General features: G+C 42.2%; 38 protein-coding genes. 25 read left to right on the plus strand and 13 right to left on the minus strand.

What is annotated here, in order from left to right; translation table 11 throughout:
* Positions 1-1,315, plus strand: a 1,315-nt coding sequence (locus T515_RS17660; RefSeq protein WP_036611429.1) for a hypothetical protein, incomplete at its 5' end; no start/stop codon positions are given.
* A 57-nt stretch (positions 1,316-1,372) separates the two neighbouring features.
* Here T515_RS17660 and T515_RS16755 read toward each other — a convergent pair.
* Genes T515_RS16755 through yfbR form a run of 4 tightly spaced genes read right to left on the minus strand, consistent with a single transcriptional unit; the run spans position 1,373 to position 6,542 of the window.
* On the minus strand, positions 1,373-2,452 hold the full coding sequence (locus tag T515_RS16755) for a polysaccharide deacetylase family protein (RefSeq protein WP_051671690.1): 1,080 nt from the start codon (positions 2,450-2,452) through the stop codon (positions 1,373-1,375).
* Positions 2,453-2,470: 18 nt separating this feature from the next.
* Complete coding sequence (locus T515_RS16760; protein ID WP_051671691.1) at positions 2,471-3,406, minus strand: L,D-transpeptidase family protein; 936 nt, start codon at positions 3,404-3,406, stop codon at positions 2,471-2,473.
* A complete protein-coding gene (locus tag T515_RS11920) occupies positions 3,406-5,898 on the minus strand; it encodes an adenosine deaminase (protein WP_036611430.1) in 2,493 nt (830 codons plus the stop codon). Before T515_RS11920 ends, T515_RS16760 begins: the two co-directional genes overlap by 1 nt.
* Positions 5,899-5,939: 41 nt before the next feature.
* Positions 5,940-6,542, minus strand: coding sequence for a 5'-deoxynucleotidase (yfbR, locus tag T515_RS11925; RefSeq protein ID WP_036611432.1), 603 nt, complete (start codon positions 6,540-6,542; stop codon positions 5,940-5,942).
* Positions 6,543-6,771: 229 nt separating this feature from the next.
* On the opposite strand from yfbR, the gene T515_RS11930 reads away from it, so the two are divergent.
* The gene (locus T515_RS11930; protein ID WP_036611435.1) at positions 6,772-7,227 is read left to right on the plus strand and encodes a hypothetical protein; all 456 of its coding nucleotides are present in this window, start codon (positions 6,772-6,774) and stop codon (positions 7,225-7,227) included.
* A gap of 58 nt (positions 7,228-7,285) precedes the next feature.
* Here the strand turns inward: T515_RS11930 and T515_RS11935 are convergent, their stop codons facing one another.
* The 6 genes from T515_RS11935 to T515_RS11970 form a co-directional block, all read right to left on the minus strand.
* Positions 7,286-7,639 carry a hypothetical protein gene (locus T515_RS11935; protein WP_036611438.1) on the minus strand — a complete coding sequence of 118 codons (354 nt, stop codon included), beginning with the start codon at positions 7,637-7,639 and terminating at the stop codon, positions 7,286-7,288.
* A 1-nt stretch (position 7,640) separates the two neighbouring features.
* Positions 7,641-8,927, minus strand: a complete 1,287-nt coding sequence (locus T515_RS11940) for a replication initiation protein (protein WP_036611441.1) — start codon at positions 8,925-8,927, stop codon at positions 7,641-7,643.
* 1,292 nt (positions 8,928-10,219) lie between these two features.
* Complete coding sequence (locus T515_RS11945; RefSeq protein WP_036611444.1) at positions 10,220-11,443, minus strand: ParB N-terminal domain-containing protein; 1,224 nt, start codon at positions 11,441-11,443, stop codon at positions 10,220-10,222.
* Between the two features lie 28 nt (positions 11,444-11,471).
* Positions 11,472-12,302 carry a ParA family protein gene (locus T515_RS11950; protein WP_036611446.1) on the minus strand — a complete coding sequence of 277 codons (831 nt, stop codon included), beginning with the start codon at positions 12,300-12,302 and terminating at the stop codon, positions 11,472-11,474.
* Positions 12,303-12,441: 139 nt separating this feature from the next.
* The gene (locus T515_RS11955) at positions 12,442-12,759 is read right to left on the minus strand and encodes a DUF1653 domain-containing protein (RefSeq protein WP_051671692.1); all 318 of its coding nucleotides are present in this window, start codon (positions 12,757-12,759) and stop codon (positions 12,442-12,444) included.
* A gap of 2,076 nt (positions 12,760-14,835) precedes the next feature.
* Positions 14,836-15,585: a MurR/RpiR family transcriptional regulator gene (locus T515_RS11970; protein ID WP_036611453.1), complete on the minus strand. Its 750-nt coding sequence runs from the start codon at positions 15,583-15,585 to the stop codon at positions 14,836-14,838.
* 152 nt (positions 15,586-15,737) lie between these two features.
* Here T515_RS11970 and T515_RS11975 point away from each other — a divergent pair, with 152 nt between their 5' ends.
* Positions 15,738-17,750, plus strand: coding sequence for a flavocytochrome c (locus T515_RS11975; protein ID WP_036611455.1), 2,013 nt, complete (start codon positions 15,738-15,740; stop codon positions 17,748-17,750).
* A 94-nt stretch (positions 17,751-17,844) separates the two neighbouring features.
* Here T515_RS11975 and T515_RS11980 read toward each other — a convergent pair whose 3' ends face one another.
* Positions 17,845-18,774, minus strand: coding sequence for a radical SAM protein (locus T515_RS11980; protein ID WP_036611458.1), 930 nt, complete (start codon positions 18,772-18,774; stop codon positions 17,845-17,847).
* Between the two features lie 97 nt (positions 18,775-18,871).
* Here T515_RS11980 and T515_RS11985 point away from each other — a divergent pair, with 97 nt between their 5' ends.
* The 10 genes from T515_RS11985 to T515_RS17405 all read left to right on the plus strand — a co-directional run bounded on the left by T515_RS11985 (position 18,872) and on the right by T515_RS17405 (position 31,884).
* Entirely contained in the window at positions 18,872-19,738 is an 867-nt protein-coding gene (locus T515_RS11985; protein WP_036611461.1) for a LysR family transcriptional regulator, read from the plus strand.
* 125 nt (positions 19,739-19,863) lie between these two features.
* On the plus strand, positions 19,864-21,669 hold the full coding sequence (locus T515_RS11990) for an FAD-binding protein (RefSeq protein WP_036611464.1): 1,806 nt from the start codon (positions 19,864-19,866) through the stop codon (positions 21,667-21,669).
* Positions 21,670-21,855: 186 nt separating this feature from the next.
* Positions 21,856-22,854: a TrmH family RNA methyltransferase gene (locus T515_RS11995; RefSeq protein ID WP_036611467.1), complete on the plus strand. Its 999-nt coding sequence runs from the start codon at positions 21,856-21,858 to the stop codon at positions 22,852-22,854.
* Between the two features lie 16 nt (positions 22,855-22,870).
* Positions 22,871-23,146 (plus strand): DUF1292 domain-containing protein, encoded by a 276-nt coding sequence (locus tag T515_RS12000; RefSeq protein WP_036611469.1) that lies wholly within the window; start codon positions 22,871-22,873, stop codon positions 23,144-23,146.
* Positions 23,147-23,194: 48 nt separating this feature from the next.
* Positions 23,195-23,830 (plus strand): 4'-phosphopantetheinyl transferase family protein, encoded by a 636-nt coding sequence (locus T515_RS12005; protein ID WP_197026442.1) that lies wholly within the window; start codon positions 23,195-23,197, stop codon positions 23,828-23,830.
* 56 nt (positions 23,831-23,886) lie between these two features.
* The gene (gene bcp, locus T515_RS12010) at positions 23,887-24,342 is read left to right on the plus strand and encodes a thioredoxin-dependent thiol peroxidase (RefSeq protein WP_036611475.1); all 456 of its coding nucleotides are present in this window, start codon (positions 23,887-23,889) and stop codon (positions 24,340-24,342) included.
* A 169-nt stretch (positions 24,343-24,511) separates the two neighbouring features.
* A complete protein-coding gene (locus T515_RS12015; protein ID WP_036611477.1) occupies positions 24,512-24,817 on the plus strand; it encodes a hypothetical protein in 306 nt (101 codons plus the stop codon).
* 284 nt (positions 24,818-25,101) lie between these two features.
* Positions 25,102-26,370, plus strand: a complete 1,269-nt coding sequence (locus T515_RS12020; RefSeq protein ID WP_036611480.1) for a hypothetical protein — start codon at positions 25,102-25,104, stop codon at positions 26,368-26,370.
* A 747-nt stretch (positions 26,371-27,117) separates the two neighbouring features.
* Positions 27,118-31,584, plus strand: a complete 4,467-nt coding sequence (locus T515_RS16765; protein ID WP_051671693.1) for a hypothetical protein — start codon at positions 27,118-27,120, stop codon at positions 31,582-31,584.
* A gap of 156 nt (positions 31,585-31,740) precedes the next feature.
* Complete coding sequence (locus T515_RS17405; protein WP_278245418.1) at positions 31,741-31,884, plus strand: alpha/beta hydrolase fold domain-containing protein; 144 nt, start codon at positions 31,741-31,743, stop codon at positions 31,882-31,884.
* A 246-nt stretch (positions 31,885-32,130) separates the two neighbouring features.
* Here T515_RS17405 and T515_RS12030 read toward each other — a convergent pair whose 3' ends face one another.
* Both T515_RS12030 and T515_RS12035 read right to left on the minus strand, forming a co-directional pair.
* Entirely contained in the window at positions 32,131-32,994 is an 864-nt protein-coding gene (locus T515_RS12030) for a YitT family protein (RefSeq protein ID WP_051671694.1), read from the minus strand.
* A gap of 94 nt (positions 32,995-33,088) precedes the next feature.
* Entirely contained in the window at positions 33,089-33,757 is a 669-nt protein-coding gene (locus tag T515_RS12035) for an NAD(P)H-hydrate epimerase (RefSeq protein WP_051671695.1), read from the minus strand.
* Between the two features lie 255 nt (positions 33,758-34,012).
* Here T515_RS12035 and T515_RS12040 point away from each other — a divergent pair, with 255 nt between their 5' ends.
* From T515_RS12040 to nagA, 12 genes are all read left to right on the plus strand, one after another.
* Positions 34,013-35,272 carry a 6-phosphofructokinase gene (locus T515_RS12040; protein ID WP_036611484.1) on the plus strand — a complete coding sequence of 420 codons (1,260 nt, stop codon included), beginning with the start codon at positions 34,013-34,015 and terminating at the stop codon, positions 35,270-35,272.
* A 172-nt stretch (positions 35,273-35,444) separates the two neighbouring features.
* The gene (locus T515_RS12045) at positions 35,445-36,662 is read left to right on the plus strand and encodes a haloacid dehalogenase-like hydrolase (RefSeq protein ID WP_051671696.1); all 1,218 of its coding nucleotides are present in this window, start codon (positions 35,445-35,447) and stop codon (positions 36,660-36,662) included.
* A 199-nt stretch (positions 36,663-36,861) separates the two neighbouring features.
* Positions 36,862-37,599: a hypothetical protein gene (locus T515_RS12050; protein ID WP_155988372.1), complete on the plus strand. Its 738-nt coding sequence runs from the start codon at positions 36,862-36,864 to the stop codon at positions 37,597-37,599.
* A 556-nt stretch (positions 37,600-38,155) separates the two neighbouring features.
* Complete coding sequence (locus tag T515_RS12055) at positions 38,156-39,235, plus strand: TRAP transporter substrate-binding protein (RefSeq protein WP_036611492.1); 1,080 nt, start codon at positions 38,156-38,158, stop codon at positions 39,233-39,235.
* A 142-nt stretch (positions 39,236-39,377) separates the two neighbouring features.
* The gene (locus T515_RS16770) at positions 39,378-39,926 is read left to right on the plus strand and encodes a TRAP transporter small permease (protein WP_051671697.1); all 549 of its coding nucleotides are present in this window, start codon (positions 39,378-39,380) and stop codon (positions 39,924-39,926) included.
* Positions 39,926-41,236 carry a TRAP transporter large permease gene (locus T515_RS12065; protein WP_036611494.1) on the plus strand — a complete coding sequence of 437 codons (1,311 nt, stop codon included), beginning with the start codon at positions 39,926-39,928 and terminating at the stop codon, positions 41,234-41,236. Before T515_RS16770 ends, T515_RS12065 begins: the two co-directional genes overlap by 1 nt.
* Positions 41,237-41,259: 23 nt before the next feature.
* Complete coding sequence (locus T515_RS12070) at positions 41,260-42,318, plus strand: alcohol dehydrogenase catalytic domain-containing protein (protein WP_051671698.1); 1,059 nt, start codon at positions 41,260-41,262, stop codon at positions 42,316-42,318.
* Positions 42,319-42,552: 234 nt separating this feature from the next.
* On the plus strand, positions 42,553-44,019 hold the full coding sequence (locus tag T515_RS12075; RefSeq protein ID WP_036611497.1) for an NAD(P)/FAD-dependent oxidoreductase: 1,467 nt from the start codon (positions 42,553-42,555) through the stop codon (positions 44,017-44,019).
* A 6-nt stretch (positions 44,020-44,025) separates the two neighbouring features.
* Positions 44,026-45,273, plus strand: coding sequence for an NAD(P)/FAD-dependent oxidoreductase (locus tag T515_RS12080; RefSeq protein ID WP_036611500.1), 1,248 nt, complete (start codon positions 44,026-44,028; stop codon positions 45,271-45,273).
* A gap of 91 nt (positions 45,274-45,364) precedes the next feature.
* Positions 45,365-45,742, plus strand: a complete 378-nt coding sequence (locus T515_RS12085) for a DUF1667 domain-containing protein (protein ID WP_036611502.1) — start codon at positions 45,365-45,367, stop codon at positions 45,740-45,742.
* 314 nt (positions 45,743-46,056) lie between these two features.
* Positions 46,057-48,669, plus strand: a complete 2,613-nt coding sequence (locus T515_RS12090; RefSeq protein ID WP_036611504.1) for a heavy metal translocating P-type ATPase — start codon at positions 46,057-46,059, stop codon at positions 48,667-48,669.
* Positions 48,670-48,712: 43 nt separating this feature from the next.
* Positions 48,713-49,900: an N-acetylglucosamine-6-phosphate deacetylase gene (gene nagA, locus T515_RS12095; RefSeq protein ID WP_036611507.1), complete on the plus strand. Its 1,188-nt coding sequence runs from the start codon at positions 48,713-48,715 to the stop codon at positions 49,898-49,900.
* The last annotated feature ends 244 nt before the right edge of the window (positions 49,901-50,144 follow it).

Genomic DNA, 50,144 nt, shown 5'->3' on the forward strand with positions numbered 1-50,144 from the left:
TGTCGGTGGTGATGTAACCGGTAACGGAGGTATCTACGCGTCTGGATCCGGTAAAACGGATATAACCGTTGGCGGAAGTGTAGTTCAGGAAAGCCAAAAGAGTGAAACACAGTTAACTGGATCTGAAAGTTCTTCCGGAGGAATCGCAATAACTCTTTCAGATGGCGAACACGAAGGTTCAGAAACTGCGGATGTTACAGTAATGGTTGCCGAAAACGTAATCGCTGATACGACAGCTGTAAACATCACTAAGAACAGCGAAGAAAGCGATATCCGTCTTGAAGTAGATGGAACCATCTCCGGTGGAAAACACAATATCGTTCTTTCTGAAAAGAGCAGTTTAGATAATCTTGATATCACCGTTTGGCGTGTTGATACATCAGATGGAAAGAATGTTGTAGAGACATTAACATATCCCACCTCTGAACAGGAAGAGACTAAGCCTAAATATACAGCAAACCTTGAGGCTGAAAAGATGATTAACTACATCATCAAGGTAGATGATGTACAGACTCCGGGCGGAAATCTGGGAATTGCAGGCGCTTCAGCCGGTGGAGTATATACCGCTCAGCAGAATGATACTGTTTATCTCGAGGTAACCATCCCTGATGGTTATACCATTGACGGTTTCTACAATGTTGATGGTGCTGCAGATGTAACTGTCATCTCCGGTGATGGTAAGTACTATCTCAACGTTCCTCGTGGCGGCGGTGTATTTGTCGGTGTTAAGATGAAGAAAATTGAATCCACAGCTACTCTTGATAATACCGCTTCCGCTTCCACATCGTACAGCACATACGGAAGTGGTGACCATAGAAAGTCCGAATCCAACGATCAGAATTGGACAGTAGGAAACAATCCTAATGATAATTCAGGCAACAGAACCACTCTTCCGCCTGAATTCACAGGATTACAGATTCATGCAATGACTATGGGCGGGGACGCTGTTCAGAATTTAAGTGATGTTCTTACCTTCATAGATCCCCTGGCAGCACTCAACAACTTTATGGATAAGGGAATACCTACTCAGGGAACTCAGAATGTTATCGGTGCCGGTATCGTGAATTTCAACAATTTGTTTATAGCATCCCTTACTGATACCGTAGACGTTCCTGTAACAGCAAATGTTAAGGCAAATCAGTCCTACACTGTATTATTCAGTGATGGAACAAGCATCGTCGTTCCATGTATCATGGATGGCCTTCTTACCATTCCGTTCAATAAAAATGCAGCGGGTCTCACATACATGATTTACGGAACTGATATGAATCCTGGAGCATTTGTAGGTTTGACTACATCTGACTGGACTCCGTAAATGTCACTCAAAAGCTCATTTGTGCAAGCACAGGCGGACTTTTGTTTTATGACACTGTTATCTCATATTGTAAACTTCATTTCCGGGAATCATCGGGTATTTCTTTGCCTGGGCCATCTCACTGACAGTTACCAGCTGAAATCCCTTTTCTATCAGAGCGGGAATCAGCCGCTCTGCAGCATCTGCAGTTTCGGAGTAGGTATCGTGCATAAGAACGATGTCTCCATCCTGAGCCTTCTCCATAACAACATTGAAGGTATTGTCAGCATCCTTTGTGGAATAGTCCAAAGGATCTATAGACCAGATTATCATCGGAAGACCAAGGTTCCCAACAGCAGAAGCTATCTCTCCGGATCTGTTTCCTCCGGGTGGTCTGAAAACAGTCGGCGCCACTTTGACAGTCTCCTCCACCATGTAGTCACACTTCCGGATCACAGACCTTATGTTCTCCACAGGAATGGAATCAAGATAATCGTGGGTGTAGGTATGATTTCCCAGTTCACAGCCAAGCTCTACCATCCTCTTTACACATTCGTTGTTATCCCCTACAACGCGGCTTCCCTGCATAAAAAATGTAGCATGACCTCCATACTGCTGAAGACAATCCAGAATACGGTTAGTTACCTCGGCCTTTGGTCCGTCATCAAAAGTCAGGGCTATCATAGGCTTTTCCGGATCTATATGACTAAGATCCAAATCCGCTCCCAAAAACTGATTGTTCATGGCGATATAGTCATCAGGTATAAGGTACTTCTTTAAAACATAACATGTCTGTCCGTTGGCGCTGAACTGATCCCATCCTTCGATGTTTCTCTCAACAGATACCGGAGCATTTTCTTCAAGGACTCCTACAACAGCCGAATCACTTTCTGAGTCAACATGCATATTCACAGCCGTAAGAGCTCTTGCCGTGTACGGATACGGGAATTTTGACCTCTCGATTTTTCCGGATGACGAAGCTGCTGTGTTACTTTCGATTTTTATTTCAACAGACTCCTGCTCTCCGGTAGTTTCAACAGCCTCCACCCCTGAAGTCTCATTCTCCGTCTCAGGCACCGCTATGGCTCCGCATGCCGAAATCCCCAAAAATACTGCCCCCATCAAAGGAAGCATAAAAACTTTACTTACTCTTTTCATACCCTTCCACTCTTTTCTTTACTCTACTATATAAACTCTGTCCCCAAACTGCATGATGTCGTAAATTTCCTTGTTCCATTCGTTAAAGACACCGATACAGCCCCTCGTCGCATCCATCAGTTCACCGTTTCCGTGTACTTCTATAGCACCGCCTAAACGCGTACGTGCCGTTGGTTTACCAAGATTCCGACTGGTCTGTATCAGCTGTTCAGCAGTGCCCTTATCTATGAGCCCCGTCTTAAGTCCCCTCTTTGCATCCTCTATATTCGGATAATTAAGATACAGCTCCTCTTTCAATGAATCCGAAACCTTCTTATCGCAAATGTAAAAATATCCTACAGGAGTTTTGTAATCCCCCTGCCTTTTTTTATCTCCCTCAGCAGCACCGGAGGTTACCATATATGATTTGGTCATCACCCCATTCACCCATAATTCCATGTAATGGGAGGACTTGTCATAAGCCAGTGCCCTTCTTCCATGACTTGCGTATTTCATGAAAGTCTTGTTTATATTGTTGTCCTCCGGATTCAGCTTTATACCGTCAATGTCTACATAAGCGCTTCTGTCGGGAACCAGTCTGTCTCTCACCATCTCCCCGTTTTCATCAAAATACCTTTCGAATCCGTCAGGGCAGATCATGAAACTGTTTTTAATTCCATTTTTTGTGGCAATTTCCTGAGCCTCTATCATTCCCTCCGCATGCTCCGGATTGGAAACCGGATGATATCTCCTGGCTGCCTTTTCTGCTTCATTGGTTATTCCGCTTAAATCTGCCGTGGCATCCAACTCCGCATCGTCATATTCCTCACCATATACAACTCTGCCCGGTCCGCTTCCCACAACTGAGAGCATGATCATAAACCCTAGCCCAAGTGCCTTCACTCTCCGGGCCGGAAACGAACCCCATCTGTTTTTTTCTTTCCGCTTAAGGCATAAGCATGAATCCACTGTCATCAGTCCTGTCCGTTCCCCCCGAGTATAGTCTTTAAATTGCCGTAATACTTCTCAACATATCTTAAAATCTCATCTGCATTATCACCGCTCCTGATCATGGTAATGTATCCCTGCAGGGACTCTGCCTTTGATTTTAAGACCTCTGACCTTTCATCGACAAAAATACGGCTTTCGTACTTACTGTTTCGGGCATCCTGCATGAGATTGCAAGCGGCACTGTTTCCATCCAGGGCTATCATCACCGACTGTCGGCGCTTGAAGATCTCATAGGCAAAGCTCTTATAGGTTCCCAGAGGAGAAGACTCTATAGACACTCTTATGCCGGTCTCTGTTTCTCTCAGCTTATGGAGCTCGCTCTCCGTAATGGACGCCGGAACAAATGTAAATACCCTGAACTTATTTCTTGACTTATCAAGAACATACTTTTCATATCCGCTTATGGACGGACCGATGACAAAGAACATCTTTTCCGGATCAGCCTTACTGATCAGGTCATCAAGCATTTTACATTCCTGTTCACATATCTCTGTGACATGCTGAGCATTATTAAAGCTGCCTCCTGCAATAACCACAGGAATAGCATCCAAAGGAAGCTCCTTTATTCTGTCACTGAGCTCAACGGAACTGTCATACTGTCTTTCTCCACCATCAAGATCGATAAAGTCATCCGCTTTTTCGCGTATCCGCTTCTCAAGAAACTCCTTTACCGACATGCCTCCGCACCTGTCATAGAAGTTCTGGATCTTATCATTAAACTCTCTCATGGACTCAGCAATCACACAGTCATCTGCCAGTCTCATCTTTAGAAGCTCCTCATAACTTAAATCCAGCATCCTCTCAAGAGACAACTGCTCATCTATAGAATCTGTTCCGTAGAGAGCACCGCCATCTGTACCCTGGACACAGGATATACCCGTCTTAAGATACTGCTTAAGGGGATGCATATCAAGCCTTGACAGATTGTTCAGTCTTACATTCGATGTTATCTGGAACTCAAGCACAACTCCCAAAGTGCGAATCTTCCTAAGGAGCTTCTGGCCCTTTTCGGTATTAAGATCCGCTGTATAAAGACCATGACCTATTCTCATGTGGGGGAATTTCTGACCTTCATCAAGAGCTTCCTCTACACAGCTGATACTATTGTAGACATTATCGGGAAGAGAATCATTCTCACCGGCATGTATACGTACCACATATGACGGTATATACTTTGCGATATCAACTACGGCAGCAATAACCGATTTTAATTCCAGTATGTCATTTATCTCTTCACCTACAAAATCACTTCCGGCCACATACGGATCTATAGCTACAGCCTTCAGCACCTGCAGATTCTCTGTGAAATAGTTGCCATGTGCCACCTGATCCTTTACTATCGTGAGTGGTATACGCCTGAGAGCGGCCAGGAATCTTATGGTCACTCCGGTTTCTCTGGTAATCTTCGGCATAACATCATGTATCTGCTGTAGGGTTTCCGCAGCCTCAGTTTTCTTTACCAGGGCAGTATCTGACATCTCAGCGTAGGTAATGCCATTATGCTGATAGTTTCTGGCCACCCACAGAAGTCCGTCCTGAAACAGAGTGTTGTCTGCATAGTCGGGATTTCTTCTGTCGAGATCCATCTGCTTAAGTGCATTCACTATATCCTTATCCGGGATCTCTTCAATGTTTTCTATTTTGATTTTTTCCTTTGCGGCTGTTCCTTTTGTAAATACATATCTGTAAATGTATACCTTCTCAAGATTTGTGAAAACAGCCTGCCCATCCTTCATGACAGCAAGGGAAGCCCGGATCCTCGGAATATTGTATCTGCTTCCGGAAATATTATGGAGAATCAGATCTGCAAAATTGATCTCAGTATTGTCATCTATCCGGCGGTCAAGATACTTTCCTTTTAAGCCGCTGTTTTTAAAGCCTTCAGCCACCTCTGCTCTCTGCTTTTCAAGAGCCTCCCTCTGTTCGGGAGTAATCTTTAATCCAAGCTTTTTTATATAGTAGTATGGATATCTGATCTGATGATGTATTCCCAGTGCAATAAGCACATCAGGGCTCAAATTTGCGCTTCTGTGCGTATGTAAGTCTGAGTGAAACTTGACTTCTTCCTTTATATAAGTCTTAACCAGGGTCTTGTTTATATCCAAAAGATAGTCCTTGGTCTGGCTCATCAGAGTCTTTGCTATGGCAGGAATATATGCCTTTCTTTCGATGGTGCCGTCGGGATAGATATTGGCAACCTTGGTATTACCTAGCCTCAAAATATAAACCTTACGGTTCTCTCCGTTGAAATAACAAGGTACGCTTCCAACAATCACCTTAAGGCCCTCTGCATTAAAACTAATGGGAAGATCGCAAACCTTGGCAAGATTTGTTATCAGATTTCCTGTGCCATGATTGGGTGTCTCTAAAATATAGGACATACCGTGCTCACTCTGATTCAGAGTGACTATCACATCCTTTTCCTTGTCCAGATAAAACTTTCCAAAATATGTCATATACACATCCTTTATCTGTGTTGGACTTAATTAAGTCCTGCCTAAAGTGCCAATTCGTCCAGAGTCTTTCCGTATGAAGGTATGAACTCCTGAAGAAAATCTCTAACCTCAGGATACTTCTCCTTCATCTCCTCCAGTGATTTCAATGTTGATTCTTTTGCAGTACAGAACTCCCGGTTTCCTGAATTCTCCTCTTCGATGCACTTGATCAATGCTGAGATCTTGTCCGCAGCCTTTATGAGCTTACGCATATAAATCTCATTTTCATCAGTCTTACTGCCATTAAAAATATCTTCAAATTCAGGTCTCAGATCCTCCGGAAGTCTTTCAAGAAGGCTGTTCTCCGCTATATGTTCCAGTGATTTATAGGCTCCGGTTATTTCATTATTGAAATATTTAACCGGTGTCGGCATATCTCCAGTTATGATCTCAGAGGCATCATGATATATTCCTATAAGAGCAGCTTTCTCACCATCCAGTTTTCTGCCATATCTGACATTTCCTATTATACACAGTGCATGAGCTATCATGGCAACTTCTACTGCATGTTCACTAAGATTCTCAGGCCTTGAATTCCTCATAAGGGCCCATCGCTCTATATACTTCATTCTTGAAATAGTTGCAAAAAATGTATATCTGTTCATAAATCTCCTCAGTCATGACACTTATATCTCATATTCCTTTTTCATATTGCTGATTTTCGGCAGTTAATAATATTTCTTTTATTATCTGTCGAAGAAATATATAAATTACCCATTATCAAAAGCAAAAATAAACAATATTTTAATATATTAAAATATTTATAAAATGTTACTTATTTCTTACCGTAATTGCCTATTGTCCTGTCTTTTCTTCAATGAAAGGAGATACGTTATGTGTGCAGAAGAACGTAACCGGATTTATAAAAAATGGAAAGATGAATATCATTCCCGTATGGAAAGACAAACTCAATTTCAAAGAATCCATAAATCTTTTCTTTACACTTATGCCTTTATTCTCATATTTATGATAGGCGCTGTCTTGATCTCCGGTGAATACGCAAAGTTCAGTTTTGATGAGGCTGTTTCTGTTTATCAGATATTCATTTATTCATGTCCGGCCTTTATACTTGTTTTAGCCGTATATGAACTCATCCTTTACAGACTTACTCCAGATCCGAACATGATTGAGATCGATGATTATTACGTTTTTCTTTCACACGATGAATATACCAACCTCACTAAGGTCATGGCAATATCTAAAAATGAGCACTACAATGTAAAAGACATTCTTGCAAGCGATACTATCAAGGATAAATGCATTATCATCGGAAGCTGTAACCTTTCATAAACCATCAGGCACTTTCATCACATTTATTGCGATTGAAAGTGCCTGAACTCTATGACCATTAAAGTGCCAGCTTTTTAGCCTTTCTGTTTCTGATAGTCTCAACTATATTTAACTTTTTCTTCTCATCTTTAGGCATAACTTTTCCGTCCCAGGCATTAAATATCTCCATCATCTTTCCGGTAAGCTGTCCTATAGTAAGCTGTGAAGCCTGATCAATATACTCTGCAAGCTCCTCATCAGCCGTCATCTTATCTATCTGCCACTCTGCATCTCCGATGGTTTCAAACCCGTCAGCCATAGGATTCTTATCCTTATCAATGATGGCAAATGTCTCTCCATCACCTGCGACAACATAATAGATACCGTGTTTTATACCGACAATACCATTTTTATATTCTTTTAATTTTGCCATTTCATCCTTTCCAGTCCCACATGGTTGGCTTTTGTGCTATACCCTCGTAATCATTTACCAGACTTGCCAACAAACGCTTATAGGTTGTTGTCTTTGTATCTTCCGGTGTAGCCTTAATCCAATCAAAATAATGTGTCATATAGTCTGTCGCCCACATATCATACGCATCAAATTGTATCTGTTTTGGCTCAAGATTCTTTATGCACGCATGATAGAGATGATCGATCTGGTCTTCATTGAAATCCTTATACAAAGCCATATAGAACACAGGGTATACCGTTTCATCTGCCCTTTGTTCCGCCAGCTCTTCGGCATTGGCAGCTTCAACGATGACTTCCTCGGCTCTGATCTCTTCCTCTTTTTCCCTCTGCATCTGATCCTGCATGAAGAAGGACTCTTCCAAAGTCATCTGATGTGGTTCCATATCATCCACAATATTATCAAAGTTTCCGTTGTACTCTGAATCCAGCATACTTTGGGTTTCTTTCAACTCTCCGCTGGTCTTTGGCAGCATAAGAAACTTTATGCGAACGGGTCTTCTGTACTTCTTACCCATTGCATCTGTTTTCAATGCCTCGTAGTTTATCTTGATATCTGTATAATGATTAATCTCTTCCCTTGCAGGTGCAAGAACATCCCGTTCAAAAAATGAAAACTTCAGCCAACTCTTTGGAATCTTTGCAACATTCTTTCCCTTTTTGTTAGGATCAGGTTCCCAGTCGGCTATCTTTCTCATGAAATCATTGTCTGTACCGGTGCCAAGCTCAAATGTCCAGGTTTTATTATTAAACTGATATGATCTTAGAAGATCAAAAATTCTGGGGGAATACTTATGAGTCATAAGAGAAGTCTCTTCCAGACGGGGAGCGATATAATACTTCTCCTTATCGGTCATAAGGTTATAAAGAAACGGGAACATATCCTCATGAAACTTTATCTCCACATCCCCGCTGCCCGGATCCATATGTACAACATTCAGCCAGTGAACCATGGCTTCTTTTCCGCTTTCCAGTGTTATCCACCATGTCTTCTGTCCGATATCGTTTAATATGGCTTTTGTATTTGTATAACTCAATTTATTGGCCGAAGCACTTCTGTGAATTATCTGCTGAAACTCGCTGCAGTTAAATGTATATACCGTATTGATATCATCCGTCGGCTTAATCTTTGATATCAGGTAGTTTACAGCTTTACTTTCCACCAGAGAGAGGGAAAATTTTCCTTCCTGAACCATCTTCGTACTTTTGGCAACCTGTTGCTTACGAGCTTTTTCTATACCATGACTCATAAAAATAAAAACTCCTGTATTTAAAAGTTGAGTTAATCTACGGTACTTTCTGATTTCATATTCCAACCACTCCTGTGACAGTACAATCTGAAGGGAATAATTGAGTGATTATACGGATAATTATCTCCTACGCTATATACTGTGCTTCTTTCAGAAGTCTGCCACAAACTCTCAGTCTCTGAAATCATAATAATACCTTTTTTATAAAACAGCTACCGTATTTCCACTCAACTTTGACGTATTTTCTCTCAACTTAAGCTTAAAATCAACCTTACCAATCTAAAGGTTGAATAAATTTACGGTCATATTCTAGCACCACCCGTACAATTACTCAACCTTCATTTGAAACTATTAATTATAAAAAGCCGTACGATCACTCAACTTACCACACATTTTGTCGTATATTTACTCAACTTTCAAGCTGAATAGGCCTATAAAACCCACGTATTTTCGCCATTTTTTCTGTGGTTCTCTCCTCCGTAAAATTAGTCAACCTTCAGCATGGATCTGACTGTTTTTATTTAATTTATTACCGTAAAATGCCTGCTATATTCCGTATATTTTCTTTATACTCCGTACATTCTCTCAACTTTCAGACTGCATTAAGCTGTAAAACCCACGTATTTTAGCCATCTTTATTTGTATTCCATTACTCCGTAAAATTAATCAACTTTCAGTAAATATACTTAGGACTCTGCTTCAGAAATTACCGCACGAACTCTCAATTTTCCGTATTGATACTCGATTTACCGTAAAAAAACTCAACTTTAGTGCCTGATACAGTCTTTTCTCAACATAAACTAACATGATATGTATGTCTAAAGTCGCTAAAGCACCGTATCTCAAAGGACTTCCCCTGAATGAATGTTCCTTTTCATCAGGTATGATGTTCACGTTCCTGTTATATTCCGTAGGATTACTCAACTTAGTACGCATTTTCACGTATAACCACTCAACATTCCGTATAATTTTTCAACTTTTACCGGTCAGAATCAATATACACCGTATATTACCTCAACTTTCCCGTATATATACTCTCCCCGCCCCGTATGTTGACTCAATTTATTCCGTATACCAACTCAATTTTCAACGTATAACTGCTCAACTTTGATGGGTTTTCTTCTATAAGATTATAAAATAAATAAAATATATATATATTAATATAATCTACTACTACAATAATCTCTGTCGAAGTTGAGTGATTATACGGTTCTTTTGAAGTCAGTATAAATAATAAAAAAAACCGGATGAATGTTTAATTCATCCGGAATCTTTTTACAAAAATCATAAGCTTACTGATTTTCGTCTATAAGAGCTTTAAGATCATCGATTATAGCTTTAATTTTCTGAATATCATTTTTGGTGAACTGATATCCTCGTTTTTCTTTACGTTTTCCCAGTTTAACAACAGTATCATTTAGCTTGGATAACATTTCATTAACTGCAATGGGGGCGGAAATTCCTATATTTTTATTAATCTGTTCAGCATCAGCTTCTTTGGCATCTTTAAGAATCTTCTGTAACTTTTCAGATCTTTCTCTTGCTCTTCTGAGCTGTGCCTGGGTATTAATCAATTCCTGTGAAGCATTTTCATTTGTCTCAGATTCTTCATGAACCAGAGATTCAAGTTCGATAGTCTTATTTTTAAGACGGGTAATTTCAGCTTCCTGTTCTTTTAATTTCAGTTCATTTTCTTTTAAACGTTCCTCTGCCAGCTTTTGTGCCTTCTGATTCTCTTCATCCTGAAATTTAAGCTGCTGATATTCGTCTTCAGTAATAGTTTCATTATGTTCGTTTATATAGTTAAGAATATATGTTTGTACTTCAATGCTTCTTGAAGCATACTGATTTGCCTGGTTAATGGTTATTTTCTCTTCATCAAGCAGGTTTTGTAATCCAACTATAAGATTTTTATTTATGGAATCGTACTTACGTATCTGTCTTGAAGAAATAGAAAGCTTGTCCGCTATTCTGTCGTACAGTTTTTTCTCAACACCGCGTTTTTGAAGCAGTTCCATCAATCTGGCCACACGTTTTCTCATGTCTCCGGGGTGAGATGCTTCAGAAACTGCATCATAGTTCATGAGTAAATTAAGCTCTTCAAGCTCTGTCCATGGAATATCATCTCTTAAGATTAGTGCAGGAACCTTTCGATGCATAAAAGATGCATCCTTTTCAAGAATCATTCCAAAAGCAGCATATCTTCTGTGGCCGGATATAATTACATAATTACCTGTAGGACTACCTGTACGTGATTCTCCACCATCAAATTCACGGGCGATTACAATAGCTGACTGAAATCCGTTTCTTTTTATATTCTCGGCAAATACATCTATATCGGTATCATCTATATCTCTGTTATCCGGAAAAGGAATAAGTTTTTCATATTGGATCATTTCGATTTTTGATCCATTTCCGAGATCCAGGCTTACTGTATCAAGTTTTTTTTGCAAACTTTGCAGATTTATGGGTTTATTGCTGAAACCTAAAGGTGCAGGCTCTTTTTTTGATGCCATTATGTCATCCATCCTTTTTTATATTTATTTATCTGATATCCATTTCAAATCTTGTTCTTGTATTAGAGTACTCACGTAACAGCTTTTTATAATCGTCAAGATCGATAAGTGATAACTGCTGTGCTACATTGATATAATCTGTACCGGCATTTGATTTCTTATCATAGAAATATACCGGCATATATCTTGAAAGGGATTCAGCTATGTTGTTGTCATCTCTGATTACTGATTTTAATGCTATATTCTGGAACATAGAATCATAGGCAGTATACTTCTGTTTTACCAGAGTTGTTCTCGGCTTTACATGAGCCAGTAATACACCTATTATCTGTAATTCGCTGTTATAGTCCTGTTGTATTCTGTAATAATCTTCAAGTACGTCTGAAATTCCGTCGTAAGAGAAATTTGCTGAATCAACAGGAATCAGGACATAATCAGATGCTATGAGGGACATGTCGGAGAAACTGTCTGAAGCAGGATTATTGTCTATAATGATGGTGTCATAGTTTTCTTTGATTTTATCCAGTACATCCTTAAGGCGATAAAGATCCTTCTCCTGATATCCGTTACTGTAAAAGTACTGGTCAGGTCTCTTAACATGTTTATTATTTGGCAAAACATCTACACCGAATTCTGAATGTACCAAAACTTCATCTATAGTTGCCGATCCAAAGAGAAGATCGGTTATATCCGGATTTTCCTCGTTAAATGCTCTGTATACTTGACTTGAGTTTCCCTGACAGTCCATGTCAACTATAAGTGATCTTTTTCCTACGAGAGTAGGAATACATGCGAGCTCAACACAGCTTGTTGTTTTACCTACACCGCCTTTTTTATTGAATGCACATAATATGCTCATAAATCCTCCGTACAAGTGTTCGATTAAAAAAATGAGATAATTTATTGTACATCATTTTTTTCGTAAATGAAATATTTTATAGTTAATTTTTGTCTTTAATTATTAAGAAGCAGTTGTTTTACTAAGCCTGTCTTATTTGTTAAAGAATAATATTGTATTTCGCCTTAATATAATCCATTTCACTTTTGGTAATTGTCATTTTTTCAAATCTGTATTTTTGTTTAATCTTGGGATATTTATTTCGATCAACTTCCTCCAAAAACATTTCATAAGGTCGTACATATAATTTGCAATCGCCATACAGTGCCTGATAAACCATCATTTTTTCTCCGGTTTCTGTATGAGCTGCTATACCGACAATTTTATATATGTACTCTGATGTGTTTTGATCAACTGTTTCTCTTTTAAAATGTTTTACTATATCTCCACTTTTAAATACTCTGTTTTCTGTATTCATAAATTGCTTCTCCTTAAATGTGTTTCCATTTGAATAATTGTATTTATCTATTTTTATTATTTGAATGTCATAAAATAGATTTATTATAACTATGCGATTTGAGAGTATGTGAGTGGTAATAGTATTTATCACTCACTATTTAGAGACAGCGAATATATTTGTATGCGTGCTGCTGAACACTCATAATATTATATAGTATGGTATTCTGATTAATACCGGTTAAATTATTATAAAAGTGTGAACTCAGTTCAAAAAATCATATAGAGGTAATCTTTTTTTATTGTTTTCCATTAATTGTTTATTTATAGAGTTAATATATAAAAAACAAAATATTTGATATACATTTTTTTCGTAAATTTAGATAGTAAAGGTCCGTGAAACATCTATAAAGCATTCATAAAGAAATAATAAAAACAACACTATCTAGTATCGCGACACACTTGGCTGTACGAGATATGGTGTTTCGGAACAGTGTGAAACATATTTTGGGATTGCGTGAAACATTGGAAAGAGAAGAGGTTAATGTAGGGTATACAAAGAATTGAACCGGGTTCAAATTATTGCGGTATCGGAACATGAATCATAGAATGACGTGAGTTTCAAAAGTTAATATCGAATCGTTCCGAGAGTCTTGGTCTCAAACCTATTTCATAAATAAGACCTATACAAAAATTCAAAGGGAACAGCGTGGCAGTTCATACTGCCACGCTTTAGGTTAAGAAGACTAAAATTTATAGTCAGAGGTTCGTAACTTGTTTAGATAAAACTAAGAGTTCACAGCACGTCTGAATGATTTTTCTGTACTGCGGGAAGCTTTAGTTCCATTGATTAAAGAAAATGATCTGCGTATCCTTTTGCGGCGGATTCTTTCGGCAGGAGAGGACTTAAACGTAAAAAGAGAAACTATGGCATCAACAATGTAATAGCCCAAAGTGACAATAGCAGTTACAAGAATAAAATTCATGATAATAATGTCCATGCTGCCCTCCCCGATATTAATACTAATGATTAAAAATAAATTCGACATTAATAAACTATAAATAAGCGATTTATGAATTATGTATAAAATATGATGAAAAAAGAAAGAAATGTAATAAATCTGTAAAACCAACTCTATTTTAAGGTTTAACTATATTTAAATAAAGATTATACGAAGCAAAAATATAATAAAAAACTGAATTTGTACGAGTTGCACAATATAAAACCAAAAAATTGTGCAAATTTAAAAACACTATTGACACAAACCGAGCTGGCATGATAGAGTTCACCACCGTTACAGGCGAAAGGATATCGCTTGTAGAGTTAAATGATTATTTTGAACTGAGTTCCAAAAAGGAGTTAGGAATGAAATCATTAATTCAATTTCTTTCGGATTTTACAAAGTGTGTAAGATTTGCAAATGAATACAGATGGAATGAAGATTATCGTCACTTCATAATTAATGACTGATAATAGATAAAACTGAATTGTAATTGCATATAACAGATAGGAGAAGCCATTCACTCCTTGTCACGCCATAAACCGGCTCTGTTTATATGTAATTGTCATATATTGAGTGCTTCGTTTATAACGTTGTACAGGACGACTGCATTTAGACATTGATACCGTTTTAATCAGGTTTCTGGTGTCGTAAAATTCAATTACTTCCTAAATAAGAAGTTGAATGTAACTGCAGCGTCTAAAGAGTTTGCTTTATACTCATCATCGCACAGTTTACTGATATTAAACAGTGGCCGGATAGTATTGCCAGTATACTTCTCGCTAAATAGTGTATAAGAGCGGAAATTACATAATAATAAAAATTTACAATTAGATCAGACTTTTTGCCAGGAAGTCCGGTTTAATACATTGGTTTCCTTGTATCCCCTTCAATATTCGGAATAACCGTAAAATATTATCTCCTGAAATATAATGTAAATTTTCGTTTTTTTAAAAGGTTCATTATTGAATATTGGTAGTATTGTTTGTGTGATTGATGAGTGATAGAAGCTCTTGAAAAAACCTGATTAAATATAGAATGTTTATAGCAGGATGTGAACTGAGTTCACATCCTGCTTTTTTCATTATAGATAATAATTACTCTTCATGTCTCAATATATATGTAAGCATCTCAACAAGAACCATCATGATTGCCTGTTGATCAAGAGTGAGAATATCACTGTGAGTAGAAGGAATAGAAATAACATGGGAGAAACCAAGTGCTTTTGTTTTTTTTTCGTTATTTGTTATAAGCCATAATTTTTCCGTAAGCTGAGAAATATCATCGATTATGGTTTGATAGGATCGCATGTCATGGAGAACACTGAACACAATAACAGTTGTGTCCTTATCTGTGATTTTTACATAGTGTTCATAAGTAAGGAGGTCGGAAGCAGTCATACAGGTAATTCCAAGATTGGTTAAATTCATAGCGAATTTATCACATACGACTTTATTTCTGTATCGCCCGAGAGCGAGTATTTTTTTAGAAGAACGTATTTCATCAGCAAGCTCCTGTAGAGAATCATTACATGATTCCGGAATGGAAAGAATAGCTTCTGAATAAGCATTGGCAATCTTGGAAACAGGATGATCCGGAACTGAATTCTTATCTTTAGATCTAAGCCATGCATCCATCTCAAATTTGAATTCTTTATATCCGTTAAAACCTAAACGTTTACAAAATCTAAGCATGGCAGAAGTAGATACACCGGCGAGACTTGCAATCTGAGTTATGGTATAGGTGTGTACAAGGTCAGGATTTTTAGATATTAAATGATACAATTTTCGTTCATTAGAAGTGTAAGAGTTCTTAAATTGATCCAATGTTTCTATAATATTCATCATTTGACCTCATTAATTATTAACAAACACTAAAGTCGTGAATAATATAACAAAAAAGCGTTGCAATATCTACATCTCGATGATAATATTCTCACATGTAATCAGTATTGTTCGACAATATTGTCTAACAAGATTCGACGAGAGGAATGAAAAGTATGAAAAAGACAAACATTGGAAGAAAAGTAACTTCCGTTGTGTTAGTTGGTACTATGGCTGCAACAGCACTTGCAGGCTGCGGAAGCACTAACACAGCTCCTGCAACAACAGCCGCAGCTACAGAGGCTGCAGCACCTGAGACAACACCGGCTGCAGAACAGCCAGCAGAGGGCGGAGTATCCGGAACATTTTCAGGAGAAGCAGTTGGACAGGGTGGTGCAAGTAAGCCTGTTAAGGTTGAAATCACACTTGATGCCGGAAAGATCACAGATGTAAAGATCGAAGGTGAAGGTGAGACTCCCGGTATCGGAAGCAAGGCTATAGAGGAGTTCCCTGCAAAGATGATCGCAGGAAATACCATTCAGGTTGATGCTATTTCAGGCGCAACAATCACATCAAAGGCTATCGTTGAGGCAGCTACAGCAGCTCTTGCTGAGGCAGGACTCAAGCCTGAAGATCTTGAGTCTGTAGAGGTTGAGGCAGCTGCAGCTCAGGCAGAGGATATGTCTATCGATACAGATATCGTTGTTGTAGGTATGGGCGGCGCCGGAATGACAGCAGCCATTACAGCGGCTGACGCAGGAAAGTCTGTAGTTATCCTTGAGTCACAGCCTATGGGCGGTGGAAACACAGTTCGTTCAACAGGTGGACTTAATGCTGCAGGAACTGAAGAGCAGAAGTCAAATGAATTCACTGAGGCTGACGGTGTTGAGAAGACACTTGCTACAGCTAAGGAGAAGTGGGCTGATAACGAGACCATAACAAAGCTTGCTGCAACAGTACAGCAGCAGTGGGATGCATACAAGGCTTCACCTGAAGGATACTTTGATACTCCTGAACTTATGGCTCTTGATACAATGATCGGTGGTCACGGAATCAATGATCCTGAACTTGTTTCTACACTTACAAACGGTTCAGCAGGAGCTGTTACATGGCTTAAGGATCATGGTGCAGACCTTCCTTCAGTTGGTGCAGCCGGCGGTGCTTCAGTTAAGCGTATCCATCGTCCTGTAGACGATAAGGGCAAGACAAAGGCAGTTGGTGCTTACATCGTTCCTGTTCTTACAAAGAATGTAGAGGACAGAGACGGAATCGAAGTTTACTACAACACAACAGCTAACAAGATCCTTATGGAAGACGGCAAGGCTGTAGGTGTAGTTGCTGAAGGTGAGACAGGAAATACTGTTACTGTCAATGCAAAGGCAGTTATCCTTGCAACAGGTGGTTTCGGCGGAAATCAGGAGATGGTTGAGCAGTACAGACCTGACCTTAAGGGATTTGTTTCTACAAATGCTGACGGTGCAAAGGGACAGGGTATCACCATGGCAACAGCCGATGATGTAAAGGCTGATGTAGTTGATCTTGATCAGATCCAGATCCACCCTACAGTTCATACTGATCCGGATGGAAATGCTCACCTTATTACAGAGGGTGTTCGTGGTGACGGTGCTATCCTTGTAAACAAGGAAGGAAAGAGATTCTACGACGAAGTATCTACAAGAGATAAGGTTTCAGCTGCTGAGATCGAGCAGACAGACGGAGTTGCATATCTTATCCTTGATCAGACAATGATCGATGGATCAGCTGTATATCAGGGTTATCTTGATGCAGGTTACGGCGCAAAGGGAGAGACTTACGAAGAGCTTGCAAAGGCTATCGGCATTCCTGAGGATGCATTCAAGGAGACAATGGAAGGCTGGGCTAAGATCTGGGCTGACAAGAAGGATGAAGAGTTCGGACGTACATCATTCTCTAACGAGAACAGCCTTGATAAGGCACCTTACTATGCAATCCTTGTATCACCTGGTATTCACCACACAATGGGTGGTCTTAAGATCGATACAGCTACAGAGGTTATCAACACAGATGGTAATGTGATTCCTGGTCTTTTCGCAGCCGGTGAGGTTACCGGAGGCGTACACGGCGGAAACCGTCTTGGTGGTACAGCTGTAACAGATATCATCGTATTCGGTCAGATCGCAGGCGACAGTGCTGTGAAGTACATCGGATGATATAAAAAACGGTAACATAAGATAGGTAAATATAAGAAGAGGTAGTATCAGATGGTACTACCTCTTCTTTTTTCTAAAAAAAGCCGTCACGCGATTATTGAATTGTTTTTATATCTGTGGCGATTAACCTGAAATTATCACTGTTCTCCAGATAAATATTTAGATCGCTGGTGTTGGAATAAGTGACGCCATCTATACAGGAATAAGCATTGGGACCGATTCCTATAACCTCTGTATTATTCTTTCGTAATTTATAATCCAAGCACTCAAAGCCCTTCAAACCGAAACAATAGGGTAAGTATTCTATATATTCCCTTGCTTCAAGTTTTTCTTTTACGTATTTATAGGCCTTTTCAATATCCGGAAGAAATCTGTTTAAGTTATTTAGATACTCCGGGTGTTCATCATAAAGCTTTTTAATCCCGGAATTATCTTCAATTCTTAATGGATGAAGGGTAATCTCTTTTGCTCCATGAAAATCACAAAGTGTATGTACCTCTTCATCTAAATTAGCTTCATTTTGTCCCGGCAGGCCTATACCTAAGTCAAAGTTTACATTCTCAAAATGATGATTCAGGAAGACAGGTAATGTCCTGTCCATGGCATTGTCTGTCTTTTTATGACCCAGGAAATTATGCAGAAAGTAACTGTTAGTCAGATAATCAATACTGATTCTGTTGATTCCGTTGTCTAAATATACCGGAAAATAATTGTCATTTAATTTACCGGGAAGAATCTTTAAACTGATTTCTGCGTCGCTACTGATGGTAAATTGCTCTTTAATATCTGATAATATTTCTTCGATAACATTGGGCCTGATGGAGCCCGGTACACCGCCGCCGAAATAGATGCTTTTAACTTCATAATCATACTTATAGTTTTCATCAAAGCTCTTAATTTCCTTTATGATTGCCTTATAAAAAGCTTCTCTTTGATCATCATCAATAAGGTGATTATTGATATCACAGAAAATGCATCTGTTGGTGCAGTAGGGAATATTTATATATAATCTCAGATTCTTCATTTCACACCTTCTCTCAACGAGATTAGGATAATATATTTAATTCTCCTTTTCAACTTGGTAAAATTGAGTCATAGCTAAATTTGATAGGTGGGATACCATGGACATTAAGCAACTCAAATATTTTGTGGAAGTAGCAAAACATCAGTCGGTTCAGAATGCAGCGGATTCATTATTTGTCAGCAGACAGTGTATCAGCAAGAGTCTTCAGCATCTTGAAAAATCCATAAATCACGATTTATTTATACGTTCCAGTGAAGGTATGGAACTAAGTGATGCGGGAATGAAATTTTATCCTAAGGCCAAGGAAATCGTCGATGCCTTCGATGCTTTGTATCTGGAAATGAATTCCGGTGATGCCATAAGAACAAAGGTAAGTATTTGTATCCCTGAAACACTGCTGTCTTTCTATCAGGGCAAAATCGAGGAATTTGAGAATAAATTCAAAAACTGCCTTTTGGATGTTACGGTCTGCAAGGATGCAAGAGCACATGATTTGTTTTCCAATAAAGAGGTAGATCTCATTATCACCTGGAATCATCAGCGTAATTCGAAAAATATTTATGATACAGTTACTTTTTACAAGCCTTATATTGCCATGTCCAAAAAGAATCCTTTATCCGTGAAAAAATCATTAACCGCGGAAGATCTGAAAGGCTTAAAGTTTGTATATTACTCTGATGGTTATCCTAAGAATTTATTCATGAAATATTTTTCCAAAGAAGACGGATGTGTCATGGATGATATGTTAATGATATATTCTCTCATATATGAGAACAAAGCGGTATTTCCTTTACCGGAGATAGCAGTAACAAATTTTGTCAAAGATATCGTGTATCTGCCTGTAGAAGGACCGGGCAATTCAGATTTTGGAACAAAGGCTGTCCTGAGTGATGATGTACTGATGAACCCCCTGAAAAAGAAGCTGTGCGTAGCTCTGATAAATATACTTAAAGAAGCGGGTTGAAGCCTGTTTTTTTGCGTCATTCCGTCAACTTTTTGTTGCGGAGGGGAAGCTACTAATTGCTACCAAAGATGATGCCGTAATCTTATAATTTACTTAAATGTTAAGTGATAGGAGGAACGTGTATCATGTCAAAAAGCTTATCAAGAAGAGAGTTTTTGAAGGGGGCTGCCGCAGGTGCTGCAGGCTTATGCGCAAGTGGTTTTTTAAGTGCATGCGCAGATATAAATGTACCTGAGGCCGAAAGTAAAACATCAGACAGTACAGAAACTGCAGTGGCTGAAACTACCGAAAGTCCGGAAACTACTGCCGCTGCCGCACCTGTTTCCAATTCAGGCGATTATGTATTAAATGCGAAAAATTACAATCAGACAAAGTGGAGCTTCGAGATTCCGCCTGAACCAATCCCTGATTCAGAGATTAAAGAAACCATAGAACATGACATCATCATAATAGGTGCCGGTATGGCCGGTTTGGTAACCATGTGCAGTGCCATGGAAAAAGGTGCCGACTGCTATATGTTCAGTGCCTCAACACGCCCTTATTCCCGTGGCGGAAGTAACCACGCCATCGGCAGTAAATATCAGAAAGCTAAAGGGGTTAAGTACGATCCTGAAATCGCAAGAGAAATTGTCAAGGCTGAGCAAACCGCCGGAACTTACTTCATGGATAAGAAGAAGTGGGAAAGATGGATCAATAATTCTGCCGAATCAATTGACTGGACTATTGATAAGATGGCTGCGAAAGGATTAAAGGCATCCCTGGAGCCGGGATACTGGGATCCGGACGGAACTTTAACAGTACCTCATGCTTCTCATAATTTTTATAATGATGAACAGCCTTTTGGCGCTTTATTCGGAGCCCCGATGCAGGCACAGGCTTATGCCGACACCATCACCGATGATTATCATGGTACCATCGAATATGAAACTGTTGCAAAGTATCTGATTCGTGAAAATAACAATACCGGCAGGGTAAGTGCTGTTGTTGCTCAGAGAAAAGATGGATCATATGTTAAATATGTTGGAAGAAAAGCGATTGTAATGGCTACAGGAGACTTCTCAACCAATCATGATATGATGGCAAAGTATTCCCCCTGGGCGTATGAAATTTTCAAGGATCAGTTAAAGACAGAGACAAACTATGATTCCGGTCTTGACTATGATGGATTGATGCCGGGAGATGGACAGAAGATGGGATTATGGGTTGGAGCTGCATGGCAAAAAACATTCCCAAATGCGCCTATGATCAATGGTGGTGTCAGCGGTCCTGCACATGCTGTTATTTCCAACTTCTGGGGTCTGAATGTAGACATTCATGGAAACAGATTCCAGAATGAAGTTACAAACTTTGCTTATGGTGCTATATCACTGCTTCAGTTACCGGAAAGAACTGCTTATGGTATCTGGGGTGAGAACTATGCCTACACTCAAAAAGAATGGGAGCCTTTTGGCCATTGTATCGATGAGGAAAACGGAATTAAAGCATATACACCTGAGGAATATATCGAGCAGTGGAAATCACGTTACATGCATTCTGATACAATCGAAGGTCTGGTAGATCAGTTTGATATGTCGGAGGAAGATAAGAAAAACTGTATAGAGACCATCAAACGCTATGATCAGTATGCACGTAATGGTTTAGATGAAGAATATCATGTAAATCCTGATGTATTGTATCCGATTGAAGGACCGTACTATGCGTCAAAGAATACAGGTGCAACATTCCTGACTGTCTGCGGCGGTTTAAGAACCAATGAAAAGATGCAGGTATGTGATGCAAATGATAAACCTATTGAGGGCTTATACAATACAGGCATCATGACCGGAGACTTTTATGCAAATACATATAATTTCGTAATGCCGGGACAGAATTTAGGCGCAGTTTGCGGTACCCTGTCTTATCTTCTCGGAAGAGATCTGGCTGAGCTTTGATATCTTAACGAGGCAAATCAACAATATTTAAACTTTAAGGCCATCTACTCATTATGTAGGTGGTCTTTTATGTTATGAGAATGTATAATTTGTAAGAGCTGTTGCATTGGTGGATAAAAAATCCGGAAAAGGCGGCAGCTTTTCTTGATTATATTACGAAAGGGAAAATACCCGGGCTTTATAACTATGAATTTACGCTTTATACCTATATCAGACCTTAAAGATGATAATGTCTCCATCTTTTCACAATACAAAGAAAATCAGCTGGTTCATTACTGCGAGCCTGATCTCGGGATTTTCATAGCAGAAAGTCCCAAGGTTATACAGAGAGCTCTGGACGCAGGCTATGCGCCGCTTTCTTTTCTGGTTGAGGACAAGACCATAGAAAGCAGGGAGGCTTCAGAGCTATGGGATAGACTCGGCAGGATGACATCACAGGATGACATCCCGATCAATGTAGATGATTCGGTAAAAGCGGATTCCGGAAAAGATGTAATGTCAGGGGAATCAGGTTCCGGAGAAGGATGTTCTGTTACGATTAAAAAGGGCGACAATGATTGTTATGTTCCTGTGTATGTCGGAGATATGAAGCTTCTTTCAGAGATCACAGGCTTCAAACTCACAAGAGGCGTGCTATGTGCCATGAAAAGAAGGCCACTTCCGGATGTAAAGGAGCTTTGCAGGGACCTGAGCCGTATAGCTGTTCTCGAAAATGTTGTGAATCCTACCAATGTGGGAGCGATATTCAGATCGGCAGCAGCTCTCAACATAGATGCAGTTCTTCTCACATCCGGCTGCAGTGACCCCTTGTACAGACGTGCGGCAAGAGTCAGCATGGGAACGGTTTTTCAGATTCCGTGGACATATATCTCATCGGACGGGACAAATTCATTCTGGCCTGAAAGTGGAATGCAGCTGCTTAAGGATATGGGTTTCAGGACTGCCGCCATGGCACTTCGTGACAGGTCCGTGAGCATTGATCACCCGGTACTGATGAAGGAACCGAAACTTGCAATCATTCTCGGTACAGAGGGAGAGGGCCTCATGGACGAAACCATAAATGCATGTGACTATGTGGTGAAGATCCCGATGTCCCACGGGGTGGATTCTCTTAATGTTGCTGCCGCCAGTGCAGTGGTGTTCTGGCAGCTTGGTCAAAAGGGCGTGACATGTCATAACAGGTGATAATAAGGAGTTTAATATGGAATTTAGAGGAAAGAAAATTGATGATCTTATAGTTAATCTGGAATTTGCTGATGGTACTTCAGCGGAGTATGGTGTACACAAGTACTTCTGTTTTAAAGGAAAGGAGTACTTTGCCATGCTTCCACTGATCGGAAAGAATCAGCTTGATCATACAAAAAAGTGCGTATTGTATGAGGTTCAGGAGGATGCTGAAAAAAATCCTGTCGTCGTATATATCGAAGATGACGGTGAATATGAAAGGGCAGCGAATTACTATTCGACACTGGCATAAATCATTAAAACGAAGATGATATATGTATTTGGCAATGATTTTAAAAATTTGAATATACCACTTGAAGAAATGCTGCCGCTTCTTGATGAGGAAAGACAGAATAAGACCCTGAGATACAGATTCTATAAAGACAGAGCGCTGTGTGCACTTTCGTATATTCTTTTGAGATACGCCTTGAAGCAGGAATACGGAATTGAAGGTAAGCCGAAATTCATATATTCAGAGTACGGAAAGCCATGCATTTGCGGCTCTGACATAAGCTTCAGCATATCCCATTGTGATACAGCGATAGCCTGTATTGTTGACAGAAAAAATGTTGGTATCGATGTTCAGAATTTTTCATCGTCACTTAAGGATGTGAAGAACAGATTTCTGACAAAAAAAGAGTCGGCAGAAATTGAGAAAATAGAGAATGAAGATGACGCGGTAAAAGCATTGGCACAAAAGTGGAGCCTGAAGGAGGCATACGGAAAATACAAGGGTGTGGGGCTCAACTATCATTTTTCGGAAAAGGATTTTTCAGAGATAGAGAGTGACGGGGTCTGGAGAAAGAAGGAAGGACTCAGATGTATGTCACGTACCTTTGAAAGCTTTGCACTGGCAGTGTTTTCTGAGAGCGAGATGGATATGAGGGAGGTCAGTCTTTTATATGAGCATGATGAACTTCTGTATCTTCATGCTTGATTTAAAGCTGAATAAAATAAATATAAGGTATTAATACAATTGCAGAGAGGTGAAATATGCTGGAGATCGGAACAAAAGCACCGGAGTTCACATTGCCGGATCAGAACGGTGAGATGCGTTCATTATCGGATTACAGGGGACAAAAAGTGATACTCTATTTTTACCCCAAGGACATGACATCGGGATGCACAAAGCAGGCCTGTGCCTTCTCGGAACTGTACCCTCAGTTCAGGGAAAAAGGAGCGGTTGTGCTGGGAGTAAGCAAGGATTCTGTGGCTTCTCATAAAAAGTTTGAGGAGAAATACGGTTTGCCCTTCACGCTTCTTTCGGATACCGAATTAAAAGTTATTCAGGCCTATGACGTATGGAAAGAAAAGAAAAATTACGGTAAGACATATATGGGCATAGTACGTTCCACTTATCTTATAAACGAAGAGGGAATCATCGAAAAAACCTTTGACAAGGTCAAGGCTGCGGAGAATCCCATGCAGATGTTCAAGGTTCTGGGTTAGTGAAAAAAGTATTCTTATATCGTGACAGATAATGTAACCTTTGTGAAGGCTGCAAAATAATCATAAATTTCAAGTGTTTTCATAATCTGCGGATAATATTTTGACTTGCTCATATACCTTGCCTCTGCTAATATACCCCGAGCAGAAATGGAAGGTAATTGATTGGTTTATGGGAAGAGAATCTGAAAGAAAATGCGATACATGTAGATACTGTGCCAGTGATTACAGAGGCAGTTACTGTGGATGCATGGAGAATTCCGAATATGGATTATATTCAATTTACGGCTGGTGTGAGCATTATGAATGTGATGTACAGTTTGGCGGATCAGACACAACAAGTCTTCGTAAAGAGTTCTTCCTTAACGATATGAGCATAACTTTTAATCATTCAATGACTCATCAGGAAATGAAGACCTTGTTTGAAAAAGCACTGAAGGACATTGGGGTTATAAACCAAAAGGGCTATCCGGCATAAATAAACAGTCAGGTAAACACTCATACCGGTATAGGCATTGCAATAAGTATAAAAAAGAAAACAGTCGGTTCACTGTACCGGCCTCCAGGCATTGGATTTTAGTCTGATTCCGGGGGTCAGTTCACACAGTGAACCGGCTGCTTTTTTGTTGATACAATGATGGGTTCCACACTCCGGTCTGCATAAAGTGTCCTTATGTGTTCTCTGTATCGTCAGGTGAATTTGAAAACCATGTGTAAACCATGTAAAATACAGGCTGACTATTTTTTCGGAAGGTTTATTCCATGATACTGATCATTATATTCGTTATACTAATCATCATTCTTATTGCAGAGATATTCCGCTATAACAGGATAAAGGCCAATGCTTTCAGCGAGGCTGAGGTGACAAGGGCTGCAGAGGAGCAGGCCCGGAAGATAAAGTACAGTGATCCCATGATCACCTGTCAGTACTGCGGAGCAAAGATCGACACAAGTATCGACAAGCTGTGCAGACAGTGCGGAGGTCCCTACGATGATAATCCTGAATGGATCACAAGACATGATGTTAAGGAATCCTTCATTGAAGAGGGAACAGCGGCAATCATAGCAAAGCGTGAAAAGAAAGCTCAAAGCGAGACTGAAAGGATCATGAAGCGTATCAAAAAGGAGATTATGGCCATATCCATAATTATGTTCTTCATGATTGCAATGGCAGCCTTTGGTTACTACCTGTACGATCAGCATCGTTATCAGGGTAATGAAAGTGTGAACAGTGACCGGTATCGTAACTTCATCCCTGCGGACTATCAGATACAGGGCGATGGCGTGATATACGATAAAGACGGTGTCAGGATAACAGTCACCGGTGTCTATGTTTCTGAAAGTGCTGACAGTAAGGTTTACGATGATGATCTTCGCTGTACAAAGTTAGGTTTTCATGTGGAGAATAAGCATGGTAAGAATGTAAGCATTGCCATGAAATGCAGTGGAGTGAACGGTATCTTCAAACAGCGAAGCTATATCTATACCTATGATTACTTCAGAAAGAAGGCGGATGTGACCTTTTATGAGGAGTTAAATCATTCACCGAAGGATCCTGTGTCTGAGCTGATCTTTGATTACATCGAAGTTAATTCCATAGACTATGATTACTGCGGACGCATCGATAAGCCTGTCTATCTTCATACGACAGTGGATAAGAAGGACTCAATTGATTTTTTCGACAAGAAAAAGATTTACTCGGCTAATGATATCGAAATATATGCATCCTTTATTCGGGAGAAATATCTCTTCGGATATAAACTATATATCGTTAACAATTCAGATATAGATTTTTCTCTGAACAATCTTGAGCTTAGAATGGATGGAGTTCCTGTAAAAGTTGAGAGGCTGCAGGATGCTCTGCTTCCGAAAGGATATATTTACGAAACAGACCGTATTCGTTCCTACCAGCTGGAGCTTCCCGACATGATAGGTAAGAATTCACAGATATCTGTTTCCTTTGTAGATAATGAAACTCATCTTCGTGACTTCTCCACCGGCTTCATGGACGTGAGTGAGCTGAGTAAATGATAACGCTTCCGGAACAAGGAGTGCTTTTACGGGTCAAGCATATTAAACACAATTTGATAAAAATAAAGGCGACAATGACTCCAATCTTACAGATCTGTAAGACTGGAGTCATATTCATTTAAGGTAGAGCGATTAAGATTGTACATATAAGCGAACAAAGTTTTGAAGGGAGAAATAATTATGGTCGCATTAATCGGTTTTCTGATGATAATCGCAATCGTTGCGCTTCTCTTGAAGGTCAGATAGCAGGTTTTGTTATCAATATCGTACTTGGTGTTCTTCTCGGAATGTATGCCATGAAGCAGGGCGCAGGTGCCGGAAAGGGTACGGCTGTCGAGGTGGATGAAAAGGTAGCAGCAGAGTCAGAGGCGGGGCAATTGAACCCGGTTCAATAATTACACATACAGCCGAAAATGGCCGGATGGGCGGACGTATAATATATGTTCTGTTCAATCGGCCTTTTTTTGAACCGGGAACCCACAAAAATCTGCTTTTTTTGCGGTAAACGTAGTGGTAAACCCATAGCTTTTATTAATGAAAATTAAAATGATAATTTGTTTAGTTTTTTAGGTAACGAAATATTTCGTATTTCTTTGTAAAATTTGTGCAATAGAACTGATTTTTAATAAATGCTATTATAATAACGTTCGTAAATGTAAGTGCTTACATAAAATTTTTAATTATTCTTCCCGGGAAAAAGAAAATTAAAAGCCAAAATCTTAAAGGGTTTACTAAAGGGAGATAGATATGAGAAGAGGGCGTAATTTGGCTTTCAGAAAAGCAGTATCTGTAGCTCTGGCACTGAGTATGACCGCAGGAACTGCATTTACGAATGTGGGTATGCAGGTATATGCCGCAGAGCAGGCAGCAGAGGAGGTATCCGTACAGGGGAACGAAGAAGATAATTCCGGAGATATCAGATCTGCTGAAGAAAAGAACGAAGAGGACGGTAAAAACGAGGGCGATGACCGTAGCTCTGACGAAAAAGAAAGAAATGAAGAGCATTCAGATTCCGTTGATGGTGCAGCATCAACAGACTCCGATTCCGATGATTCTACAGATTCATCAGAGAACAGCGATGACATTGCGAAGTCATCAAAGGAGCAGTCCGGCTCTTCAGATACTTCAAAAGAGCAAAAAGATCCTACTGACTCTGACGATCAGGAAGACATTAAAAAAAGTGATGATCAGCAGGAAGAGAGTAAAGACCGGGATGAGGATTCAGCTTCGGAAAAGGGAAATGTAAAGTCCGAAGTTACGGAAAAAGGAAAAGCAGAGTCCGGAGTTTCGGAGAAGGAACAAACGGCTTCTGAGGAAGTAAAGAATACAGAAAAGACTGATGTCTCAGATGAAAATGAGGATGCCGGAAAAGAGACATTGGAAGAAGACAAAGAAAGTTTTACGGTGGACTCATTGCCTGAAGCGAGTGCTGTTACTGCAGGAATCGTAGAAGAAAAGATTTCAGTGAAGCAGCAGCTCATGGAAAAGAAGTTAGAGGAGCTTTCGGAAAAGGAGATTGATACTCCGAAATATCATAACGATGAAGGAAGTTACGATATAGAAGAAATAACAGTACCGGAGCTTGCCGTAGATGAGGACTCGGTTTCCTTTGTCTGGAAAAAGCCGGAGAACTATAAAGACATTGCGGATTACAAGGTGTATGTGACCGATGAGACTGGTGAGGAAAAGTACCTTGGCACAGCCGAAGAAAATTATGAGAAGTATTCAGACTGGGCAGATACATATCGAAAAGCCTTTTACAAGCATCATGGGGATGCCGTGAAAATAAGCATCCATACTTTCATTGCAGACGGACTTAAACCCGATACTGATTATACATTTACAGTGGTTCCCGTTGATAAATCGGGATCGGAGCTTGGAGGTTCTGCAAGTGTAGATGCTCATACAAAGAAAAAGCTTTCAGATTCGGAAATCCATAATATTACTGATTATGGCGCAAAGTCTGTTGAAAAAGCCTATGAAAGCTACAATGATGAAATAAATGAGGAGATCGTTGAGAATACCAAAGCTATCCAGGCTGCCATAGATGCCTGCGGTGAGGATGAAAAGGTTGTGATTCCCGAAGGAATATATATGTCCGGTGCGCTTTATCTTCACAGCAATATGACATTGGAGCTTGAGGAAGGTGCTGTTCTTAAGGGATCACCAAATGTGGATCATTACGATCAGAACTATATACTTTATCCCTACTCCACAGATACCCGTTCCTGGTCTTTGATCAATGTCTACTCTGCAGACGAAGAACATCCATATGAGAACATCAGAATTGTGGGTGAAGGAACCATCGACGGTAATGGCTGGACAAGCATCAAAAAGGACAACAAACACCCGGAGGATCCTGAGGGGCAGGATTATAGAAGCCCTCAGTACTATGCAGGAGGAAACAGTAAGGTAGTGGGCGACGGTCAGGGAATACTTGCAAAGGATGCTACCAAAAAGGCCGCAGCAGCAAGAGGTGAAAATATAAACAATCCATCTAAAATTGCTTACAATACCCGTCCTTCACTGGTTATGATCCGCGGAACAAAGAACTTTTACATGGAAGGAGTAACCCTTGCAAATCCCGCATACCATACACTTGCTGTACTTGACAGTGACACGGTAACAACCAACAACGTAAAGTATCTTACTTACGATTGCAACAACGGTGACGGAATCGAGATAGGCAACACTCAGAATGCCATGGTCTACAACTGTTTCTTTGATACCGGTGATGACGCGGTAAACTTTGCGACCGGTATGGGTAAGGCTACAGAGGATACACAGCAGCAGTCCTCAAGCCATATCTGGACCTTTGACAATGTTTTCCGTGAGTGTCATGGCGGTGCCATTGCTGCAGGAAGCCATACAGGTGCAGGAATAAGCGATATGCTGGTAGAGGATAATGTCCTGAATTATGCTGATATGCCCTTCCGTTTCAAGTCGGCGCCGGCAAATGGCGGAAGCATCCATGATGTGCTCATACGTGACTGTGCAGTTGCCAATGCAGACCAGCTCTTTGTTATGACCACCATGTACAGTGATTCAAACGGAGTATCTGATACAGAGACTGCAGACAAGCCTGCTGAGTTTTATAACATTGATGCTTACAATATTTCCTGCGATAAAACATCCAAGAATGCCTTCAGTCTTATTGCAGATATAGATGCCAATGATCCTTCAAAGCCGGAACACCATCATCACGACCTGTATTTTCAGGATATCACAGTGAAGAATTCGGCGGAATTCGTAGATAAAGATGAAGATAAAAATGGCAAAATAAAATATAGAAGCGTTGACAAGATTGCCGGAGATGTTCTGGATGGTATAGAGAATGCGGTCTTTTATAATGTTAAGATAAAGCACAGTGACGGAAGCGATGCATGGAACAAGATCGTTAATTGCAGAGACCTGCACTTTGTTAACAGCACAGAATCAGCTCAGACTAAAAATGCCGAAACAAAGCCGGAATGGGCTGAAGATGCAGAGTTAAAGATTGCAACAGGATCTGAACTCGTAAAGAAGAGTGACAAGAAAAATGAAATTGCCACCGGATCTGAGCTTGACAGAGAAAGCGAAGATGACGGGGATGAAAACGGATCTGTTGCCAGAACAGAGGAAAGCGACGGATACAGTCTGAAGCTTAATTTTTCAAAGGCAGAGGATAAGGATCTTGCCGGAAATGAAATGAAAGTCAAGTACAGTGTTGAAACCTATGTGGACGGTGGAGAGACACTTGTTGACGTAAGTAAGCTCACTGACAAGACAGAGATAACCGTAGACAAACTTTCTGCGGGAGTAGAATATCTATTTAAGGTATTTGCCTTTGATGAAACCGGAAATAAGGTTGAAGGACCGTCATTAACATATTTGGAGGATGCTTTAGGCACAGAGCTTAAGAAACCGGAAAACCTCGTGATGTCAGAGCTCAAGGGAGAGGTATATACATCGGTTCCTGTAAAACTTGCAGATGCAAGAAAGGCAGACAAGAGAATCCGTGGCTATAAGATCTATGTGGACGGCGAGCTGGAAAAGACATACTACTATTACCAGCTTGGAAGTTCAAAGTTTAAAGAGAACAATGTCACTCTTATCGTGGACCGTCTGACTGACGGTGTTGTGGACGAAGCAGCAAACCGCAAGGAAAACAGTATCAGAATCGCAGCATTTGCGGATGACGGACAGGAATTCGATTATGAGGAAGGCGTCAGCACCACATGGCAGATGTATGATTTTAAGGCACCTGTATGGAGTTCATCGGAGCTTGATGTTGTAAGAGACGGAAATGATCTGGTACTCAGCTGGGATCCGGCGGAAGACGAGAGCGGTATCCTCGGATATCGTGTATATGTTGACGGAAAGCCGGTCTATAACGGACATGGTGATTATTTCAATCATGTAAACGGAGCTTATACAACAGAAGATACCACATTCAGAATTTCGGGACTCGATCTTGAAAAGGAGCATGTTTTTGATATCACTGCCGGAGATAACTGGTGGAGAGCATTGAAGAATGAGGCACCGTACCACTGGACTGTGGCAGTCTGTGAAGGTGAGTGGAAGGTAACACCAAAGGAGGATCCGAAGCCTGAAGATAAGAAGGATTCCGATGCTGAAAAGAATGATGCTTCACATGAAGAAGGAAAGCCTGAAAAGAACGATACATCAAAGGATGATGTGAAGAAGGAAGGCACATCTGAGTCTTCGGACAAAAAGAGCAATGATGCTTCAAAGAATGACAGCAGAAGCAGGGCAACAGGAAGTTCCGGAAGCCGTAGTTCAGATTCCGATTCGGATGACGGAGGAAGCGGCTCAGGTTCACAGGCCGGTCAGGTTCTCGGTGCCAACAGAATTGATGCAAGCACCATGGGATTCTGGTCTATGGATGAAAAGGGATGGAAATTCTCTTCCGTAAACAGTGAGACAGCTGTAAACAAGTGGAAGCAGTGTGAATTCAACGGAACTGTTCAGTGGTATCGTTTCGACAAGGATGGATATATTATGAGCGGCTGGTTCACGGATTCGGATAATAACATTTATTATCTTTGCCCTCTCCATGACGGACGTTTCGGTCAGATGCTCACAGGCTGGCAGACCATCGATGGAAAGGAGTATTACTTCGAAACAGAAGGTGATAAGGTCGGACGTATCTACGCCAATGAAAGAACACCGGATGGTCATTATGTAGGGGCTGATGGTGTGAAGATCAGGTGACTTGAAATAAACCGAAAATACAGTTATCGTATCGGATCAATATGTCGATAGCAAAAATGTGCGGGGATACAGCAACAGTCTGATTCAGTATCTCCGCACATTTTTGAGATTTAAGGAGGCGTTGATCTGATAGTACCGTTATACAAAAAATACTGTGTGGAGCACCCTGAAAAGAAGATCATCATGATGGGAGATTCCGCAGGAGGCGGTTTGTCTCTTGCCCTGACGGAGTATTTTAAGACGGAATCAATCCGTCAGCCTGATGAACTTGTACTCTTCTCTCCATTTGGGAACAGATGAGATTTTCTCCCTCTGAACAGATTCTCACAGCCTCTCCGCCTGAAAGTGTATAATTCCATCCTGTTTCATAAAGCTTGATGAACATGTTTCATGACATGACGGGTAAAGAAAAAGCCTGTGCCCTCGGGGAGTTACCGGGGCATAGGCTTTCTTTATACATTATATTTCTTTATGATTTGTTTTTTTGACTTAAGTCTACGGGCTCGGGCATTCCTTATGATCTAAGCAGGGGAAGGCCCGGGTCTTTTAGTCTTTTAGCGTCAGCTTCACATGTTTTCCTATGATTTCTTCTATGCTGCTGACGGTTACAAAGCAGTTGTAATTTGAAAGAATCTCTCTCAGCTGGCGGAGTTCATATCTGCTTATGACCACATAGAGCGCTTTATTATCTCCGCCAATGAATCCTTCGGTGTTCCATATCGTACAGGTTCGGCCAAGCTCGGCATATATCCTGTTTTTTATAGCGTCCACGTCATCATGAGTGAATATAAGACATCCGCGTTCGGCGTCGAATCCTTCTTCCACCTTCGTCATAACAACAGATACCAGCACGTAGGTGAGTATGGAATAAAGACCATTGTTCCAGCCGTAAAGGAAACCGATTATCAGGTAAAGAAAGATATTGAAAAACAGCACCTGACGACCGATGGGGAGATGAATCTTCGGACTGAGGATAGAGGCAACGATTTCCGTTCCGTCCAGGCAGCCGCCGTATCTTAGTATGATTCCCACACCGACTCCCAAAATCAGTCCTCCGAAGGTGACTGCCAGGAGATGGTCCTTAGTGACTGCAGGGGTGGTTTCAAAAAATCCAACTGCCACGGCAAATACAGTCATGGCATAAATCGCACGCACAACAAAGGCTGTACCTCTTTTCTTCCAGCCAAGTATCAGAAACGGAGCATTGAGAAGCCAGGTCATGATACTGAGTTTGAATCCCGTGAAATTGGCAGCTATCATGGAAACACCGACTATACCGCCGTCGAAGATTTTGTTGGGAGCCAGGAACTCTTCGATGGAAAAGGCTGCTGTGATGGCACCTATGGTCAGCATTATGAAGCATAAGATATCATATAAGTACGGTTTGCTTTTGAGTTTTTGTTTCGGCATCTAAGGTACTCCCTTCCTTCAAAACCTATGATAGTTCAGTATTATTTTTCGAGGTATCTTTATAGAGGCATAAGTAAATGGGCCGTTTTCTGCTTCAGCCGGCGACCCCGGCTCTCTCGTATGCCTCATCCGGTATTCCTATATCTTCAACGAAAATCTTTCCGCTGTATTCCTTTCCGGTGCCGGTCACGAGGCCCGTTTTGTTTCTTCCGAAAGTGATGGTCACGTCAGCTTTTATCCCGGCTCCCATGAGCTCGCCGGAATCTGTATCGATGCCTGAAGGGGCATCGATTGCTATGGTGAAGCCGTGGCTGTGAGCATTGACCTCATTCATAAAGCTCCTGTATATGCCGGTGACCTCCCGGTGCAGACCTATTCCGAAAATGCCGTCTATGCAAATGTCTGAGTCCGGGAGGGAATCGCCCTCCCTGTAGATCACTGCTCTTCCCAGAAGCTGCTGATAGTGGAACATCTGATACAGAAACTCCCAGCTTGCTTTTTCGATGCTTCCCACTACCCATACAACCGGATCATAGCCGGTTTCCTTCAACATTCTGGCCACGGCCACAGCATCGGCCCCGTTGTTTCCGACTCCCGCCAGAACAAGGATGCGGGCCTCCCGCTCATAGGTATAGTGCCTGTTTACATAAATAGCCACTTTAGAACTTGCAGTCTCCATAAGCTCAAGAGATTTGAAACCCATTTCCTGCATTGCTATCTGATCTGCCTTCTTTGCGACAGTTCCGGTGATTATTTCGGACATATTTCCTCCGTTTGTCATGAATAGATTTTATCATATGATGTGCTTGCCAAAAGTCGATATAGGACCGGTTCGAGTTCTTTCCAATGATGTGCTGGCACAAGTGCGAGACAGACTTATGACACTTATGTCATATCATAAAATCGCCTAATCCACAAATTTATCAAAAAAACATATAAATCCTCTTAAATTTATGTTCACATTGATTATGTAATGGTATAATAGATACCAGTTAGACATTTAAGGAGGGGTACTATTATGGGCAAAAGAGAGAAGCGTAATGTCATTGTAGGTCAGTCCGGAGGACCAACAGCAGCCATCAACTCATCACTGGCAGGTGTGTTCCGAACTGCAAAGGACAGAGGCTACAATAAGGTGTACGGAATGCTTCATGGTGTGCAGGGACTGCTGGAAGGTCGGTATATCGATCTCTCAGAGCATATCCGGACAGGTCTTGATGCGGAACTTTTGAAGAGAACACCATCGGCGTATCTCGGTTCATGCCGCTACAAACTTCCAAACATCAGTGAAGATAAGGGAGTTTATGAGAAGATATTCCAGATTCTTGATGAACTTGAAATCGACTGCTTTATCTACATCGGTGGCAATGATTCCATGGATACCATCAAGAAGCTTTCGGATTACGCTATCATAACAGGCTCAGAGATTCGTTTTGTCGGATGTCCGAAGACCATTGATAATGACCTTGCATTAACTGATCACACACCGGGATATGGATCGGCTGCAAAGTATATCGGTACATCTGTAAAGGAAATCATCAGAGACGGATGGAGTCTTGAGACCAAGAACGGTCAGATAATCGTGGTTGAGATCATGGGACGTAATGCAGGATGGCTTACCGGTGCAGCAGCTCTTTCAAAGGGTGAGGACTGTGACGGCCCCGATGCTATCTATCTTCCGGAACTGGATTTTGATGTAGATGTTTTCGTTGACAGATGCAAGGCCCTTTTACAGAAGAAAAGATCCGTTGTTATTGCGGTTTCAGAAGGAATTCATACAAAGGACGGAACATATATCAGCGAACTTGGAAACACAACTGAATATGTAGATGCATTTGGACACAAACAGCTTACAGGAACCGCCAGATATCTCTGCACAGTGCTTTCCAAGGAGATAGGATGCAAGACCAGATCCATAGAGCTTTCCACACTCCAGAGAGCAGCAAGCCACTGCGCTTCACGTGTTGACATACTTGAGGCATACGAGGTTGGCGGTGCAGCCATGAAGGCAGCAGATGAAGGGGACAGCGGACAGATGGTTGTTATCAAGAGACTTTCAGATGACCCTTATCAGGCCGGAACGGAGGTTAAGGACGTACATAAGATCGCAAACGATGAACGTCTGGTTCCGAGAGAGTGGATAACAGAGGACGGAACTTATGTAACCAATGAGTTTATCACTTATGTAAGACCGCTTATTCAGGGTGATGTTGCTCCAATCATGGTTGACGGTATTCCGAGACATCTTTTCGTACCGGGATATCAGGAACTGCTTTGATTCCTATCTTATTTCAATTATAATAAAAGAGGTTCATATCATTTGATATGAACCTTTTTTTCTTATGAAGCGGTTTAAACTATCCAAACATTATTAATTTATTTTTAGTGGACGACATATTTTTGGAACCGGATTTTATATGTCGATTGTGAATTAAAAAGGAGTAAGGGAATTGAATAAAAGACAAGTATCTGAAGTATGGAGATATATTGCGGTTATTCTTATTGCAGTGACGGTGGCACTTTGCGTTGCACTATTTACAGTCATTAATACAAAGATCAATCTGGCCAGAGAGGAAGCGGCAGTGGCAGCTGCCGAGACTGTTGCCGAGACCGCTGCTGAAACTGTCCCGGCGGAGGAACCTGAAACAGATGAAATTCCCGTCGTAGATATTTCGGGTAAGGCTATGCTCGGATATTGGGCGGATTCCGCTCCGTTAAAGCAGCAGCTCATTTCCTACGTTGAAAGAGTTACAGATGAAAACAGCACGAGCTTTATTCCTGTGGAGAGACGTATAGCTGTTTTTGATATGGACGGAACACTTTTCTGTGAGACTGATCCTATTTATTTCGTTCATACCTTGATGATGCATCGCATTTTGGATGATGAGGGGTATAAAGAAAGAGCCACAAAGCTGGAAAAGCAGACGGCGGAGAAACTCCGTAAGCAGCTCGAGGCGGGTGCAGTGTCTGAGGATCTGGAAAATGATATAAACAAGTGTGTGGCATCGGCTTTTTCTGATATCACTACGGAAGAATTCTATGATTATATCAAGGCTTATAAAACTCTTCCTATGCCCGGGTATGAAGGGATGCTTCGGGGAGATGCATGGTATCAGCCTATGATACAGGTTGTAAATTATCTGGAGGCCAATGACTTTACCGTTTACATAGTCACAGGGACGGACAGAATCATAGCAAGAGGCCTTGTACATGATTCACAGCTTGATATTCCGGATTCACATATAATCGGTTCTGACAGAACCATGCGTGCCAGCGGACAGGGAGATAAAGATGCACTGGCATATACATACACAAAAGAAGACAGGCTCATAACCGGATCCGAGACTGTAAGCATTGATGTGAAGATGAATAAGGTAGTGGCTATTTCAAGAGAAATCGGGCTCCAGCCTGTTCTTTCCTTCGGAAACAGCTCGGGTGATTTCAGCATGGCTGAATATGTTGTAACTGGAAACCCCTATGAAAGTCTCGCCTTTATGCTTTGCTGTGATGATCTGGAACGGGAAAACGGAAATATGGAAAAAGCGGAAAATATGAGCGAAATGTGCAGGGAGCATAACTGGATTCCTGTTTCCATGAAGAACGACTGGACAACGATTTACGGTGAAGGAGTTACGAAGAAGATAACTGAAGTGGAAGCGGCAGGCTGATGTCCTGCAGATTGTCTCGCACCAATGCGTGCTCCGTAAATTTTCGACAATTCTTTTGATGTCTGCATCGTAATAAAGAATGACAGATCCTTTGGGTGATGGTAATATGTAAATGTTTCTGATGAGGGGCAGCAGCTGCCCCTCATTTCCTATGAAACAGATTAAATATGTGAACAATAAAGCAGGAGTGTATCCCGATATGAATATTGATTTTAGCTTCAATACTGTATTTCCTTTGATCATGGCTATATTTCTCATCTTTCTGGTGCCGGTAATGGCTTCAAGACAGGGCATGAGTTATCGTGAATATGTGTTGTCTCTGTTTACCGGCAGGAAGAAGAGATATGATGCTTTGGAGGAAGAGAAAAGGATAAGGAGTGGAGAAAAAAGAAAAGAGAGGCATCTTTTTAACGGTAAACCCAATGAAATGATGCAGCTTCTTTCAACGCTTATGATCTTTGCCAGAAGAAACAAGCTTGGACTGGTGTATCCGGGAACAATTGATAATGACGGAAAGATCGCCTCCATCATGTGCTTTGTAGTGACCCGTTCCAGGGTGTACGGAATTAACTGTTTTGGATATGCCGGTGTTATAAAGGAAGGAACCGGCAGCAAAAACTGGAATCAGCATATCAACTATCAGGATGTTTCCATTCAGAGTCCTGTAAAAATGGACGAAGAACAGTACAGGCTGGTACGTGACAGTATGGACAGGGTAGGAATGAAGGATGTTCCACTGGAGATCCTGGGAGTATTCACCAGCAGGGATGCGGTTCTCAATAATCCGGCTACCCGGGATAAGGTGATGACTGTAAAGGGACTTTTGGAGTATCTGAGGGGTGCTATAAAGGATGAGGAGGAAAAGTTTGATGCCTTTACTGTGGCGAAACAGATAAAGGAACTTGTTAAAGAGATAAAGCCATCAAAGAGAAGATAATGTTTACACCCGGCGGCATTCGCACGTCTATTGGATTAAGAGAGTGATATAAAGACCGCCTTCGGAAAAATAAATAGTGGAAGTTGAAAAGAAAGAACTCTGACCAGAGAAGTCAGGGTTCTTTTTTTCGTGATAAGGCTGCCACGCGTGTATTGTGCTTGTACAAAATGTCACAAGGCATGTGACGGCCAACGCGGAATCGCGTATAGAGTGCTTTTGAGCACACAATTGGTATACATAATTGTTGATATTTATACAATCATTCAATTAATTAATCATTAGTCTCAAAATAGTTGATTAATACTGACATTATAACTTTTGTGAATACCAGATTTAGGCACAGCGGGATGTAAATTATACAAAACGATTTGACGTTATGCGGATTGACAAAGTTATAACGCACAACACAAAAGACTATGCAAAAGATAATAATATAAAATTTGCACAAAAAATATTGACACAGGGAGGACACAGAAGGATAATATATCTAGTATACATTTGCGGCGAGTTTTCGAGATAATAAGCCGTAGAAATTCAAACCCAAAGGGAGGTTATTATGAAAAAGAGATTAACAGCACTCGTTTTGAGCGCCCTTATGGCAGCTTCACTTGCAGCCTGCGGCGGATCAAGCACCACAAACACAACAGCAGCACCTCAAGAGACCAAGGCTCAGGATGCCAAGGCAGCAGAGACACAGGCTCCGGCTGAAAAGACATCCACAGATACATCCAAGGCAGAATATACACTGACACTTGGCCATATCAATGCAGAGTCGGATTCATGGCATCAGGGCGCACTGGCATTCAAAGAGTATGTAGAGGATAAGTCAAACGGCAGAATCGCAGTTGAGATCTATCCGAATTCTCAGCTTGGTTCGGAGGTCGAGATGATCACATCCATTCTTCAGCAGTCAGGATGCGATATTACCTTTACAGGCGAGTCCATGCAGACCTATGAGCCTGATCTCGGAATGATCGGCATGCCATACCTCATCCAGTCTGATGAACAGATGGAGAAGGTTCTTACAGGAGAGCCGGGCAAGCACTTTGAAGAGCTTATGGAAAATGCAGGACTTAAGGTTATCGGCTATTTCACAAGAGGACCAAGATACATCACATCAAACAAGAAGATCGAGAAGCTTTCAGATATGCAGAATCTCCTCATCCGTACTCCTCAGTCACCTATGACTGTTGCAGCTTTTGAGGCTACAGGAGCAAAGCCTACACCTATGGCTCTCAGCGAAGTTTTCACATCTCTTCAGCAGGGTACCATCGAGGCTCAGGAGAATCCTCTTGCCATGATAGAGACACAGTCCTTCTATGAGGTTCAGAAGTATCTTATCAAGACAGCTCACTTAAGAGCATGGGTATACATCGGAATCGGCAAGGCACAGTTTGATGCTCTTCCTGAGGACCTTCAGCAGGTAGTTATGGATGGCGGAAAGCATGCACAGGAAGTTGAGCATGCACTCTTCCTTGAGAATGAGGAGAAGTATGAGAAGCAGTTACAGGAGCAGGGCATGGAGTTCGTTGACGTAGATGTTCAGGAATTTGCAGATGCCATGATCAACGGTGTGCTTCCTACACTTACAGACAGCCAGAAGGCTATCTATGAATCAATTGAAGCACTTAAGTGATCAGGAGAAAATGCAGTCATGCTTCCGATAGGAAGGAACACATGAAACTGCATTGCACCTTAGGAAAGCAGATTCATTTATCAACTGGTTTAAATAATTAGTCGGCGGCAGTCAACGCCGCCGATTTTTTGGGAGATAAGACATGAAAGGATTTAACAGATTTTTAAGCGCATACAAAAGTATACTTTCTGTCATAGGCAGCGTTTTTTTCATTACTTTCTGCGCATGTGTTTTGATTCAGATCATAGCAAGAAACCTTTTGCCGTCAGCACCGTCCTGGACAGAAGAGGCGGCCAGATACACCTTCATTTATATGTGCGCATTTGGCTGCGGCATTGCGATGCTGAAAGATGAGTTCGTATACGTTGAGTTTTTAAGAGATAAACTGGAAGAGAAGGGCCTGCATAAGTTGAATACGGTCATCCGTTTCGTAATCACCATTGCCATGATTGTCTTATCTCTTTTTATTCTGTTCAAGGCAGAGCCGTCCTTTGTCTTTATGAAGTTCCGTATGGTATCCACAGCCATGCAGATACCGATGCAGTATATCTATTTTTCACAGATACTGATGTTTGGTATGCTGTCCTTCAGCGGGATACTGCGAATCATCATGATGATAAGGGACTGGAACAAAACTCCGGAGGAAATACGCAGAGAAAGAGAACTTGAAGAGAAGGGAGAAGTAAAATAATGGTGGCTGTTCTTTTTATATCATTTGTTATTTGTCTCGCAGTGGGAGTTCCCGTTGCATTCTCTTTGGGCATAGCAGCAGTTCTTTATTTTCTTGGATCCGGGATGCCCATAACCCAGTTCGCACAGCGCTTTTTTGCGGGACTTGATTCCTTTACGCTTCTTTGCATTCCGGGATTTACATTTGCGGGAAATCTCATGAATCAGGGAGGAATTTCAGATAAGCTTCTGGGATTTGCAGATGCCATGGTGGGACATCTTTCCGGCGGTCTTGCCTATGCCAATGTTCTTGCCTCCATGGTCTTCGCGGGAATTTCCGGAACGGCCCTTTCGGATACGGTTTCCCTTGGCGGTGTTGAGATTCCGATGATGGCAAAGCAGGGTTATGATGTACCCTTTTCAGTAGCTGTTACGGCGGCATCATCCTGTATGGGACCTATCATTCCGCCTTCTGTTCCCATGATCATTGCAGCTACCATGACAGGACTTTCGGTTTCCAAGATGTTTATGGCCGGAATCGTACCGGGCATCCTCATGGGCGGCGGCATGTGCTTTGTCTGCTGGTGGGAGTCCAAAAAGAATCATTATCCCAAGAGAGACAAGATGAGCTCCCTGAAGGAAATTCTCCATGAAGGAAAGGAAGCCATCTGGGCCATCATCATGGTTGGAATCATTCTGTTCGGAATCATGGGCGGAGTGATGACCCCCACAGAGGCGTCAATAGTATGTATAGCCTACGGAACCATCGTTTCCGCATTCATATATAAGAAGCTGGATATTCCTACATTTTACAGCTGCCTTAAGGCAACTCTGTCATCGGCTTCCGCCATCATGGGACTGGTTGCTTTTGCCAATGTCTTTGCCTATATCATGACAAAGGAACGTATTCCGAATATGATCGCGGATTCCATGCTTAGCCTTACCAGCAACAAGTACATCATCCTGCTCCTTATAAATCTGTTCCTTGTTTTCGTGGGAATGTTTATGGAGACCATAGCGGCGATCCTCATTCTGTTCCCGGTTCTTCTGCAGCTTGCTACGGCAGTTGGAGTTGATCCGATACAGTTCGGTATCATAGTTGTAATGAACCTTGTTCTCGGATTATGTACACCTCCTGTAGGAGTATGTCTCTTTGCGGCAACCTCCATCGGAGACAGAACTTCAAGAGAAATGGGAGGCAACGGTAATAAACTTTCCGAGAATGTCATCGCCCTTATCCCGTTTATGATCTCAAACTTCACTGTGCTTGCGCTTACAACCTACGTGCCGGCTCTTACAGTGGGAGTTGCTAATTTTATTTCGGGTAAATAGAAAAGAGGAGAATTATGGAAAAGATAAAAGCAGTAAGAATTATGGAACCTGAGAATCTCAGGATCGTTGAAGAAGAAAAGCCACATATAGATGAAAAGAACAATGTCCTTGTACAGGTCAAGGCTTCAGGCCTTTGCGGATCTGATGCAGGTATATATCACGGGACCAATGCAGCAGCTACCTATCCACGCATCATAGGTCATGAGATCGTTGGCGAAGTTGTTGAGTGCGGACCCACAGCCAAAAAGGTCAAGGTGGGAGACAGGGTAATCATAGATCAGGTAACAAATTGCGGACACTGCTATGCCTGCAGACACGGTCGTCCCAATGTATGCCAGAACCTTCAGGTAAGAGGTGTACATATCGATGGCGGCTACCGTGAGTTCATAGCTGTGCCGGATGAGCATTGCTACATACTTCCCGAGGGACTTCGCTATGTTGATGCGGTTCTCATCGAGCCTACAACCATTGCGGTTCAGGCCTGCTCAAGAGCGGAAATAAAGGAGGATGATGAAGTTCTCATAAACGGACAGGGAGCCCTTGGCGCCAGAATGCTTTCCATTGTGAAACTTTACCATCCGAAGAAGATCATAGTTTCCGATATCTTCGATGAGAAGCTTCAGGAGGCACTGGAGAATGGTGCGGATATTGCCATCAATCCCATGAAGGAGAATTTTGCAGAGAAACTTAAGGAAGTGACCACAGATGGTTACGGACCGACTGTTTCCATTGATTGTGCCTGCACAAAGGATTCACTGGGAACTCTTATCGGAGTGACAGGCAATGCGGGACGTGTCATCACCATGGGATTCACCACAAGTCCTACTGAGGTTACAAACTTCGGCATCACTTCCAAGGAGCTGGATATCAGAGGATCAAGACTTCAGAACAGAAAGTTCCAGGAGGTTATAGATCTGGTAAAGGAAGGAAAGGTTGATCTCGATCATAAGATCTCCCATGTCTGTGACTTCCGTGAAGCCCAGTCGGCATTTGACTTTAATGATACCCACGATCCATCCATAAGAAAGATTGTTTTCACCATGGAGGGAGAACCATACAAGGTTAGACCGGATAAGGATTGAGTGGCATAAGTCGATATCAGACCGTTTCACGTTATGGCTGTCGGGAATATGAAACCCCTTGGATTTGCTGCAGTGGGAACGCCGGCCAATGAAATTCATTTTGGCGGGGGCATCAGTCCTGTGGGACGTGTCAGGAATATTGGTTTTACATGGGAGAGTGTTTTTTATGAAAGCATTCTCCCATAATTATAGATGCATTTATGAGAAGGTCCGTTATGACCTGGGGAGGTGGAAATGTTTGATGTTCTTATAATCGGAGGAGGCGTGGTGGGATCGGCCATCGCAAGACAGCTTTCAAGATATAAACTGAAGATCGGAGTGCTGGAAAAGAACCTTGATGTGTGTTATGAGACCAGCGGAAGAAATACGGGAGTCTGCCATGGTGGATTTGCCTATGACCCGGGATCGCTGAAAGCGCGACTCTGTGTTAAAGGCAATCAGATGATGGGTGATCTTGCGGAGGAACTTGACTTCAGTTTTAAACGCTGCGGTAAGGTTCTCGTAGGGTTCACAGAGGAGGAAAGAGCAAGGCTTCAGGAGGTTATGGAGCAGGGCGAAAAAAACGGAGTCAGACATCTTTCCATAATTGAAAAGGAAAGACTTCACGAGCTGGTTCCTACAGTTGAAGGAGAGTTTGCCATGTATTCCCGGGATTCGGGAATACTTGATCCCTTTATGCTGACCATAGCTCTGGCGGAAAATGCCCATCGGAACGGTGTCAGTTACTATCTTGATAATGAAGTGGTGGGAATCCGAAAAGAAGAGGATGATACCTGGACTGTAAGTACCAGGCATGGAGAGACCGGAACCGGCGGTGAAACAACATACCACACTAAATGGGTGATCAATGCAGCAGGACTCGGCTGCGGTGTGATATCCGATATGCTGGGACTAAAGGGCAACAGGATCATAGGTTCCAAGGATGACTACATCATCCTTGACAACAGGCTTTCAAAGCTGGTTCCCATGCCCATCTATACGGTTCCCTCCAACACCTATATGGGTATCCATGTTTCCGTCACTACAGATGGCAATGTTCTTCTGGGACCCACAGCTGAGGATACGGAGGATCTTAACTGGTACGGAGTGGCACAGAAGAATCTTGATTATCTTTATGAGGAAGCCACAAAAATCTGGCCCCATGTCAACAGAGGGGATTACATCAGAACCTATACAGGTATACTTCCGAAGTGGATAGATGAGAATGGAAAAATACAGGATTTCAAGATCGAGATAGTGGATGATTACGCGCCTCATGCTGTTAATCTTGTGGGTATCGAGTCTCCCGGACTCACGGCTTCCGTTGCCATTGCGGATTATGTGATAGAACTGATGAAGGCCCGTATGGATATGGAAGAAAATCCGGCCTTTGTTCCTGTAAGAAAGGGCATAAAGAAGTTTTCCGAGATGAGTGAGGAAGAACAGGCCGAATGCATTGGCAGGAATCCGGATTACGGTGAACTCATATGCAGATGTCAGAAGGTAACGAAGGCCGAGATTCTTGAGGCTGTGAGAAATCCTCTGGGAGTACACACCATGGTGGGAGTGAAATACCGCACACGCAGCATGATGGGAAGATGCCAGGGAGGCTACTGCCAGATGCGTATCGCAGAGCTTCTGGAAAAGGAATACGGCATCAGGGATACGGAGCTTGAATACAACAGACAGGGTTCGCAGCTGTTTTTTGGGACAGTGAGGTGAAACGGCATGAGTGAAGAGATTAAAAATATAGATGTTCTTATAGTAGGAGGCGGTCCTGCGGGACTGAGCGCCGCGGTGGAGCTTTGGAAAAAGGGTGTGAGGGACATCCTTATAGTGGAAAGAGAAAAGCATCTTGGAGGCATCCTTCGCCAGTGCATCCATGACGGCTTTGGACTTACAAGATTCGGGGTAACTCTCAGCGGACCCGAGTATGCGGGCAGATTCATCTCGGAGGTCAGAGAGCTTGGAATCCCGTATATGGTTAATGCTGCTGTGACCAATGTTACGGAAGGCCGTCTTGTGACTGTAGTGACACCCTCCGGACTTCTCAGGTATCAGGCAAAGGCTGTGGTACTTACCATGGGGTGTCGTGAAAGAACGAGAGGTGCTCTTGCCATCCCCGGTGAGCGTCCTGCGGGAGTTTTCACTGCCGGAGTGGCACAGGCCTATATCAATCTGTATAACAAGATGCCGGCTAAAGAGGTGGTGATACTTGGATCCGGAGACATTGGCATGATCATGGCGCGTCGCCTTACTCTGGAAGGTGCTCATGTGAAAGCTGTCTATGAGGTTCAGCCGTATCCATCAGGACTTCCGAGAAATATAGAGCAGTGTCTCAATGACTACAACATCCCTCTGTACCTGAGTCATACGGTGACGGAAATTCACGGGGACAGGCGCCTGAAGGGAGTCACCATCTCAAAGGTTGATGAGAAGTTCCGGCCGGTTCCGGGAAGTGAGGAGTATGTGGAATGTGACACACTGATACTTTCTGTGGGACTTCTTCCGGAGAATGAGCTGTCTCTTGATGCGGGAGTTGTGCTTGACAGGCGTACCAGAGGCGCTGTGGTGGATGAACATTATCAGACTAGCGTACCAGGAATTTTTGCGGCGGGTAATGTGCTTCATGTCCACGATCTGGTAGATTTTGTATCCATGGAGGCTGAGCAGCTTGCGGATCATGTGGCTTCCTTTGTAAATGAAGGAGCCCTTAGGCCATGTGAGGTGGAGCTTAAATATGACGGAAACATCAATCACACCATTCCTCAGAAGATAAGCGGAGAAGAAAAGTTCAGGCTGTCACTGAGGGTCAGTCATCCCATGAAGGATGTAAGGATAGTGGTGACTCAGAATGGCAGAGAGCTTGTTTCGAAGAAAATGAAAAAGGCATTGCCGGCGGAGATGGTGCAGCTTGATGTGGATGGCGTGACAAGGGGTGCCGGAGACGTGGAAGTAAGTGTAGTGAATGTGTAAGCCGCTGTCATAGACGGTGTGAACAGTTTTTTATATTTCAATCTAAAATAAAACTTTTACTGCTGATGAGTGCAGTAGATTGGAGTTTGGTATGAGGAGAACTTTTACCTGTATAGTATGTCCCAACGGCTGTGAGATAACAGCCGATTATGAAGAAAGGGGCGGGGCGGTGGACGTTACCGCAGTAAGCGGTAATCTCTGCCCGAGAGGAAAGGAGTATGTGGCTCAGGAGCTGACGGATCCGAGACGGACCATAGCGTCATCGGTGAAGGTGGAGTCCGGAGAATTTCCTCTTGCCAGCGTCAGGCTCACGGCGCCCATACCGAAGAACAGGATCTTTGATGCCATGGAAGAGATAAAGAAGTGCTCGGTGAAGGCACCGGTGAAATCCGGAACTGTGCTGATACATGACATACTGGGACTGGGAAGTGACCTGATAATAACAAAGGATGTTGAGGCGGTTATTTAAACCGGATTAAATGGCGGAGTTCTCCGGGATATTATGGCTGATCAGATGCCAAGTATGAATGGAACCTGCCGAAAGAGAATACATAAGTAAATACACAGTTTTGCGTATCTGAGATTAATGTTCAGATACGCATTTTTGTTATAAAACCGTCATATGCAGCTTTTACCTGTACGGGTGTACATCCATCCTTTTGATTGTTTAAAATTTATTTGACAACATACCCCCACGGGGTATATTATACCCATTGTAATGATACCCCTTAGGGGTATTTTGGAGTCTGAATTATACATTGCGTTTAGATGTAAGGAGTATATATGGAACAGTACAAAGTTACGGGAATGAGCTGTGCTGCCTGCCAGACGAGAGTTGAGAAGGCGGTAAGCTCGGTTAAGGGAGTGGAGAGCTGTGCCGTCAGCCTTTTGACAAATTCAATGGGGGTTGAGGGAACGGCTTCTCCTGAAGAAATAATTGCGGCAGTTGAGGCGGCGGGATACGGTGCCAGCGTAAAGGGCGGAAGTGAGACTAAGAGTTCCGGGTTAAGTCAGGATGATTCGCTGAAGGATACTGAGACACCGAAGATGAAGAAAAGACTGATTGCATCCCTTGTGCTCCTGATACCCCTTTTATATGTATCAATGGGACATATGCTGTGGGACTTGCCCCTTCCCGGATTTTTGGTTGGCAATCATGTGGCCATGGGTCTTTATCAGCTTTTGCTGGCCGGTCTTGTTATGGTGATAAACCAAAAGTTTTTCATAAGCGGATTCAGAGGGCTTTTACACGGCTCTCCAAATATGGATACTCTTGTGGCATTGGGATCAACGGCATCCTATATATACAGCGTATTTGCTCTGTTTGCCATGACCGGGGCCGTTCTCGCCGATGACAATGATCTCGTTATTTACTATATGAATCAGTTCTACTTTGAAGCTGCGGCAACCATCCTTACACTTATAACTGTAGGAAAGATGCTGGAGGCAAGATCAAAGGGAAAGACCACAAATGCTCTTAAGGGTCTCATGGATCTTTCGCCGAAGACTGCGATGGTTCTCAATGACGGAGTTGAAAGTAAAGTGCCTATCGAAGATGTGAAGGTCGGAGACAGATTTGTGGTGAGACCCGGGGACAGTATACCGGTGGATGGTATCGTCAGGGAAGGTGAGAGCGCTGTCAATGAATCTGTATTGACAGGAGAGAGCCTTCCGGTGGAAAAGGCTCCGGGAGAAAAGGTCTATGCGGCAACTATCAATACCTCGGGATATATGGTATGTGAAGCAACGAGAGTAGGAGAGGATACAACTCTTTCGGCCATCATAAAAATGGTGAGTGATGCAGCAGCAACAAAGGCCCCCATAGCGAAGATAGCTGACAGGGTTTCGGGAGTTTTTGTTCCGGTGGTTATCGGAATAGCAGTTGTCACATTTTTGGCCTGGATCCTGGCAGGCCAGAGTTTTGGATATGCCATGGCCAGAGCTGTATCGGTTCTTGTAATCAGCTGCCCCTGCGCCCTTGGACTGGCTACTCCTGTTGCCATAATGGTGGGAAACGGTGTTGCGGCAAAGACAGGAATTCTCTTCAAGACTGCGGCATCACTTGAGCAGGCAGGAAAGACTCAGATAGTCGCTCTCGATAAGACAGGAACCATAACAACAGGTGAAATGAAGGTTACGGATCTTGTTCCGACTAAGGGTGTCAGTGAGGAGGAACTTCTCAGAGTTGCCTATGCTCTTGAGTCAAAGAGTGAACATCCTATATCAAAGGCTGTTACGGAGTATGCAAAGGAAAGCGGCATTGATCTTTTAGAGACAGCCGGGTTTGAAGCATTATCAGGAAACGGGCTTAAGGCGAAGCTTGGCCGGGATGAAATCTTCGGTGGAAGCGCAAAATATATATCTGAGGTCGTTGGCGGACTTACGAATGAGACAAAGAGCGGGATAGAAGCATTGGCAAAGGAAGGAAAAACTCCTGTTCTCGTGGCGAAAGCTCATCAGCTTCTTGGAATCATCGGAGTATCGGATATAATAAAAAAAGATTCACCGGAAGCCATTTCTGAATTAAAGAAGCTTGGCATCCATGTGGTGATGCTTACCGGAGACAATGAGGTGACTGCAGCAGCTATTGCAAAGCAGGCAGGTGTTGATGAAGTGGTTGCGTCCGTGAAGCCGGATGGCAAGGAAGCTGTTATAAGGAAGCTGATGGAGTATGGAATGGTAACCATGGTGGGAGACGGTATCAATGATGCGCCGGCACTTACTTCTGCAAATCTGGGAATCGCCATCGGAGCAGGAACGGATGTTGCCATAGATGCAGCAGATGTGGTTCTCATGAAGAACAGCATCAAAGACGTTGCAGCGGCTGTAAGGATATCCAGAAGTACCTTGAGAAACATTCATGAGAATCTCTTCTGGGCATTTTTCTACAATGTTTTGGGCATACCTCTTGCGGCGGGCTGTTATGTGGCTGCCTTCGGATGGACCCTTAATCCTATATTCGGAGCGGCGGCCATGGGCCTGTCGAGCTTCTGCGTAGTATCCAATGCTCTAAGGCTTAACTGGATAAAGCCTTATGACAGTGCTGGGGATAAAGCCATAAGGAATTCCGTAAAGGGAAATCTGATAAAGCAGGCGACAACAACTGCAGACACGGAAAATATAAGGTCTCATGTTGAAGCAGATAAAGAAAAAACAAATGATGAAATAAGAAAGGAATCAAAAGAAATGAAGATTACAGTAAAGGGAATGATGTGCGGACATTGTGAGGCTCATGTTAAGAAGGCTCTCGAGGCTATTGACGGTATCGAGAGTGCGGCAGCATCACATGCAGACAATCTTGTAACTATCACAAACTCAAAGGAAATTGATGAGGCTCTTATCAAAGCAGCTGTTGAAGAAGCAGGATATGAGTATTGCGGAGTGATAGAGAAGTAAGATACATATATCCTCATAATTCCATCTCAGAGAGGCTGGACAAATGCTGATAAAAAACGGATTGGTGTATACGGAGAATTTCCGGTTTGAAAAAACAGATATTTTTATCAAAGATCATATTATTGCGGAAATGAAAGAACGGTCATCTGAAGATCCACGGGATTCCGGCAGTGTATGTCAGCTTTCTGAGATGGAAAATGAGCGGGATGAAGATGTAATAGATGCTAGAGGAAAACTGATCATTCCGGGACTTACAGACCTGCATTTTCACGGCTGTGTTTCTTATGATACAAATGATGCGGCTGATGAGGCGTTTCATGCCATGGCAGTGTATCAGCTAAAGTCGGGGGTGACAGCCATATGTCCAACGACTATGACATTGCCTGAAAACGAGGTTGAAAAGATCGTTAAAAAGGCTAAAGAGTATTCCTGCCGCCGGGGCGAAGGTGAAGCTGCCATAGTCGGAGTGAATCTCGAAGGCCCGTTTATATCAAAGGACAGGGTGGGCGCACAGAATCCCCTGTATGTCACCGGACCGGATCCGGCCTTTATTGAAAAACTGCTGGAGGAGACGGATTGTTTTCCGAAGCTGATAACCATAGCCCCTGAGGTAACCGGAGCTATGGAATTTATAAAGAAACTTCATGAAAGGATCCGTATCTCAATCGGGCATACCATGACGGACTATGAAACCGCAAAAGAAGCATATAAGAACGGTGCCCTTCACCTTACGCATATGTTCAATGCCATGCCCGCGATACATCATCGTATGCCGGGTCCCATAGTTGCCGCAATGGAAGCTCCTGAGGTAACCTGCGAGATCATCTGCGACGGAGTTCATGTTCATCCGGCTTCCGTAAGAATGGCATTTTCCATCATGGGGGCGGATAAAATGATACTGATCTCGGACAGCTGCAGAGCATGCGGGATGCCGGAGGGCAAGTATGAGCTCGGGGGTCAGGATATATATAAGCATGATCATGCTGCTTTTTTAGAGGATGGTACACTGGCGGCAAGCGCAAGTAATTTGTATGAATGTATGGTCAATGCTATAGATTTTGGGGTTCCCGTAGAAGATGCTGTCAGGGCAGCCGCGTATAATCCGGCAAAGGCCCTGGGGATGCTTGACCGGTACGGGAGTATAAAAAAGGGTAAAGCGGCGGATATCCTGATTATAGATCCTGAGAAACATTACCATCTCGAAAGAGTGATAAGCGGCGGAATAAGGTAGAACAGGCGACTCATCATGTGATGGGCCGCCCTTTACTGCTGTTTAGCCTGTGCAGTATGAAATTGTACATGTATGGGAACATCTAAAAAAAATTAAAAAAGTGTTTGACATCCGCATTGTGAATTGTTATTATAACTGAGCACTTGAGAGATGCGGAACACCAGTTCTGATAAACAAGTGATAAGAACCTTGAAAATCAAAGATCGATTAATACACAGACCCTGAAGATTCTAAGAATTAGATT

The sequence above is a fragment of the Oribacterium sp. P6A1 genome (assembly GCF_000702885.1).
Lineage (GTDB): Bacteria > Bacillota > Clostridia > Lachnospirales > Lachnospiraceae > Oribacterium.

Excerpts from the sequence above, each read along its gene's own strand:
- T515_RS11935 (WP_036611438.1), bottom strand. The coding sequence starts at position 7,639 with ATGGCAAAATTAAAAGAATATAAAAATGGTATTGTCGGTATAAAACAC.
- T515_RS11970 (WP_036611453.1), bottom strand. The coding sequence starts at position 15,585 with ATGATGAATATTATAGAAACATTGGATCAATTTAAGAACTCTTACACT.
- T515_RS16755 (WP_051671690.1), bottom strand. The coding sequence starts at position 2,452 with ATGAAAAGAGTAAGTAAAGTTTTTATGCTTCCTTTGATGGGGGCAGTA.
- T515_RS12055 (WP_036611492.1), top strand. The coding sequence starts at position 38,156 with ATGAAAAAGAGATTAACAGCACTCGTTTTGAGCGCCCTTATGGCAGCT.
- T515_RS16765 (WP_051671693.1), top strand. The coding sequence starts at position 27,118 with ATGAGAAGAGGGCGTAATTTGGCTTTCAGAAAAGCAGTATCTGTAGCT.
- T515_RS12035 (WP_051671695.1), bottom strand. The coding sequence starts at position 33,757 with ATGTCCGAAATAATCACCGGAACTGTCGCAAAGAAGGCAGATCAGATA.
- T515_RS11955 (WP_051671692.1), bottom strand. The coding sequence starts at position 12,759 with ATGAATACAGAAAACAGAGTATTTAAAAGTGGAGATATAGTAAAACAT.
- T515_RS12030 (WP_051671694.1), bottom strand. The coding sequence starts at position 32,994 with ATGCCGAAACAAAAACTCAAAAGCAAACCGTACTTATATGATATCTTA.
- T515_RS11995 (WP_036611467.1), top strand. The coding sequence starts at position 21,856 with ATGAATTTACGCTTTATACCTATATCAGACCTTAAAGATGATAATGTC.
- T515_RS11940 (WP_036611441.1), bottom strand. The coding sequence starts at position 8,927 with ATGAGTCATGGTATAGAAAAAGCTCGTAAGCAACAGGTTGCCAAAAGT.
- T515_RS12080 (WP_036611500.1), top strand. The coding sequence starts at position 44,026 with ATGAGTGAAGAGATTAAAAATATAGATGTTCTTATAGTAGGAGGCGGT.
- T515_RS11950 (WP_036611446.1), bottom strand. The coding sequence starts at position 12,302 with ATGAGCATATTATGTGCATTCAATAAAAAAGGCGGTGTAGGTAAAACA.
- T515_RS16760 (WP_051671691.1), bottom strand. The coding sequence starts at position 3,406 with ATGACAGTGGATTCATGCTTATGCCTTAAGCGGAAAGAAAAAAACAGA.
- T515_RS11930 (WP_036611435.1), top strand. The coding sequence starts at position 6,772 with ATGTGTGCAGAAGAACGTAACCGGATTTATAAAAAATGGAAAGATGAA.
- T515_RS12020 (WP_036611480.1), top strand. The coding sequence starts at position 25,102 with ATGATACTGATCATTATATTCGTTATACTAATCATCATTCTTATTGCA.
- T515_RS12065 (WP_036611494.1), top strand. The coding sequence starts at position 39,926 with ATGGTGGCTGTTCTTTTTATATCATTTGTTATTTGTCTCGCAGTGGGA.
- yfbR (WP_036611432.1), bottom strand. The coding sequence starts at position 6,542 with ATGAACAGATATACATTTTTTGCAACTATTTCAAGAATGAAGTATATA.
- T515_RS11990 (WP_036611464.1), top strand. The coding sequence starts at position 19,864 with ATGTCAAAAAGCTTATCAAGAAGAGAGTTTTTGAAGGGGGCTGCCGCA.
- T515_RS11920 (WP_036611430.1), bottom strand. The coding sequence starts at position 5,898 with ATGACATATTTTGGAAAGTTTTATCTGGACAAGGAAAAGGATGTGATA.
- T515_RS11980 (WP_036611458.1), bottom strand. The coding sequence starts at position 18,774 with ATGAAGAATCTGAGATTATATATAAATATTCCCTACTGCACCAACAGA.
- T515_RS11985 (WP_036611461.1), top strand. The coding sequence starts at position 18,872 with ATGGACATTAAGCAACTCAAATATTTTGTGGAAGTAGCAAAACATCAG.
- T515_RS12085 (WP_036611502.1), top strand. The coding sequence starts at position 45,365 with ATGAGGAGAACTTTTACCTGTATAGTATGTCCCAACGGCTGTGAGATA.
- nagA (WP_036611507.1), top strand. The coding sequence starts at position 48,713 with ATGCTGATAAAAAACGGATTGGTGTATACGGAGAATTTCCGGTTTGAA.
- T515_RS16770 (WP_051671697.1), top strand. The coding sequence starts at position 39,378 with ATGAAAGGATTTAACAGATTTTTAAGCGCATACAAAAGTATACTTTCT.
- T515_RS12075 (WP_036611497.1), top strand. The coding sequence starts at position 42,553 with ATGTTTGATGTTCTTATAATCGGAGGAGGCGTGGTGGGATCGGCCATC.
- T515_RS12000 (WP_036611469.1), top strand. The coding sequence starts at position 22,871 with ATGGAATTTAGAGGAAAGAAAATTGATGATCTTATAGTTAATCTGGAA.
- T515_RS11945 (WP_036611444.1), bottom strand. The coding sequence starts at position 11,443 with ATGGCATCAAAAAAAGAGCCTGCACCTTTAGGTTTCAGCAATAAACCC.
- T515_RS12015 (WP_036611477.1), top strand. The coding sequence starts at position 24,512 with ATGGGAAGAGAATCTGAAAGAAAATGCGATACATGTAGATACTGTGCC.
- bcp (WP_036611475.1), top strand. The coding sequence starts at position 23,887 with ATGCTGGAGATCGGAACAAAAGCACCGGAGTTCACATTGCCGGATCAG.
- T515_RS12090 (WP_036611504.1), top strand. The coding sequence starts at position 46,057 with ATGGAACAGTACAAAGTTACGGGAATGAGCTGTGCTGCCTGCCAGACG.
- T515_RS12040 (WP_036611484.1), top strand. The coding sequence starts at position 34,013 with ATGGGCAAAAGAGAGAAGCGTAATGTCATTGTAGGTCAGTCCGGAGGA.
- T515_RS12050 (WP_155988372.1), top strand. The coding sequence starts at position 36,862 with ATGAATATTGATTTTAGCTTCAATACTGTATTTCCTTTGATCATGGCT.
- T515_RS11975 (WP_036611455.1), top strand. The coding sequence starts at position 15,738 with ATGAAAAAGACAAACATTGGAAGAAAAGTAACTTCCGTTGTGTTAGTT.